Origin of the sequence: Streptomyces sp. NPDC014764, assembly GCF_043082785.1 — a bacterium.
GTDB classification, from domain to species: Bacteria; Actinomycetota; Actinomycetes; order Streptomycetales; family Streptomycetaceae; genus Streptomyces; species Streptomyces althioticus.
This window is the reverse complement of sequence record NZ_JBIBXY010000004.1, coordinates 1-55,910: the sequence shown is the minus strand read 5'-3', so window position 1 is coordinate 55,910 and position 55,910 is coordinate 1. Positions and strand designations below refer to the sequence as shown.

Annotated in this window: 53 protein-coding genes and 3 pseudogenes (1 of these 56 running past the window's edge); 32 read left to right on the top strand and 24 right to left on the bottom strand. The window is 72.7% G+C overall.

The annotated features are described in order from the left end of the window. The 3 genes from folB to folP form a co-directional block, all read right to left on the bottom strand. On the bottom strand, positions 1-153 hold the 5' portion of the coding sequence (folB, locus tag ACF1AG_RS12115; protein ID WP_359607840.1) for a dihydroneopterin aldolase. The gene continues 207 nt to the left of window position 1, outside the view; only the first 153 of its 360 coding nucleotides appear in the window; the start codon lies at positions 151-153; its stop codon lies beyond the left edge, outside the window. 227 nt (positions 154-380) lie between these two features. Next, the gene (locus tag ACF1AG_RS12110; protein WP_189897438.1) at positions 381-890 is read right to left on the bottom strand and encodes a nuclear transport factor 2 family protein; all 510 of its coding nucleotides are present in this window, start codon (positions 888-890) and stop codon (positions 381-383) included. Continuing rightward, positions 887-1,795, bottom strand: coding sequence for a dihydropteroate synthase (folP, locus tag ACF1AG_RS12105; RefSeq protein WP_359607842.1), 909 nt, complete (start codon positions 1,793-1,795; stop codon positions 887-889). Before folP ends, ACF1AG_RS12110 begins: the two co-directional genes overlap by 4 nt. A gap of 550 nt (positions 1,796-2,345) precedes the next feature. On the opposite strand from folP, the gene ACF1AG_RS12100 reads away from it, so the two are divergent. Continuing rightward, positions 2,346-3,656, top strand: coding sequence for a hypothetical protein (locus tag ACF1AG_RS12100; RefSeq protein WP_387795761.1), 1,311 nt, complete (start codon positions 2,346-2,348; stop codon positions 3,654-3,656). A 62-nt stretch (positions 3,657-3,718) separates the two neighbouring features. Here ACF1AG_RS12100 and ACF1AG_RS12095 read toward each other — a convergent pair whose 3' ends face one another. Both ACF1AG_RS12095 and ACF1AG_RS12090 read right to left on the bottom strand, forming a co-directional pair. Continuing rightward, positions 3,719-5,053, bottom strand: a complete 1,335-nt coding sequence (locus ACF1AG_RS12095) for a PH domain-containing protein (protein WP_359607009.1) — start codon at positions 5,051-5,053, stop codon at positions 3,719-3,721. Next, complete coding sequence (locus ACF1AG_RS12090) at positions 5,050-5,619, bottom strand: PH domain-containing protein (RefSeq protein WP_359607007.1); 570 nt, start codon at positions 5,617-5,619, stop codon at positions 5,050-5,052. The genes ACF1AG_RS12095 and ACF1AG_RS12090 overlap by 4 nt, the downstream gene beginning before the upstream one ends. A 31-nt stretch (positions 5,620-5,650) precedes the next feature. On the opposite strand from ACF1AG_RS12090, the gene ACF1AG_RS12085 reads away from it, so the two are divergent. Continuing rightward, positions 5,651-6,802, top strand: a complete 1,152-nt coding sequence (locus ACF1AG_RS12085; RefSeq protein ID WP_359607005.1) for an NADH-quinone oxidoreductase subunit D — start codon at positions 5,651-5,653, stop codon at positions 6,800-6,802. 3 nt (positions 6,803-6,805) lie between these two features. Here ACF1AG_RS12085 and ACF1AG_RS12080 read toward each other — a convergent pair whose 3' ends face one another. Then, positions 6,806-7,825, bottom strand: coding sequence for an SAM-dependent methyltransferase (locus ACF1AG_RS12080; protein ID WP_391809692.1), 1,020 nt, complete (start codon positions 7,823-7,825; stop codon positions 6,806-6,808). Positions 7,826-7,975: 150 nt separating this feature from the next. Between ACF1AG_RS12080 and ACF1AG_RS12075 the strand changes: the two genes are divergently transcribed. From ACF1AG_RS12075 to ACF1AG_RS12065, 3 genes are all read left to right on the top strand, one after another. After that, positions 7,976-9,178: a sensor histidine kinase gene (locus tag ACF1AG_RS12075; RefSeq protein WP_359607001.1), complete on the top strand. Its 1,203-nt coding sequence runs from the start codon at positions 7,976-7,978 to the stop codon at positions 9,176-9,178. Between the two features lie 81 nt (positions 9,179-9,259). Beyond that, the gene (locus ACF1AG_RS12070) at positions 9,260-9,931 is read left to right on the top strand and encodes a response regulator transcription factor (RefSeq protein WP_359606999.1); all 672 of its coding nucleotides are present in this window, start codon (positions 9,260-9,262) and stop codon (positions 9,929-9,931) included. Positions 9,932-9,963: 32 nt separating this feature from the next. Next, the gene (locus ACF1AG_RS12065; RefSeq protein ID WP_359606997.1) at positions 9,964-10,578 is read left to right on the top strand and encodes an AAA family ATPase; all 615 of its coding nucleotides are present in this window, start codon (positions 9,964-9,966) and stop codon (positions 10,576-10,578) included. A gap of 18 nt (positions 10,579-10,596) precedes the next feature. Here ACF1AG_RS12065 and ACF1AG_RS12060 read toward each other — a convergent pair whose 3' ends face one another. Both ACF1AG_RS12060 and ACF1AG_RS12055 read right to left on the bottom strand, forming a co-directional pair. Further along, positions 10,597-11,703, bottom strand: a complete 1,107-nt coding sequence (locus tag ACF1AG_RS12060) for a DUF5937 family protein (protein WP_359606995.1) — start codon at positions 11,701-11,703, stop codon at positions 10,597-10,599. Positions 11,704-11,756: 53 nt separating this feature from the next. Continuing rightward, on the bottom strand, positions 11,757-12,971 hold the full coding sequence (locus tag ACF1AG_RS12055; RefSeq protein WP_359607011.1) for a beta-eliminating lyase-related protein: 1,215 nt from the start codon (positions 12,969-12,971) through the stop codon (positions 11,757-11,759). Positions 12,972-13,186: 215 nt separating this feature from the next. Between ACF1AG_RS12055 and ACF1AG_RS12050 the strand changes: the two genes are divergently transcribed. The 10 genes from ACF1AG_RS12050 to ACF1AG_RS12005 all read left to right on the top strand — a co-directional run bounded on the left by ACF1AG_RS12050 (position 13,187) and on the right by ACF1AG_RS12005 (position 21,277). After that, entirely contained in the window at positions 13,187-14,125 is a 939-nt protein-coding gene (locus ACF1AG_RS12050) for a DUF2520 domain-containing protein (RefSeq protein ID WP_359745511.1), read from the top strand. A gap of 70 nt (positions 14,126-14,195) precedes the next feature. After that, complete coding sequence (panC, locus tag ACF1AG_RS12045) at positions 14,196-15,194, top strand: pantoate--beta-alanine ligase (RefSeq protein ID WP_387795749.1); 999 nt, start codon at positions 14,196-14,198, stop codon at positions 15,192-15,194. Further along, on the top strand, positions 15,191-16,894 hold the full coding sequence (locus ACF1AG_RS12040) for an L-aspartate oxidase (protein WP_387795747.1): 1,704 nt from the start codon (positions 15,191-15,193) through the stop codon (positions 16,892-16,894). The genes panC and ACF1AG_RS12040 overlap by 4 nt, the downstream gene beginning before the upstream one ends. 5 nt (positions 16,895-16,899) lie before the next feature. Beyond that, the gene (gene nadC / locus ACF1AG_RS12035; RefSeq protein ID WP_359602102.1) at positions 16,900-17,877 is read left to right on the top strand and encodes a carboxylating nicotinate-nucleotide diphosphorylase; all 978 of its coding nucleotides are present in this window, start codon (positions 16,900-16,902) and stop codon (positions 17,875-17,877) included. Positions 17,878-17,885: 8 nt separating this feature from the next. Further along, positions 17,886-18,683 (top strand): type III pantothenate kinase, encoded by a 798-nt coding sequence (locus tag ACF1AG_RS12030; protein WP_048459544.1) that lies wholly within the window; start codon positions 17,886-17,888, stop codon positions 18,681-18,683. A 131-nt stretch (positions 18,684-18,814) separates the two neighbouring features. Further along, positions 18,815-19,417 (top strand): hypothetical protein, encoded by a 603-nt coding sequence (locus ACF1AG_RS12025; protein WP_359602101.1) that lies wholly within the window; start codon positions 18,815-18,817, stop codon positions 19,415-19,417. A 26-nt stretch (positions 19,418-19,443) separates the two neighbouring features. Further along, complete coding sequence (locus ACF1AG_RS12020; protein ID WP_359602100.1) at positions 19,444-19,617, top strand: hypothetical protein; 174 nt, start codon at positions 19,444-19,446, stop codon at positions 19,615-19,617. Positions 19,618-19,778: 161 nt separating this feature from the next. After that, positions 19,779-20,186, top strand: a complete 408-nt coding sequence (locus tag ACF1AG_RS12015) for a BlaI/MecI/CopY family transcriptional regulator (RefSeq protein ID WP_387795743.1) — start codon at positions 19,779-19,781, stop codon at positions 20,184-20,186. Between the two features lie 9 nt (positions 20,187-20,195). After that, positions 20,196-20,729, top strand: coding sequence for an amino-acid N-acetyltransferase (locus tag ACF1AG_RS12010; RefSeq protein ID WP_359602098.1), 534 nt, complete (start codon positions 20,196-20,198; stop codon positions 20,727-20,729). A gap of 212 nt (positions 20,730-20,941) precedes the next feature. Further along, positions 20,942-21,277 (top strand): Lsr2 family protein, encoded by a 336-nt coding sequence (locus ACF1AG_RS12005; RefSeq protein WP_102641546.1) that lies wholly within the window; start codon positions 20,942-20,944, stop codon positions 21,275-21,277. Here the strand turns inward: ACF1AG_RS12005 and ACF1AG_RS12000 are convergent. Next, entirely contained in the window at positions 21,256-21,963 is a 708-nt protein-coding gene (locus tag ACF1AG_RS12000; protein WP_391809691.1) for an SCO3374 family protein, read from the bottom strand. The genes ACF1AG_RS12005 and ACF1AG_RS12000 overlap by 22 nt on opposite strands. Positions 21,964-22,394: 431 nt before the next feature. On the opposite strand from ACF1AG_RS12000, the gene ACF1AG_RS11995 reads away from it, so the two are divergent. Then, positions 22,395-24,920: an ATP-dependent Clp protease ATP-binding subunit gene (locus tag ACF1AG_RS11995; protein ID WP_359602096.1), complete on the top strand. Its 2,526-nt coding sequence runs from the start codon at positions 22,395-22,397 to the stop codon at positions 24,918-24,920. Between the two features lie 74 nt (positions 24,921-24,994). Here the strand turns inward: ACF1AG_RS11995 and ACF1AG_RS11990 are convergent, their stop codons facing one another. Then, positions 24,995-25,648, bottom strand: coding sequence for an HAD family acid phosphatase (locus ACF1AG_RS11990; protein ID WP_359602095.1), 654 nt, complete (start codon positions 25,646-25,648; stop codon positions 24,995-24,997). Between the two features lie 440 nt (positions 25,649-26,088). Here ACF1AG_RS11990 and ACF1AG_RS11985 point away from each other — a divergent pair, with 440 nt between their 5' ends. Beyond that, on the top strand, positions 26,089-26,826 hold the full coding sequence (locus tag ACF1AG_RS11985) for a M23 family metallopeptidase (protein ID WP_391809690.1): 738 nt from the start codon (positions 26,089-26,091) through the stop codon (positions 26,824-26,826). Positions 26,827-26,854: 28 nt separating this feature from the next. Here the strand turns inward: ACF1AG_RS11985 and ACF1AG_RS11980 are convergent, their stop codons facing one another. Next, the gene (locus ACF1AG_RS11980) at positions 26,855-27,451 is read right to left on the bottom strand and encodes a helix-turn-helix domain-containing protein (protein ID WP_359602093.1); all 597 of its coding nucleotides are present in this window, start codon (positions 27,449-27,451) and stop codon (positions 26,855-26,857) included. A gap of 137 nt (positions 27,452-27,588) precedes the next feature. Between ACF1AG_RS11980 and ACF1AG_RS11975 the strand changes: the two genes are divergently transcribed. Then, on the top strand, positions 27,589-29,157 hold the full coding sequence (locus tag ACF1AG_RS11975) for an MDR family MFS transporter (protein ID WP_387795738.1): 1,569 nt from the start codon (positions 27,589-27,591) through the stop codon (positions 29,155-29,157). 195 nt (positions 29,158-29,352) lie between these two features. Here the strand turns inward: ACF1AG_RS11975 and cseC are convergent, their stop codons facing one another. The 5 genes from cseC to ACF1AG_RS11950 all read right to left on the bottom strand — a co-directional run bounded on the left by cseC (position 29,353) and on the right by ACF1AG_RS11950 (position 33,951). Beyond that, positions 29,353-30,696 carry a two-component system sensor histidine kinase CseC gene (gene cseC, locus ACF1AG_RS11970; RefSeq protein WP_359602091.1) on the bottom strand — a complete coding sequence of 448 codons (1,344 nt, stop codon included), beginning with the start codon at positions 30,694-30,696 and terminating at the stop codon, positions 29,353-29,355. A gap of 8 nt (positions 30,697-30,704) precedes the next feature. Next, the gene (gene cseB, locus ACF1AG_RS11965) at positions 30,705-31,394 is read right to left on the bottom strand and encodes a two-component system response regulator CseB (protein WP_359602090.1); all 690 of its coding nucleotides are present in this window, start codon (positions 31,392-31,394) and stop codon (positions 30,705-30,707) included. 161 nt (positions 31,395-31,555) lie between these two features. Then, a complete protein-coding gene (locus tag ACF1AG_RS11960; protein ID WP_359602089.1) occupies positions 31,556-32,206 on the bottom strand; it encodes a hypothetical protein in 651 nt (216 codons plus the stop codon). Beyond that, positions 32,194-32,733 carry a SigE family RNA polymerase sigma factor gene (locus ACF1AG_RS11955; RefSeq protein WP_359602088.1) on the bottom strand — a complete coding sequence of 180 codons (540 nt, stop codon included), beginning with the start codon at positions 32,731-32,733 and terminating at the stop codon, positions 32,194-32,196. Before ACF1AG_RS11955 ends, ACF1AG_RS11960 begins: the two co-directional genes overlap by 13 nt. A 282-nt stretch (positions 32,734-33,015) precedes the next feature. Beyond that, on the bottom strand, positions 33,016-33,951 hold the full coding sequence (locus ACF1AG_RS11950; protein WP_391809689.1) for an A/G-specific adenine glycosylase: 936 nt from the start codon (positions 33,949-33,951) through the stop codon (positions 33,016-33,018). Between the two features lie 627 nt (positions 33,952-34,578). Between ACF1AG_RS11950 and ACF1AG_RS11945 the strand changes: the two are divergent. Next, positions 34,579-34,779, top strand: a pseudogene (locus tag ACF1AG_RS11945) (hypothetical protein); the annotation flags it as partial. A 354-nt stretch (positions 34,780-35,133) separates the two neighbouring features. On the opposite strand, the pseudogene ACF1AG_RS11940 reads toward ACF1AG_RS11945, so the two are convergent. Together ACF1AG_RS11940 and ACF1AG_RS11935 are read right to left on the bottom strand one after the other, a co-directional pair. Further along, positions 35,134-35,409 (bottom strand): annotated as a pseudogene (locus ACF1AG_RS11940) (phosphatase PAP2 family protein); the annotation flags it as partial. Next, entirely contained in the window at positions 35,357-35,593 is a 237-nt protein-coding gene (locus ACF1AG_RS11935) for a hypothetical protein (RefSeq protein ID WP_387795733.1), read from the bottom strand. The gene ACF1AG_RS11935 and the pseudogene ACF1AG_RS11940, both read right to left, overlap by 53 nt. A gap of 174 nt (positions 35,594-35,767) precedes the next feature. Between ACF1AG_RS11935 and ACF1AG_RS11930 the strand changes: the two genes are divergently transcribed. Further along, positions 35,768-36,637, top strand: coding sequence for a hypothetical protein (locus ACF1AG_RS11930; protein WP_391809688.1), 870 nt, complete (start codon positions 35,768-35,770; stop codon positions 36,635-36,637). 93 nt (positions 36,638-36,730) lie between these two features. On the opposite strand, the gene disA is transcribed toward ACF1AG_RS11930, so the two are convergent. Then, complete coding sequence (gene disA, locus ACF1AG_RS11925; protein ID WP_037640905.1) at positions 36,731-37,855, bottom strand: DNA integrity scanning diadenylate cyclase DisA; 1,125 nt, start codon at positions 37,853-37,855, stop codon at positions 36,731-36,733. Positions 37,856-37,924: 69 nt separating this feature from the next. Further along, positions 37,925-39,337 carry a DNA repair protein RadA gene (radA, locus tag ACF1AG_RS11920; protein ID WP_359753118.1) on the bottom strand — a complete coding sequence of 471 codons (1,413 nt, stop codon included), beginning with the start codon at positions 39,335-39,337 and terminating at the stop codon, positions 37,925-37,927. Positions 39,338-39,747: 410 nt separating this feature from the next. Between radA and ACF1AG_RS11915 the strand changes: the two genes are divergently transcribed. Next, entirely contained in the window at positions 39,748-41,523 is a 1,776-nt protein-coding gene (locus ACF1AG_RS11915; RefSeq protein WP_387795730.1) for a hypothetical protein, read from the top strand. A 72-nt stretch (positions 41,524-41,595) separates the two neighbouring features. On the opposite strand, the gene ACF1AG_RS11910 is transcribed toward ACF1AG_RS11915, so the two are convergent. After that, a complete protein-coding gene (locus tag ACF1AG_RS11910) occupies positions 41,596-42,471 on the bottom strand; it encodes a hypothetical protein (protein ID WP_359602082.1) in 876 nt (291 codons plus the stop codon). Positions 42,472-42,566: 95 nt separating this feature from the next. On the opposite strand from ACF1AG_RS11910, the gene ACF1AG_RS11905 reads away from it, so the two are divergent. From ACF1AG_RS11905 to ilvD, 4 genes are all read left to right on the top strand, one after another. Continuing rightward, complete coding sequence (locus ACF1AG_RS11905) at positions 42,567-43,499, top strand: Ppx/GppA phosphatase family protein (RefSeq protein ID WP_359602081.1); 933 nt, start codon at positions 42,567-42,569, stop codon at positions 43,497-43,499. Between the two features lie 107 nt (positions 43,500-43,606). Further along, entirely contained in the window at positions 43,607-44,461 is an 855-nt protein-coding gene (locus tag ACF1AG_RS11900) for a sugar phosphate isomerase/epimerase (protein WP_359602080.1), read from the top strand. Further along, complete coding sequence (locus ACF1AG_RS11895; protein WP_359602079.1) at positions 44,458-45,105, top strand: TetR family transcriptional regulator; 648 nt, start codon at positions 44,458-44,460, stop codon at positions 45,103-45,105. Before ACF1AG_RS11900 ends, ACF1AG_RS11895 begins: the two co-directional genes overlap by 4 nt. A 131-nt stretch (positions 45,106-45,236) precedes the next feature. After that, positions 45,237-47,090 carry a dihydroxy-acid dehydratase gene (gene ilvD / locus ACF1AG_RS11890; RefSeq protein WP_359602078.1) on the top strand — a complete coding sequence of 618 codons (1,854 nt, stop codon included), beginning with the start codon at positions 45,237-45,239 and terminating at the stop codon, positions 47,088-47,090. A 34-nt stretch (positions 47,091-47,124) separates the two neighbouring features. Here ilvD and ACF1AG_RS11885 read toward each other — a convergent pair whose 3' ends face one another. Further along, positions 47,125-49,230, bottom strand: a complete 2,106-nt coding sequence (locus ACF1AG_RS11885; protein ID WP_359602077.1) for a serine/threonine-protein kinase — start codon at positions 49,228-49,230, stop codon at positions 47,125-47,127. A gap of 182 nt (positions 49,231-49,412) precedes the next feature. Here ACF1AG_RS11885 and ACF1AG_RS11880 point away from each other — a divergent pair, with 182 nt between their 5' ends. The 7 genes and pseudogenes from ACF1AG_RS11880 to proC all read left to right on the top strand — a co-directional run bounded on the left by ACF1AG_RS11880 (position 49,413) and on the right by proC (position 54,117). Beyond that, entirely contained in the window at positions 49,413-49,727 is a 315-nt protein-coding gene (locus tag ACF1AG_RS11880; RefSeq protein ID WP_359602076.1) for an SH3 domain-containing protein, read from the top strand. Between the two features lie 77 nt (positions 49,728-49,804). Beyond that, a pseudogene (locus tag ACF1AG_RS11875) lies at positions 49,805-50,088 on the top strand (SH3 domain-containing protein). Between the two features lie 49 nt (positions 50,089-50,137). Then, positions 50,138-50,653: an EamA/RhaT family transporter gene (locus tag ACF1AG_RS11870; protein ID WP_359602075.1), complete on the top strand. Its 516-nt coding sequence runs from the start codon at positions 50,138-50,140 to the stop codon at positions 50,651-50,653. Positions 50,654-50,722: 69 nt separating this feature from the next. After that, positions 50,723-51,511 carry a class I SAM-dependent methyltransferase gene (locus tag ACF1AG_RS11865; protein ID WP_359602074.1) on the top strand — a complete coding sequence of 263 codons (789 nt, stop codon included), beginning with the start codon at positions 50,723-50,725 and terminating at the stop codon, positions 51,509-51,511. A 33-nt stretch (positions 51,512-51,544) separates the two neighbouring features. Next, complete coding sequence (locus ACF1AG_RS11860) at positions 51,545-52,336, top strand: ABC transporter ATP-binding protein (protein WP_359602073.1); 792 nt, start codon at positions 51,545-51,547, stop codon at positions 52,334-52,336. Next, on the top strand, positions 52,333-53,088 hold the full coding sequence (locus ACF1AG_RS11855; RefSeq protein WP_359602072.1) for an ABC transporter permease: 756 nt from the start codon (positions 52,333-52,335) through the stop codon (positions 53,086-53,088). The genes ACF1AG_RS11860 and ACF1AG_RS11855 overlap by 4 nt, the downstream gene beginning before the upstream one ends. 216 nt (positions 53,089-53,304) lie before the next feature. After that, positions 53,305-54,117 (top strand): pyrroline-5-carboxylate reductase, encoded by an 813-nt coding sequence (proC, locus tag ACF1AG_RS11850; RefSeq protein ID WP_359602071.1) that lies wholly within the window; start codon positions 53,305-53,307, stop codon positions 54,115-54,117. 63 nt (positions 54,118-54,180) lie between these two features. Here the strand turns inward: proC and trpS are convergent, their stop codons facing one another. Together trpS and ACF1AG_RS11840 are read right to left on the bottom strand one after the other, a co-directional pair. Beyond that, complete coding sequence (gene trpS, locus ACF1AG_RS11845; protein WP_359602070.1) at positions 54,181-55,206, bottom strand: tryptophan--tRNA ligase; 1,026 nt, start codon at positions 55,204-55,206, stop codon at positions 54,181-54,183. A 431-nt stretch (positions 55,207-55,637) separates the two neighbouring features. Next, on the bottom strand, positions 55,638-55,910 hold a 273-nt coding region (locus ACF1AG_RS11840), incomplete at its 5' end, for a hypothetical protein (protein WP_387795719.1).

Here is a 55,910-nt window from a genome sequence, read left to right as displayed (position 1 = left end):
CACGGTCTTCGTCAGGTCGTCGTCGGCTGCGGCCGGGCGGGTGTCCAGGCTGAGGACGAGGTCCACGAGGAAGGTCTGGCCCTCCTCGCGCTCCTTCGGGAACACACCGTGGTGCCCGCGGGCCTTGAGGCCGCTCAGCGCGACACGATCCACGCGAATCACTCCTGCTGTCGTCGGTCCGGCCGGTCGGTGCCCTGTGCGGACGGCACACCGGTCCGCTCTCGAATCTACCCGCGGCGGGCGCCGGCCCCTGCGGTGCGGGGTGGCGGCCGCCGGACGGGCTCCTACGGCCGTTCCGTCCGTCTGCCCAGCGTGAACGGGGTGCTCACGGGCCGGAAGGGGCGGGGGCCTCGGGTCGGGTGAGTTCCGCCACGTGCCGGTCAGGGCGGGGTCGGGGTGTCGTCGTCCTCGTCGTCGTCCTCCTCGGCGAGGACCGGGGAGGCGTGGTGGGACCAGAGCTTCCAGCCGGAAGGGGTGCGCCGGTACACGTTGGTGGCGACGACGAGCTGCCCGACCAGCGGCCCCAGCTCCTCGCCCTCCTCGGGGGCGGGCCCCCCGCTGAGGATGTTCTCGGTGCAGGTCACCACGGCCGTGTCCCCGGTGACGGAGACGTGGACGTCGGTGAGGAAGAACTGGATGTAGTCGGTGTTCGCCATGATCAGCGCGTACGAGCGGAGCACCTCGCCGCGCCCGGTGAGCACCGGCCAGCCGGGGTGCACGCAGGAGACGACGCCCGCGTCGGCGGGGTCGTGGTACTCCTCGTCGACGCCGAGGTCGGCGGGGGTGAGCCAGGCCGAGGCGACCTCCTCGAAGTCGCCCCGCTCCAGTGCCTCGTAGAAGGCGGTGTTGGCGGCCTCGACCTGCTCGACGTCGGTGTGGGGTGCGGTCACCGTGCTCCTTCCGCACCGTGCTCGGAGGACGTGGGGTGGTCGTCGGGGCGTGCCCCTTCTATCGCGCGGACCACGCGTACGGCGTCGGCGCTGGCCCGGACCTCGTGCACGCGCACCGCCCAGGCGCCGGCCCGGGCCGACAGCGCGGAGACGGCGACGGTGGCCGCGTCGCGTTCGCGGGCGGGCGGGGGAGGGGCGTCGGGGCCCGCGAGCACCCGGCCGAGGAACCGCTTGCGGGACGCGGCGACGAGCAGGGGGTGGCCGAGGCCCAGCAGGCGGTCCAGACGGGCGAGCAGAGCGAGGTCGTGCTCGGCGTCCTTGGAGAAGCCGAGCCCGGGGTCGACGATCACGCGGTCGGCGGCGATGCCGCCCTCCAGGACGGCCTCCACGCGCGCGTGGAGCTCGTCGGCGACCTCGGCGACGACGTCCTCGTACACGCCCCGGACGTTGCCGCCCTCCAGGAAGCCGCGCCAGTGCATGACGACGAACGGGGCTCCGGCGGCGGCGACGACGCCGATCATGGCCGGGTCGGCGAGGCCGCCGCTGACGTCGTTGACCAGGGCGGCGCCGGCCGCGAGCGACTGCTCGGCGACGGAGGCGCGCATGGTGTCGACGGAGACGGTGACGCCCTCCGCGGCGAGTCCGCGGACCACCGGGATGACGCGCCTGAGCTCTTCGTCCTCGTCGACGCGGGTGGCGCCGGGGCGGGTGGACTCGCCGCCGACGTCCACCAGGTCGGCGCCCTGTGCGACCAGGTCGAGGCCGTGCTTGACGGCCGTGGAGGTGTCGAACCAGCGTCCGCCGTCGGAGAAGGAGTCGGGGGTGACGTTCACGACTCCCATGACCGCGCACCGGTCCCAGTGGGGGAGGCCCGCGACCTGACGGCGTCCGCTGTGAGTGCTCATATGTTCAGCGTAGGCCCAGGGAGGGTGCCCGGTGCCCCACGGGCCCGCCGCGCGGGAAACACCGCGCGCGGACATTGGCGGCACCTTTCGGACCGCATTGCCGTGTGGGGGGACGCGCGGAAGACGGGGGAGATCGGGAAAGGGGCTGAAACGGGGGCCCGGTGGTTCGGGGAGAAGCGGATCTCCGCCGGGAAGACGCGCCCCGCGGGGGGCGGATGCGGGAGAGGCGCCGAAACGGATCGGGAGGGGCGGGACGGAAGCGCACCGGCGGGGGAATCGGAGCCCGGGGCGGGGCCGGGGCACGGGGGTGGCGGCGGGTGGCAGCGGCGTCGGGCCGTGGTGTCCCGCCGGAGGCCGGGACAGGGACTAACCGGAATGCGTGGAGGGCGAGTTGCCCGCCGGCCGGAAGCCAAAAAGGATCTTGACGAAAATTCAGTGACCCGCTTTCACGCGTGGCCCGGATCGCTGACGGCCTGTGAAACATTGCGTGTGGCTTTCTTTTTGCGGGGCGGGCCACCATCATTCGCCTACGCGCGGTAAGTTTCTGGCCATGCCACGTGGACGTCACCGTCATTCCCCGCCTCTGCACAGGATGCTGCCCCCGTCGGCGATCGCAGGGGTGTCCGTCGTCTGCGCCCTGGCGCCGTGGGTGTTCACCCAACCGGTGGTGCTCCGTCTCCTGGCCGCGGCCGCCGCGGTCACGGCGATCGTGGGCGCCGTCGTGATGCGCCACTGGGACGCCCAGGCGGGCAAACGCGTCGCCGACCTCGCGCGCGCGCGGGCGAGCGACGAGTGGCGTTTCGAGGAGCGGGTCGCCGAACTCGAGTCGGACCTCGAGGAGTCGCGTGAGCTGCGCATGAAGCTGGAGCAGCGGCTGCGCGCCAAGCGCGCGGAACTGGCGGGGCTGCGCAACGAGCACGCCGCGCTGCTGCGCCGGTACGCGGCGGCCGAGGCGGAGCGTGCGAACGTCCTCGAGGAACGCCGGGTGCTGGAGATCGAGGCGGCCGTCCCGGCGCGCGCCCTGCCCGCGGGCGCGTCCGCGGCGCCCGAGCCGGAGCCGCGGCCGACGGCCCCCGAGGTGACGGCGGACGCGGAGCGGACGGAGGTCGCCGGGCAGGAGGAGAAGCAGGTCGGGAAGACCTCCGGCGTCTTCTCCCCGGAGGGTTCGAAGCTGTACCTGAAGGCCGACGCGGCACTGGCGCGGTTCGCGGCGAAGCCGGGGACCGACGCGCGGGCCGACGCGGAGACCGGAGGCGAGGCGGACTCCGACGCGCCGGAGGAGACGGCCGCGCGGCCGTCCGTGCCGGCCGCGCGCAGGGAGAGCGCCCCCGGAGCGGCGAAGGCCGGGGACGCCCCGAAGAGCCCCGCCGTGAGAACCACCGCTCCCCAGGGCGGCGGCACCCCCGAGGACGACGGGCCCGAGCCGACGAAGCGGCCCAAGCCCGACCCGGCGCAGGAGGACGAGGCCGGGGGGCAGCCCCGGGCGGCCGGCGACCATGAGCGCGCGGCCGCCCCCACCGCCTCCGCCGCCCCGGCCGCGCACCGGCCCGCCGGGCACTTCACGGTGCCGACCGCGGTGGCGGTCGTCCCGGCGACGCAGCCCGTGCGGCGGCCGGTGCAGGACGACGGGTTCGACTTCTTCGGCACCAAGAACGCCCGGCGCGAGGCGTTGGACGCCGTGCAGAACGAGGACCTCGCCGACGTCGTCGGCCAGGAGGCGCTCGCGCTGCACAAGGCGGAGGCCGAGGGGCGGTACAAGCCGGCCACCGAGGAGCCGCGCGCCGGTCAGGTCATCGACCTGACGGCCCACGACGAGACCGAGCACATCGATGTCCAGGGACTGCGCAGCGCGGTGTCCTGAACCGGCAGCCGTCGTGCGAGAGGGCCCCGCCCAGGCGGGGCCCTCTCGCGTGTCCGAGCCGGTCAGGCCATCCAGCGGTCCGGCAGGGCGTCCCTGCGTCCGGTGCGGGACCGTTCCGCCTGGGCGTGCAGCAGGGCCGCGGCCTCCCCGGCGGGGCGCAGACGGGCGGTCACGGTGCCGTTGGCGCCGGTGTCCACGTGGACGTCGGCGACCCCGTGGGCCCGCTGCCAGGGTCCCTGGGCGAGCCGTACGCTCTGCACCTTGGCGTGCGGCACCAGTGAGAGGCTGCGCCGCAGCAGGCCGTGCCGGGAGGCGAACACCGCGTCCGTGACGGCGAGCCCGTGGCCCCGCCACCACACCGGGACGCACCACCGCGCGCCGCGCGGCGGTCGGGAGAACGCCTCGGGCGGGGGCACGGTCACCCCGGGCAGGACGCGTTCGACGACCGACTCGGCCATCGCGCGCGGGGCCACCGGCAGCAGCAGTGAGTTGGACGACCCGGCCACGTCCAGCTCCACGCGTACCCAGCCGCGCCTGCGCCACAGCAGCGGCTCGACCAGCCGCACGGTCTGCACCCGGCCCGGCGGCACCGTCTCGTGCGCCCGGTCCAGCAGCCCGTGGTCGATGCGGAGGCCGTCGGGCGACTCGCCCAGCGTCCAGTCGTACTCGGCGACGAAGCGGCCCACGCTGCTCGCGCCCGCCGCGCCGAGCATCGGGATGCCGGCCGCGAGCACCGTCCACAGGCTGTGGGTGGCCGTCCACAGCAGCGGCAGGGCGACGGCTGCGACCAGCAGCCAGACCCACGTCGCCGCGGTCAGCAGCAGCGAGACGGCCAGCACGCCCGGCGGCACCCGCAGCATCTGCTGGGACGGCGCCTCGCCCACCTCGTGGGCGGTCTCCGGGGCGAAGCCCGCCGCCCGAGCCAGCAGCTCCGCGCGCAGCGCCCGCGCCTCGCCGGCCCCGAGGAAGGCCAGTTCGTCCTTCTTGTCGGCGCCTATGACGTCGAGTTTGAGCTTCGCCACGCCCGCGACGCGCGCCAGCAGCGGCTGGGTGACGTCGATGGCCTGGATCCGCTCGAGGCGGATGTGCGCGGTGCGCCGGAACAGCAGCCCGGTCCGCACCCGCAGCTCGCTGTCGGTCACCGCGAAGTGGGTGAACCACCAGCTCAGGAACCCGTAGAGGGCGGCGGCCGGGATGAGCACGCCGAGCCCGACCAGCAGCGTGGTCGTGGTGAGCCGGGTGAGCTGGCGCTGCGCGCCGTCGGGGTCGTGCACCGCCCAGCCCATCAGGACGGCCACCGGCGCCCACGCCCGCCGCAGCGGCGTGACGGGGTGCAGCCGCCGCTCGACGACGGGTGGCCGGCCGGTCACGTCCTCCTGGACGCCGGGCGCGGTCACAGCCCCGCCGACCGGGCCTCGCCCAGCTCCGTGAGCCGGTCGCGCAGCCGTTCCGCCTCGGCCGGATCGAGTCCGGGGATGGTCGCGTCGGTGGCCGCGGCGGCGGTGTGCAGCTGCACGCTGGCCAGCCCGAAGTGCCGCTCGACGGGCCCGGAGGTGACTTCCACGAGCTGCATCCGCCCGTACGGCACGACCGTCTCCTCGTGCCACAGCACGCCGCGGCTGATCAGCAGGTCGTCGGCGCGCTCGGCGTACCTCCAGGAGCGCCAGTTGCGCTCCAGCATCACCCAGCCCCACAGCAGCAGGGCCAGCGGCAGCACCGCGAAGGCGCCCCAGGCGGGCCCGGCCAGCAGGCCCGGCACCAGCGCGGTGGCCAGGGTCAGCAGCCCCAGCCACACCACCAGCAGCAGCCGCCGCATCGTCAGCAGCCCGGGCGGCAGCGCGTGCCAGACCGGCTCCTTACCGCCGTCCGGCGCCGTGCCCGTCGCCGGTACGTCCGCCGTCGCCGGCGTGGGCGTCCCCGGCGCGTCCGCTGTTCCCGTGTCGTGCGGGCTCCCCGTCTCCATGGGGCCAGCGTACGTACGACAGACTGTGTCCATGACTCCTACGACGGAGACCATGGTCGGAATCGGCGGCGCGGCGGAGAGCACCGACATGGTGCTCAACATCGGTCCGCAGCACCCGTCCACGCACGGAGTGCTGCGGCTGAAGCTGGTGCTGGACGGCGAGCGGATCGTCCACGCGGAGCCCGTGATCGGCTACATGCACCGGGGCGCGGAGAAGCTGTTCGAGGCCCGCGACTACCGCCAGATCGTCATGCTGGCCAACCGGCACGACTGGCTGTCGGCGTTCTCCAACGAGCTGGGCGTGGTCCTCGCCGTGGAGCGGATGCTCGGCATGGAGGTCCCCGAGCGCGCGGTGTGGCTGCGCACGCTGCTCGCCGAGCTGAACCGGGTGCTCAACCACCTGATGTTCCTCGGCTCCTATCCGCTGGAGCTCGGCGGCATCACGCCGATTTTCTACGCCTTCACCGAGCGCGAGAAGCTCCAGCACGTCATGGAGGAGGTCTCCGGCGGGCGCATGCACTACATGTTCAACCGTGTCGGCGGCCTCAAGGAGGACCTCCCGGCCGGCTGGACGGGACGCGCGCGTGCCGCGGTCGCCGACGTGCGTTCGCGCATGGACCGCTTCGACGACCTGGTGCTCGGCAACGAGATCTTCCGCGGCCGCACCCGCGGCGTCGGCGCGCTGTCGGCGGAGGCGGTGCACGCGTACGGGGTGAGCGGGCCGATCGGGCGCGCCTCGGGCGTCGACTTCGACCTGCGCCGCGACGAGCCGTACCTGGCCTACGGCGAGCTGGGCGACGTCCTGAAGGTGGTCACCCGTGAGGAGGGCGACTGCCTCGCCCGCTTCGAGTGCCTGCTGGAGCAGACGCACAACTCCCTGGACCTGGCGGACTCCTGCCTCGACCGGCTGGCGGAGCTGCCGCCCGGCCCGGTCAACCAGCGGCTCCCCAAGGTGCTCAAGGCGCCCGAGGGCCACACGTACGCGTGGACCGAGAACCCGCTCGGCATCAACGGCTACTACCTGGTCAGCAAGGGCGAGAAGACGCCGTACCGGCTGAAGCTGCGCTCGGCGTCGTACAACAACATCCAGGCGCTGACCGAGCTGCTGCCGGGCACGCTGGTCGCGGACATGGTGGCGATCCTGGGGTCGCTGTTCTTCGTCGTCGGCGACATCGACAAGTAGCCCTCAGCCGGTGAGGACGTCCCCGACGCCCACCGGCTGCACCAGCCACCCGAAGTCGCCGAGGCCGCCCGGCGCGGTCAGCTCCGCGGCCTCCCCGGCGGCGGCGAGGGCGCGGACGTAGCCGGCCGGGTCGCCGCTCGCCAGGGACAGCGGGGGGCGTCCGCCCGTGACGCCCAGGGTGCGCAGGGCGTCCCGCTGGGTCAGCAGGCGTGCGCCCGGCAGGGCGGGGGCGGCGGCGCACGCGTCCAGCGCCACGTGCGCCGTGAGGTCGCGGGAGCCGTCCGGCACCGGTGCCGTCTCCCGGCCCTCCAGGAACGCGGTCAGCGTCCCGAACGGCGGGCGCGCGCCGGCGGTGTGCGCGTAGTCCACGGCGACGGCGGCGCCGCGTTCCAGCGTCCCCACGGCCGCCGTCCAGGCCCGGTCCCGGGGCAGTCCGATCTCCGCGCGCAGGCCCTCCTCGGGCGGCAGCGGCCACCACCGGTCCAGCCAGTCCGCGTCGGGACCGGCGACCGGCTCCCCGAGCCGCTCGGTCCCGTCCGCCCGCACCAGCACGTACCGGGAGGCGCCGGACGCGTCCACCTCGGCGACGTCCACCGGTACGTTGTCCAGCCACTCGTTGGCGAACAGCAGCCCCGTGACGCCCTCCGGCGGCTCGCCCCGCCACACGATGCGGTCGTCCAGGCCCGGGGGGCGCGCGGCCAGCTCGACGGCGTACGGGCGCACCCGGGCCGAGACGTCCGCGGGGAGCGCCCCCAGCACGCCGGTGACCAGTTCGCCCCGTCCGGCCGCCATGTCCACGAAGTCCAGCCCGGACGGGCGGCCCAGCGCCTCGTCGACCCGGCACAGCAGCCGCGCCACCGCGCGCGCGTACAGCGGGGAGGCGTGGACGGACGTCCGGAAGTGGGCGGCCGGGCCCGCGCCGGTCCGGCGGTAGAAGCCGTACGGGCCGTACAGGGCCTCCCGGGCCGCCTCCCGCCAGCCGCGGAAACCGTCCGCCCCCGCCCCCCGGGTCCCCGCCGTCACCGCTTCCCCGCGTCCGCCGTCGCCGTCCTCACCGGGCCAGGCTACGTGCGCGAACCGGACGGTCCTCCACCTTGGGGAGTACACGTGGCGGGCGGGGATCGACCCTTCGGTTGACCCCTGCACGCATTTTGCTTCCCTACGCTGGGTTACGTGCAGCGCCTCTATGACTTCCTCCGCAGGCACCCGACGTGGGTCGACGGCTTCTGGGCCGTGATCCTGTTCGGGATCTCGGTGCTCGGCGGAGCGACCGTGGAGGAGGGCCGGGGCACCGAGCTGCCCGCTCTGACCGTGCCGGTGATGTTCCTGCTGGCCGTGGTGGTGGCGCTGCGCCGCCGGATGCCGGAGCGGATGCTGGTCCTCGCCCTGGTCGTGGGTCTCGGCCAGCTGATCCTCGACGTGCCCACGGCGCCCGCCGACTTCGCCCTGCTGGTGATCGTCTACACGGTCGCGGCCGTGGGCGCCCGCTGGGCCTCCCGCCTGGCACTGACCGCCGGTCTGTGCGCCGCCCCGCTCGCGCAGCTGCGCTGGCCCAGCCCGCAGGCGAGCACGGCCGAGAACGTGGCCCTCTCGGTCATCCTGGCCGTGCCGTTCGCCCTCGCCTGGGTGCTCGGCGACTCCATACGCACCCGCCGCGCCTACTTCGCGCAGCTGGAGGAGCGGGCCGCCCGGCTGGAGAAGGAGCGCGAGGCGCAGGCCAAGGTCGCGGTCGCCGCCGAACGCGCGCGCATAGCCCGTGAGCTGCACGACGTCGTCGCGCACAACGTGTCGGTCATGGTGGTGCAGGCCGACGGCGCCGCCTACGTCCTCGACGCGGCGCCCGACCAGGCCAGGAAGGCCCTGGAGACCATCTCCACCACCGGCCGGCAGGCCCTCGCCGAGATGCGCCGCCTGCTGGGCGTGCTGCGCACCGGCGAGCACCAGGAGGCCGGGGAGTACGTGCCGCAGCCGGGGCTCCAGCAGATCGAGGACCTCGTCGAGCAGTGCCGGGAGTCCGGGCTGCCCGTGGACTTCAAGGTCGAGGGCACCTCGCGCGAACTGCCCCGCGGCGTCGAGCTGACCGCCTACCGGATCGTGCAGGAGGCGCTGACCAACACCCGCAAGCACGGCGGCCCCAACGCGGGCGCCAGCGTGCGCCTGGTCTACTTCGACGACGGTCTCGGCCTGCATGTGGAGGACGACGGCAAGGGCGCCCCGCACGAGCTGTACGAGGAGGGCGGCTTCGACGGCCAGGGGCACGGCCTGATCGGCATGCGCGAGCGGGTCGGCATGGTGGGCGGAACACTGGACGCCGGACCACGGCCGGGCGGAGGATTCCGCATCAGCGCGCTGCTGCCGCTCAAACCGGCGCATTGACCCACACGCACGCCCTCTGTTGACACCTGTCACGCCCCCGCGGCACCCGACGACCGAGACGACCGAACGGAAGAGGCCCCGATGACGATCCGCGTGATGCTCGTCGACGATCAGGTGCTGCTGCGCACCGGTTTCCGGATGGTGCTCGCCGCCCAGCCGGACATGGAGGTCGTCGCGGAGGCGGGCAACGGCGTGGAGGCCCTGGAGGTGCTGCGGACCGCCTCCGTCGACGTGGTCCTCATGGACGTCCGCATGCCGAAGCTGGACGGCGTGGAGGCCACCCGCCGGATCTGCGCGGACGCCGACCCGCCGAAGGTGCTCATCCTGACCACCTTCGACCTCGACGAGTACGCCTTCTCCGGGCTGAAGGCGGGCGCGTCCGGCTTCATGCTCAAGGACGTGCCTCCCGGCGAACTGCTCACCGCGATCCGCGCCGTGCACAGCGGTGACGCCGTGGTGGCCCCCTCCACCACCCGCCGGCTCCTCGACCGGTTCGCGCCGATGCTGCCCAGCAGCGGCAAGCAGCCCGCGCACAAGGAGCTGGAGCGGCTCACCGAGCGTGAGCGCGAGGTCATGGTGCTGGTCGCGCAGGGCCTGTCCAACGGGGAGATCGCGTCGCGGCTGGTGCTGTCCGAGGCGACCGTCAAGACGCACGTGGGCCGCATCCTCACCAAGCTGGGGCTGCGCGACCGCGTCCAGGTGGTCGTCCTCGCCTACGAGACGGGCCTGGTGCGGGCCGGCGGACACGGCTGAGCGGCACCCCGGCCCCCGGTAGGGTGCCGCGCATGCTCCTGTGGATCAACGGCCCCTTCGGGGGCGGCAAGACACAGACCGCACACGAGATACGCCGTCGCCTGCCGGGCAGCGTCGTCTGCGACCCCGAGGAGCCCGGCTTCGGCCTCCATCGCATGCTGCCGCGTGAACTGCGCGGCGACTTCCAGGATCTGAAGGCCTGGCGGCGGGGGGTCGTGGAGGTCCTCGACCTCACCCTGACCCGGCGCGAGGGCGTGGTGATCGCGCCGATGACCGTCACCGACCCCGGACACTTCGCCGAGACCGTGGGCCGCCTGCGTGAACTGGGCCACGACGTACGGCACTTCACGCTCCTCGCGGAGCGGGAGACGGTGCTGCGGCGGCTGCGGAAGCGCGGGCTCGGGCATCTGACCGGCGGCGGGCTGCGCCGGGAGAGCTGGGCGGTCGGGCGGCTCGACCACTGCCTGGAACGGCTGACGGAGCCGGAATTCGCCGAGCACCTGTGGACCGACCACAGCACCGTGCCGAAGACGGCCGACCGGATCGCCGTCCTCGCCGGCCTCACCCTGCGCCCCAATCACGAGGGCCGGCTGCGCACCCGGCTCCGCCAGGCGGGCGTGGGGCTGCGGCACATCCGCCTCGGCTGAACACCGGGGCGTGCGCGCTCACCGCAGGATGCCCTCCAGGAAGTCGCTGCCCAGACGGGCCACGACCGTGACGTCCAGCTGGTGCAGGACGTACCGGCCGCGGCGGCGGGTGGTGATCAGGCCCGCCCTCTTCAGCACGCCCAGGTGCCGGGAGATCTCCGGCGCGGTCATGCCGTGCACCTGCGCCAGCTCACTGGTGGTGTACGCGCTGCGGGCGAGGTGGCGGCTCATGCGCATCCGCACCGGGTGGGACAGCGCGGTCATCCGCAGGGCGAGCTGCTCGACCGTCGGCGGGGCGGCCAGTTCCGGGGATCCCACCGGGTAGTGCAGCACCGGCTGCCAGCCGTGCCGGTGCAGCACCATCAGATGCGGCCAGCCGAGGCTGGTGGGGATCAGCAGCAGCCCGCCGTCACCGGTCGCGGTGCGGCCGTCACCCAGCTTGTCGACGGTGATCCGGCCCGCCGCCTCGTCCAGCGTCACGGCGGACGACACCGACGTCAGCGCCTCACCCGGCCCCTTGTGCCGCAGCAGGTCCGTCTTGAGGCGGGCGTCCGCGGCGAGCTGGTGCCGCAGCCGGGACCACGCCTCCGCGAAGAACGCCTCGTCGCAGTCCTGGAGGAACTGCCGCAGCCACGCCCGGGTCCGCGGCGGGTCGGCCAGCAGCCGCTCGGTGAACAGCAGTTGCCGCGGCCCCCGCGCGGCGGCCAGCTCCAGCGAGCGGCGGCGCAGCCCCTCGTCGGAGAGCGGGCCGTGCCCCGGCACGTCGTAGGGGAGCGCGCAGGTGAACTCCAGGGCGCCGTCCACGAACTGCTCGTCCGACAGCTTGTCCAGCAGGTCCAGCTCCTCGGCGAGCGTGCCCCCGGGCAGCGCCGCGCGGCCCGGGACGCCGGCGCACGCCAGGAACAGGTCGGAGAACGTCGTCCGCCACAGGAAGTCCGCCTCGCACATGCGGTCCGCGAGATGCGGGTCCAGCCGTGCGGTCACCGCCGTCACCCAGGCCTGGAGGCCGGGGTGGTGGGCCGGCTCGGACAGCGCGTGCAGCGCCATGCCCAGCTCGGCCAGCGGAGAGATCACGACGGCGATCCGCTCCGGCCGCAGCCCGGTGATGTCGATGTGCACGCCCATGCCCACATGGTGCACCCGGCCACCGACACCGGGGCCCCGCTCGACGGCGGACGTCAATCGGGGCGACGGCTCGAGGGCTGTGCGCCGGTCAGGCGGCGGGCGAAGTCCGTGGCCGCCTCGCGGACGTCGTCGGCCGTCCACTCCAGGGCGGCGGCGCGGACGTGGACCTCGGTGAAGGCCAGGCCGGGCCCCTTCGGGTCCCAGTGGTTCGCGAACAGCATCGTCCCGGTCTCCTCACCCGCCCGGATCGCGGTCTCCGCCACGACCTCCGTCTCGTACGGCAGCCACACCTGGAAGTCGTGGGTGTGCGGCACCTCGGGGTGCACCCGGAAGAAGGGCAGCCCTCCCGCCTCCAGGCCCTCGCGCAGGCCGGCGGCCACCACGCGCGCGTGGCGCACGTACTCCGGCAGGCGGGGCAGCTCCCGGTCGAGTCCGATCAACGCGGACAGGGCGGTGGGGAACTGCTGGAACACCGCGCCGCCGTACCGGTGCCGCCAGGTCTTCGCCTCCTCGATCAGCGAGGCGGGCCCGGCGAGGGCCGCGCCGCCGTAGGCGTCGAGGGACTTGTAGAAGGACACGTAGACGCTGTCCGCGAGGCCCGCGATCACCTCCAGGGACTTCCCGAAGTGCTCGGTGCACTCCCACAGCCGCGCTCCGTCGAGGTGGACGACCGCGTCGCGTTCCCGCGCGGCCTCCGCCACCTCGGTCAGCTCGTCCCACGTGGGCAGCACGAACCCGGCGTCACGGAGCGGCAGTTCCAGCATCAGCGCCCCGAAGGGCTCCGGGAAGTCGCGGACCTCCTCGGCGGTGGGCAGCCGGGGCTCGTTCGCGAAGAGCACCGGTCGCAGGCCGCTGACCTGGCTGAACGCATTCCGCTCGTGTACCTCCGGGTGGCTCAGCGGGTGCAGCGCCACCGCCGGGTCGCGTGTGCGCCCCGCCCAGCAGCGCAGGGCCACCTGCTGCGCCATCGTGCCGGTCGGGAAGAAGGCCGCGGCCTCCGTGCCGAGCAGGTCCGCCACCCGCCGCTCCAGGGCCTCGACGACCCCGTTGCCGTAGATGTCCGCGGTCTCGTCGAGGTCGTAGGCGTCACCCGCCGCCTCCAGCAGCCTCAACCGTTCCCTGAGCGGGGAGAGGAAGCCGAGGCGCGCCAGCACGCGCGGGGCGTTGCGCCAGGCCGCGATGCGTCGTTCACGCGGTGTGGGCTCGGCGGCCTCCTCCGCGGTCGGTCCGGTGCCGTCGTCCGCCGTGTCAGTCATGCCCGCGATCATGCCCCGCGCCCTCCGAGCGGTCACCTCGATTTCGTACGAGGACGGGGGCGGAGGCGGCCCGTACGCGAGGACGGGCGCGGTCCGTTCGCGAGGGCGGGAGCGTCCACGGATACCCACAGCTGTGGACAACCGGTGGCCGCCGGAACCGATCGCGTTAACATGACGAGAAATCGTCCGGTACCCCGAGCGGACTGGAACGGGAAGGCCGCCGTCGCGTGAACACAACCCCACAGCCCGATCCCCGGGACCGCCCCGCGCGGCTCACCGTCGGCGTCGTAGGCGCCGGACGCGTGGGCCCCGCACTCGCCGCGTCCCTCCAGCTGGCCGGGCACCGTCCGGTGGCCGTCTCCGCCGTCTCCGACGCCTCCCGCAGACGCGCCGGGGAGATGCTGCCGGACGTGCCGGTGGTGCCGCCCGCCGAGGTGCTGGAGCGGTCCGAGCTGGTGCTGCTGACCGTCCCCGACGACGCGCTGCCCGAGCTGGTCACCGGACTCGCCGAGACCGGCGCCGTGCGTCCGGGCCAGCTCCTCGTGCACACCTCGGGGCGGTACGGCGCGAAGGTCCTCGACCCCGCCCTGCGCGCGGGCGCGCTGCCGCTCGCCCTGCACCCGGCGATGACGTTCACCGGCACCCCCGTGGATGTGCAGCGGCTCGCCGGCTGCTCCTTCGGCGTCACCGCGCCCGACGAACTGCGACTGGCGGCCGAGGCCCTGGTCATCGAGATGGGCGGCGAGCCCGAGTGGATCGCCGAGGAGAACCGCCCGCTGTACCACGCGGCCCTCGCCCTGGGCGCCAACCACCTGGTCACCCTGGTGGCCCAGTCTCTGGAGCTGCTGCGCACCGCGGGCGTCGGCGCCCCCGACCGGATGCTCGGCCCGCTGCTCGGCGCCGCCCTCGACAACGCCCTGCGCTCCGGCGACGCGGCCCTCACCGGCCCCGTCGCCCGAGGGGACGCCGGCACGGTCGCGGCGCACGTCGCCGAGCTGCGCAAGCACGCGCCGGGGACCGTGGCCGGGTACCTGGCCATGGCCCGCGCCACCGCCGACCGAGCCCTCGCCCACGGGCTGCTGAAGCCGGAGCTCGCCGAGCCCCTCCTCGGGGTGCTGGCAGGACCGTCCGACGCGGCCGGCGGCACCCCGGGGGAGACCACATGAGCGGCACCCGCGCTCCTCACGTCCACCCCACCCGTACGCCCCCGCGCGCGTCCCGGAACGGAGCCGCCCGATGACCGCCACCCTGCTGCGCACCGCCGCCGACCTGCACGCCCGCGCGCGTACCGGCCGCCGTGCCGTCGTGATGACCATGGGCGCGCTGCACGAGGGCCACGCCACGCTGATCCGCGCCGCGCGGAAGATCGCCGGGCCCGAAGGCGAGGTCGTCGTCACCGTCTTCGTCAACCCGCTCCAGTTCGGCGCCGGCGAGGACCTGGACCGCTACCCGCGCACTCTGGACGCCGACGTCGAGCTGGCCGGGAAGTCCGGCGCCGACGCCGTGTTCGCCCCGTCCGTCGACGAGGTCTACCCAGGCGGCGAACCGCAGGTCCGGATCAGCGCCGGACCCATGGGCGAGCGGCTGGAGGGCGCCTCCCGCCCCGGCCACTTCGACGGCATGCTCACCGTCGTGGCGAAGCTGCTGCACCTCACCCGACCCGACGTCGCGCTGTACGGGCAGAAGGACGCCCAGCAGCTCGCCCTGATCCGGCGCATGGTGCGGGACCTGAACTTCGGCATCGAGATCGTCGGCGTGCCCACCGTCCGCGAGGAGGACGGGCTCGCGCTGTCCAGCCGCAACCGCTACCTGTCGCCCGCCGAGCGGCGCACCGCGCTCGCCCTGTCGCAGGCCCTGTTCGCGGGCCGCGACCGGCATGCCGCGCAGGAGGCGCTGCGCGCCCGGGCCCGCGAGGTGCCCGCCTCCCGCGCGCGTGCCGAGGCGCTCAGCGCGATCGGCGAGTCCCGCGCCGCCGCCGACGCGCACGCCGTCGCCACCACCGCCGGCGGCCCCGCCGCGATCCGCGCCGCCGCCCGCCTGGTGCTGGACGAGGCCGCCCGCCTCGACCCGCCGCTCAGGCTGGACTACCTGGCGCTGGTCGACCCTTCCGACTTCACCGAGATCGGCGACGGCTTCACCGGCGAGGCCGTCCTCGCGGTCGCCGCGCGCGTGGGCGCCACCCGGCTGATCGACAACATCCCCCTGACCTTCGGAACGTTCGGAGACGCCTCGTGACCAGCACAGGCATACGGCTGCACGCCCCGGCTCCGGGGTGGTCCATCGACGCGGACGTGGTGGTCGTCGGCTCCGGCGTCGCCGGTCTCACCGCCGCCCTCCGCTGCGAGGCCGCCGGACTGACGACCGTGGTCGTCACCAAGGCGCGCCTCGACGACGGCTCCACCCGCTGGGCGCAGGGCGGCATCGCCGCGGCGCTCGGCGAGGGCGACACCCCCGACCAGCACCTCGACGACACCCTGGTCGCCGGCGCGGGCCTGTGCGACGAGGAAGCGGTGCGCATCCTGGTCACCGAGGGCCCCGACGCCGTACGGCGGCTCATCGCGACCGGCGCGCGGTTCGACGAGGCCGGCGACGGCGGTCTGGAACTCACCCGTGAAGGCGGCCACCACCGGCGCCGCATCGCCCACGCGGGCGGGGACGCCACCGGCGCGGAGATCTCCCGCGCCCTGGTCGAGGCGGTCCGCGCGCGGGGGATGCGCACCATCGAGAACGCGCTCGTCCTCGACTTGCTCACCGATGCCGAGGGCCGCACAGCCGGCGTCACCCTGCACGTCATGGGCGAGGGCCAGCACGACGGCGTGGGCGCGGTGCACGCGCCCGCCGTGGTGCTCGCCACCGGCGGCATGGGCCAGGTGTACTCCGCGACCACCAACCCGGCCGTCTCCACCGGTGACGGCGTCGCCCTCGCGCTGCGCGCGGGCGCCGAGGTGAGCGACCTGGAGTTCGTCCAGTTCCACCCCACGGTGCTGTTCCTCGGCCCGGACGCGGAGGGGCAGCAGCCGCTGGTCTCCGAGGCGGTGCGCGGCGAGGGCGCCCACCTGGTGGACGCCGACGGCGTGCGGTTCATGCTCGGGCAGCACGAGCTGGCGGAGCTGGCGCCCCGCGACGTCGTCGCCAAGGGCATCGTGCGCCGCATGCTGGACCAGGACGCCGAGCACATGTACCTCGACGCCCGTCACTTCGGCGCCGAGATGTGGGAGAACCGGTTCCCGACCATCCTGGCCGCCTGCCGCGCCCACGGGATCGACCCCGTCACCCGGCCCGTGCCGGTCGCCCCGGCAGCCCACTACGCCTCCGGCGGCGTCCGCACCGACTCGCACGGCCGCACCACGGTGCCCGGCCTCTACGCGTGCGGGGAGGTCGCCTGCACCGGCGTGCACGGCGCCAACCGGCTCGCGTCCAACTCGCTCCTCGAGGGCCTCGTCTACGCCGAGCGCATCGCCGCCGACATCGCCGGAACCGGTCTCCGCGCGCGCGTGCCGCAGCCGCTGCCCACGGCGGAGCGCCCCGCGCACCCGCTGCTCCCGCCCGAGGCGCGCTTCGCCATCCAGCGGATCATGACCCGCGGCGCGGGCGTGCTGCGCTCCGAGGCGTCCCTGGCCGAGGCCGCCGACCGCCTGCACCGGCTGCACGCCGACGCGCGCGACGCCCTCGACGAGCACGGCAAGACCGCCGAGCCCGGCGTCGACACGTGGGAGGCCACCAACCTGCTGTGCGTCGCCCGTGTGCTCGTGGCGGCGGCACGGCGGCGCGAGGAGACCCGCGGCTGCCACTGGCGCGAGGACCGGCCCGGGCGCGACGACACGGCGTGGCGTCGCCACATCGTCGTACGGCTGAATCCCGACCGATCGCTGGCGGTGCGCACCACCGACACCACAGACTTCCCCCCGACCCTCCCTCAGGCCCAGGAGCAGTGACAGCAGTGACCACCCCCGACCTTCCCCTCGTCTCGTCCGGCGGCTGTGGCGACGGCTGCGCCTGCGGCGCCGGCGAGGAGGACACGTACCTGGAGTGCGGGCTCGACCCCGCGCTCGCCCAGCTCCTGGCCGACGCGGGGCTCGACCCCGTCGAGGTCGAGGACATCGCCAACGTGGCCCTCCAGGAGGACCTGGCGCACGGCGAGGACGTGACCACGGTCGCGACCATCCCCGAGGACGCCGTCGCCACCGCCGACTTCACCGCCCGTGAGGCGGGCACGGTGGCCGGTCTCCGGGTCGCCGAGGCGGTCATGTCGATCGTCTGCACCGAGGAGTTCGAGGTCGAGCGGCACGTGGAGGACGGCGACCGCGTGGAGGCCGGCCAGGTGCTGCTGTCCGTCACCACCCGCACCCGCGACCTCCTCACCGCCGAGCGCAGCGCGCTGAACCTGCTGTGCCGGCTCTCCGGCATCGCGACGGCCACGCGCGCGTGGGCGGACGCGCTGGACGGCACGAAGACGAAGGTGCGCGACACCCGCAAGACCACGCCGGGGCTGCGCGGCCTGGAGAAGTTCGCGGTGCGCTGCGGCGGCGGCGTCAACCACCGCATGTCCCTGTCGGACGCGGCGCTGGTCAAGGACAACCACGTGGTGGCCGCGGGCGGCGTCGCGCAGGCCTTCGAGGCCGTCCGCGAGCGCTTCCCCGACGTGCCGATCGAGGTCGAGGTCGACACCCTGCACCAGCTCCGCGAGGTGCTGGACGCGGGCGCCGACCTGATCCTGCTGGACAACTTCACGCCCGGCGAGTGCGAGGAGGCGGTGTCCCTCGTCGACGGCCGCGCGGCGCTGGAGGCCTCCGGCCGCCTCACCCTCGCCAACGCGAGGGCGTACGCCGACACGGGCGTCGACTACCTCGCCGTCGGCGCCCTCACCCACTCCTCGCCGATCCTCGACATCGGCCTCGACCTGCGCGCCGCGGAGTAGGACCGGCCATGCTGCTGACCATCGACGTGGGCAACACGCACACCGTTCTCGGACTGTTCGACGGCGACGAGATCGTCGAGCACTGGCGCATCTCCACGGACGCGCGGCGCACGGCGGACGAGCTGGCCGTGCTCCTCCAGGGCCTGATGGGCATGCACCCGCTGCTGGGGGAGGAGCTGGGCGACGGCATCGACGGCATCGCCATCTGCGCGACCGTCCCGTCCGTGCTGCACGAACTGCGCGAGGTCACCCGCCGCTACTACGGCGACGTGCCCGCGGTCCTCGTGGAGCCGGGCGTGAAGACGGGCGTGCCGATCCAGTTCGACAACCCCAAGGAGGTCGGCGCGGACCGCATCATCAACGCGGTCGCCGCCAACGAGCTGTACGGCGGCCCTGCGATCGTCGTCGACTTCGGCACGGCGACGACGTTCGACGCGGTCTCCGCGCGCGGGGAGTACGTCGGCGGGGTCATCGCGCCCGGCATCGAGATCTCGGTCGAGGCGCTGGGCGTCAAGGCCGCCCAGCTCCGCAAGATCGAGGTGGCCCGGCCGCGCACGGTGATCGGCAAGAACACGGTCGCGGCGATGCAGTCCGGCATCGTCTACGGCTTCGCCGGTCAGGTCGACGGCGTGGTCAACCGCATGGCGCGGGAACTGGCCGACGACCCGGACGACGTCACGGTCATCGCCACGGGCGGCCTCGCCCCCATGGTGCTGGGCGAGGCGACGGTCATCGACGAACACGAACCCTGGCTGACCCTGATCGGCCTCCGCCTCGTCTACGAACGCAACGTGTCCCGCATGTAGCCCCCGCTTCTCCGGCGAGCGCGCCCACCGTGCCTCGGGTGGTGGGCGCGCGCCCCGGCCACCCGGGTGGTGGGCGCGCCACACTGACGATCTTTGGGTGGATTTGTCTGATTAGCGCGTATCGTCGCAGCATGCCCACGCCCTACGGATCCCGCGGCGGCCTGGCGTTCGGTGCGGAGGAGCTGCGTGTGCTCCGCCGCGCCCTCGCCCTCGCCCTGCACCCCAGCCCGGCCACGGCCGACGACGTCCAGGACTGCCTGCGCCTCGCCGCGTCCCTCGACGAGGCGACACGCGAGAGTGCCCGGCTGCGCGCCTTTCTGGTGGCCGATCTCGGCCGCTACCGCGCCGCCCTCCCCGGCACCGCCGCCGGCTACCTCGCGCTCCTGGAGGAGGCGCTGGGCGCCGGATACCGGCCCCAGCCGGACGATCTGGCCGCTCTGCGCGCCCTGCGCGGCAACCCCACCGCCGCCGCCCTGCTGCGGCACTGCGAGCGCGTCCGTCTGACCGCCCTGCCCGGCGGTCTGGCCTCCGCGGGCCAGGAGCAGGAGCGCAAGGAGCCGCAGAAGAAGCCCGAGGAGCGGCCCTCGACTCCGCACCCCGCGCCGAACCCGAGCCCCGAGCCCGCGCCCGGCACCCCCCGCCCGACCAGGCGGCCCGTGCCCACGCCCGGCGAGGTCTTCCCCCGGCGCAAACCCGCCACGCCCCCGCCGGGCCAGCACCTGGCCGCCGGCTGACCCGCCCGCCTGGCTACTCTGGACGCATGGACTACGTCTCCGCGCTCCTGCCCCCGGTCGTCATGGCCGTCTTCTTCGTCGGCGTGATCCGCGTCATCGTGAAGACCCAGGGCGGCGCCAACAAGACCAAGGAGGACGCCGCCGTCGACGCGGCCCTCGCCCGGGCGGAAGGCTCGCCCGCGGGCAGGACCGACGCCTGACCGCGACCACCGCGGCATCTCAGGGGCGTACGACACGCTATCGTACGCCCCTTTTGTCATGGTTCGCCAGGCATCACGCACGTCCGGCACGCCATTGCCGGGATCTCCCACTATTGTTCTGAGTTGTGCCTCGCCCATTGGGAGAACTCGAAGACGCGGTCATGACGCGGGTCTGGAAGTGGAACCGCCCGGTGACCGTTCGGGAAGTCCTGGAAGATCTCCAGAAGGAACGGTCCATCGCGTACACCACGGTGATGACCGTTATGGACAATCTCCATCAGAAGGGCTGGGTGCGCCGCGAGTCCGAAGGGCGCGCCTATCGATATGAGGCCGTCTCCACTCGCGCCGCCTACGCCGCCGCCCTCATGAACGAGGCGTGGTCGCGGAGCGACAACGCCGCCGCGGCTCTCGTCGCGTTCTTCGGCATGATGAGCGAGGAACAACGGCAGGCTCTCCAGGACGCCATGCGGATCGTCCAGCTCCCGCAAACGCCCGAAGCCGACGACGGCAACGCCGGTACTCCCGCCGACGAGAACCCCGCCTCTCGCGACGAGTCCGGCGGACGATAGCGTCCGTCCATGTCAGCAGACAGCCCCGAAGTCACCGCAAATGCCCTCACCGTGCGACGGGCGCGCACCAGCGATGTGCCGGCCGTACGCCGCCTCCTGGACGACTACGTCCGCCGGGGCATCCTGCTCGACAAAGCCACGGTGACGCTTTACGAGGACATCCAGGAGTTCTGGGTGGCGGAACGGGACGACAACGCGGAGGTCGTCGGCTGCGGCGCCCTGCACGTGATGTGGGAAGACCTCGCGGAAGTGCGCACTCTCGCGGTGAAGCCGGGCCTGAAGGGCGCGGGCGTGGGCCACCGCCTGCTGGAGAAGTTGCTGCAGACGGCCCGCTGGCTCGGTGTTCGACGCGTTTTCTGTCTGACCTTCGAAGTGGACTTCTTCGGCAGGCACGGCTTCGTGGAGATCGGTGAGACGCCCGTCGACCGCGATGTGTACGCGGAGTTGCTGCGCTCCTATGACGAGGGTGTCGCGGAGTTCCTGGGTCTCGAACGCGTGAAACCGAACACCTTGGGCAACAGCCGGATGCTTCTGCATCTGTGATCTGTGCCAGGGCCCCTATGCGGGTGCCCTATGTCCGAAACGCGCATGTTTCCGGGGTGTGCGAGGCCGCCTGTCCTCTGCCGGGGGTTTGTGTTTTTACGGCAAAAGCGGTTTGCTTTCCGGGGTACTGCAGTACTGCATATAACAAGGGGCGGCGATACGGCGGACGCCGGCTCACCCCGGCCCTCAAGTTATCGATGAAAGGAAATCCGGTGGCACAGAAGGTTCAGGTCCTTCTTGTCGACGACCTCGACGGCGGCGAGGCGGACGAGACCGTGACGTTCGCGTTGGACGGCAAGACCTACGAGATCGATCTCACCACCGCCAACGCGGAGAAGCTCCGCGGCCTTCTCGAGCCTTACGTGAAGGGCGGTCGTCGCACCGGGGGCCGCGCTTCCGGCGGGCGCGGAAAGGCGCGTTCCTCCTCGGGCGGCAGCCAGGACACCGCGGCCATCCGCGCCTGGGCCAAGGAGAACGGCTACGAGGTGAACGACCGCGGCCGCGTCCCCGCGTCCATCCGCGAGGCCTACGAGAAGGCCAACGGCTGACCCACGCCCCGCACGGCGGCGCCCGCACCGGAGCGCCGCAGGCGTACGCGGTGGATCTGCGTCGCCACGGTGCCGACCAGACGCACGAGGTCCGGGGGGCCGTCACCGACCCCTCGCGGGCTCCTCGTGCCCATCGCCGACAGTGTCGGCAGCGAGGCCTCCGCCTCGCGACCCGGCTCGGGGGGCCGCAGCCATACGGCGGCCCCCTGCGGACCGTCCGGGCGCCCGTCCCCGGGATGCCCCGCGCCCGGGTGTCCATGCGGTGCGTCCGGCCCGGCCCCGGCGGCCCACGGGGCGGGGGCGTCCATGAGGCGCCCCTCGCCGAGCGCCCGCAGGTCGAGACCCAGCCCGCCCCACTCCAGCCACTCCAGCAGGCCCGGCACCTCGTCGGCGCCCCCCGTGGCGATCAGCAGCAGCATCCGGTCCCCCCGGACGGCGACCGGAAAGCCCTCCGCGGCCGCGCCCAGCCGCTCCAGCGCCGCACGGCCCGCCTCCACGGGCACGTCCAGGACGTCGAACCGCACGCCCACCACCAGCCGCGGCGGCACTCCGGGCACCGTGGGCCAGCCCAGGACGTTCTCGTACCAGAGGCGTGTCCGGTCGCCGTGACGCCCCTCGCTCACCTCACGGGCGGGCAGGTCCGGCCGGCGGGGCGACGGGAGGGTGACGGAGCGGATACCGGGCATGCCCGGGGCAACGCCCGACGACCCGCGGGGTTACGCTGGGTGCCTGAACGTGTGCGCACAGTGTCGAACATGGGGGCGCGCGGGGGTGAAGCGGGGCGCAAGGTTGTTCGCCCGTAGCGGAGGGAACCCGTGCACTCGGCATGGACAGTCAGTCGCAGCGGGTAAGACATCCCTAGTGGGAGGGGGCGACACGCAGGGCGGGACGGCTCCCGTTCGCCACGGGCGTACTGGCGAAGGGGGTAACTGCCTGGCCTGCGGGAACATCGTCTCGCACCATCGGGTTGGAGCAGATGTCGGCGTGAGCGGGGTCAGGAGGCCATCGACGGTGTCGGCAGTTGGAATGAGCGGTCCCCGCTTGCGGGACTAAGCTGCGGAAGGACAGGGAGGGGAAGTTCCCCCCACTGCCTGACCGCTCTGAGGAGCGATTAACGATGTTCGAGAGGTTCACCGACCGCGCGCGGCGGGTTGTCGTCCTGGCTCAGGAAGAAGCCCGGATGCTCAACCACAACTACATCGGCACCGAGCACATCCTCCTGGGCCTGATCCACGAGGGTGAGGGTGTCGCCGCCAAGGCCCTTGAGAGCCTCGGGATTTCGCTCGAGGCGGTCCGCCAGCAGGTGGAGGAGATCATCGGGCAGGGCCAGCAGGCCCCGTCGGGTCACATCCCCTTCACCCCCCGTGCCAAGAAGGTCCTGGAGCTGTCGCTCCGCGAGGCCCTCCAGCTGGGCCACAACTACATCGGCACGGAGCACATCCTGCTCGGCCTGATCCGTGAGGGCGAGGGCGTCGCCGCCCAGGTCCTGGTCAAGCTGGGCGCTGATCTGAACCGCGTGCGGCAGCAGGTGATCCAGCTGCTCTCCGGTTACCAGGGCAAGGAGACCGCCACCGCCGGCGGTCCTGCGGAGGGCACGCCTTCCACGTCCCTGGTCCTCGACCAGTTCGGCCGGAACCTCACCCAGGCCGCTCGTGAGTCCAAGCTCGACCCGGTCATCGGGCGCGAGAAGGAGATCGAGCGGGTCATGCAGGTGCTGTCCCGCCGTACCAAGAACAACCCGGTGCTGATCGGTGAGCCCGGCGTCGGCAAGACCGCCGTCGTCGAGGGCCTCGCCCAGGCCATCGTCAAGGGCGAGGTGCCCGAGACCCTCAAGGACAAGCACCTCTACACCCTGGACCTCGGTGCCCTGGTGGCCGGCTCCCGCTACCGCGGTGACTTCGAGGAGCGCCTGAAGAAGGTGCTCAAGGAGATCCGCACCCGCGGCGACATCATCCTGTTCATCGACGAGCTGCACACGCTGGTCGGTGCGGGCGCCGCCGAGGGCGCGATCGACGCGGCGAGCATCCTCAAGCCGATGCTGGCCCGCGGCGAGCTGCAGACCATCGGTGCGACCACGCTGGACGAGTACCGCAAGCACCTGGAGAAGGACGCGGCCCTCGAGCGCCGCTTCCAGCCCATCCAGGTCGCCGAGCCGTCCCTGCCGCACACGATCGAGATCCTCAAGGGCCTGCGCGACCGCTACGAGGCGCACCACCGCGTCTCCATCACGGACGAGGCACTGGTCCAGGCCGCCACCCTGGCCGACCGCTACATCTCGGACCGCTTCCTGCCGGACAAGGCGATCGACCTGATCGACGAGGCCGGTTCCCGGATGCGCATCCGCCGGATGACCGCGCCGCCGGACCTGCGCGAGTTCGACGAGAAGATCGCCGGCGTCCGCCGCGACAAGGAGTCCGCGATCGACTCGCAGGACTTCGAGAAGGCCGCCTCGCTGCGCGACAAGGAGAAGCAGCTCCTGGCCGCCAAGGCGAAGCGGGAGAAGGAGTGGAAGGCCGGCGACATGGACGTCGTCGCCGAGGTCGACGGCGAGCTGATCGCCGAGGTCCTCGCGACCGCCACCGGCATCCCGGTCTTCAAGCTGACCGAGGAGGAGTCCAGCCGCCTGCTCCGCATGGAGGAGGAGCTGCACAAGCGGGTCATCGGCCAGAACGACGCCGTCAAGGCGCTGTCCAAGGCGATCCGCCGCACGCGCGCCGGTCTGAAGGACCCGAAGCGTCCGGGTGGCTCGTTCATCTTCGCCGGTCCGTCCGGTGTCGGTAAGACGGAGCTGTCCAAGGCGCTCGCCGAGTTCCTCTTCGGCGACGAGGACGCGCTGATCTCCCTCGACATGTCGGAGTTCAGCGAGAAGCACACGGTGTCGCGTCTCTTCGGTTCGCCCCCCGGTTACGTGGGCTACGAGGAGGGCGGCCAGCTGACGGAGAAGGTGCGCCGCAAGCCGTTCTCGGTCGTCCTCTTCGACGAGGTCGAGAAGGCCCACCCGGACATCTTCAACTCGCTGCTGCAGATCCTGGAGGACGGTCGTCTGACCGACTCCCAGGGCCGGGTCGTGGACTTCAAGAACACGGTCATCATCATGACGACCAACCTCGGCACCCGGGACATCTCCAAGGGCTTCAACCTCGGCTTTGCCGCCGCGGGCGACACGAAGACCAACTACGAGCGCATGAAGAACAAGGTCTCGGACGAGCTCAAGCAGCACTTCCGGCCCGAGTTCCTCAACCGCGTCGACGACGTGGTGGTCTTCCCGCAGCTGACCCAGGGCGACATCCTGCGGATCGTCGACCTGATGATCGACAAGGTGGACGAGCGTCTGAAGGACCGGGACATGGGCATCGAGCTCTCCCAGTCCGCCAAGGAGCTGCTGTCCAAGAAGGGCTACGACCCCGTGCTGGGCGCCCGGCCGCTGCGCCGGACCATCCAGCGGGAGATCGAGGACTCGCTGTCGGAGAAGATCCTCTTCGGCGAGCTGCGTCCCGGTCACATCGTGGTCGTGGACACCGAGGGCGAGGGCGAGGAGCAGACCTTCACCTTCCGCGGCGAGGAGAAGTCGGCCCTGCCCGACGTCCCGCCGATCGAGCAGGCGGCCGGCGGCGCCGGCCCGAACCTGAGCAAGGACGCGTAAGCGCCCTGCCTCACGGCCTGTGAAAGGGGCCGGCACCCGCGAGGGTGCCGGCCCTTCCGTGTGCCCGGGGACCGTCAGGAGAGCTGGCCGTCGTAGTCCGGGAGCTTGAAGGTGCGCTCGGCGTGGCCGCCGGAGAGGTCGGTGGCGCTGTTGCCGATGTTGGCGATGATCGTGTAACCCTTGCGCTCGATGTCGACGCGCTGGGCGGTCTTGTACTCGGCGACGTTCCGGAAGAGGTCGACGAGACCTCGGACGTACAGGCCGGAGGACTCGTAGCCGGCGTGGTCGAGGTTCCACTCGGTCGGCAGGTAGATGATGCCGGGCCGGGCCGTGACGAAGAACAGGTCGACTCCGCGTTCCTCGGCGTACCGGGCGACCTCCAGGACCGGCTCGTTGGCGGGCTGCGGGAAGCTGAAGCCGAAGTCGGTCTCCAGCGCGGTGTTGTCGATGTCGAGGACGATCGCCTGCTTCTCGCCCGGACGGGCGTCGGCGATGCGCTGCTTCACATAGGGCAGGGCCTGGTCCATGACGGCCCGGCAGTCGCGCTGCCAGGTGTCGTAGTCGACGTCCGCCGCGAGGGCGGGGGCGGTGGCCGGGAGGGCGGCGGTGGCCCTCGTGGGTGCCGCTGCGGAGGGTGTGGCCTCGGCGGGTGCGGCGAGGGCCACCAGGGCGGTCGCGGAGACGGCGGTCACCGATACGCGGCGCAGCCAGGAGCGTCGGCTTCTCATGTCGTGGGGGTCCTCTCACGTCCGTGACGCTGCCAACATGTCGTGTGCATGCTCGTGTGCGAGGGTGACGCGAGGTGAACCGTAGGGTTACCGGGCGGTAGGCGGCCAGAGGCCTGCGCCACATTTCTGCACCCGCTTTTTCACTCGGCCGGTGACGTGCCGCACAGGAGCTACGTCACGTACGGCCCGGAATAGTAGCGGGACACCGAAACTACATCGGACATTCAGGGCTAAAACGCGAGCGAACGGCTTGAAATGGGGCTTCTGCCCCCTGTGAGCCGCATCTCAGTAGTCGCACATCTCGGTCTGTATCTACGAATTCCGGTCGTAGGTCACACCTTTGCGGCTTTTCGGGCGAAAGGGTTACCACTGAATGGCCACCACGCCACGGGTCCCGTGAGCCGGTGGTTTCCCTCTGTCCCCTCCCCCATGAGGTTTCGATGTTCGAGCGCGTCACGTCCCGTTTCCCCCGTACGTCCGCCACCCGTACCCGTGCGGCCGTCCTGGCCGCCGGCCTGGGCACCTCGGTCGTCCTGGGAGTCGGGGTCGCGGCCGCCGTCGACAACACGGCCGCCTCCGGCGCGGCCGGCGCCGTGCAGGCGCAGGCGGCCGCCCAGTCCAAGGCTGCCGAGACGCAGGCGAAGGCCGTCCAGGCGCAGGCCGACAAGGCGCAGAAGGCCGCCGAGGCGAAGAAGGCGGCTGCCGCCAAGGCCGCGCAGGCCAAGAAGGCGGCGAAGGCCGCGGCCAAGAAGAAGGCCGCCTCCTGGATCGACCCGGTGAAGTCCTACAAGCTGTCGGCGAGCTTCGCGCAGAACGGCGGCATGTGGGCCTCCAAGCACTCCGGCCAGGACTACGCGGTCCCGACCGGCACCCCGGTGATGGCCGCTCACGGCGGCACGGTCGTGAAGGCCGGCGGCAACGGCGCCGGTGACGGCCCCGCGTACGGCAACGCCATCGTGATCAAGCACGGCAACAAGACGTACTCCCAGTACGCCCACCTGTCGTCCGTGAAGGTGAAGGTCGGCCAGGTCGTGAAGACCGGCCAGAAGATCGCCTCGTCCGGCAGCACCGGCAACTCCAGCGGTCCGCACCTGCACTTCGAGATCCGCACCACCCCGAACTACGGCTCCGCCGTGGACCCGGCGAAGTTCCTGCGCAACCACGGCGTGACGGTCTGACCCGCGGGGAGCGGGCAGGAGCGACCGCCTAGTCGCCGGCCGTGTGCCGGTGGGCCTGGGTGATCAGATCGACGGCGACCTCGAGAACGGCTTCCCGCCGCTTCCCGGGGTCGCTTTCGACTTCCTGGAGGACGTGCATCCCGGCGTGCAGCGTGAACAGGGCGCTGATGCAGCGCACCTGGTCGACCAGGTCGGCGTCGGGGTCGATGAGGATGTCCCGCAGCCCGAGCATCTTCGTCTTGAACATGTCGCCGATGCTCAGCTCGCGGATCGTCGCCTGGTTCTCCTGCATGAAGCGGAAGAGCGGGGCGGCTTCCATCAGTGCCGCGCTGTAGCGGCGGATGATCTCCTGCTTGGTCTCCAGCGAGTGCGGCTGACGGCGCCCCCACTCGATCAGGTCCTCGATCGGCCGGGAGAGGTCCTCGAAGATGGAGACGAGGATCTCTTCCTTGGTCTTGAAGTGGTAATAGAGCGCCGCCTTGGTGACGTCCAACCGCTCGGCGATCTCGCGCAGCGAGGTCTTCTCGTAGCCCTGCTCGGCGAAGAGTTCGAGCGCCACTTCCTGGATGCGCTGGCGGGTGTTCCCGCGGCGCCGCTGCTTGGTGCCGTCCATGGTGCCGCCCATCTTTCCCCTCGGACCCTCTTGACCAAAACTTACTTGACGCCCGGCTAGTTGCGTGAGTAGCTTCACGTCGAAGTGAACTAGCCGGGCGGCAAGTAAGTAAACACGGGCCACCGAGGGTGGCCGGGGGAGTGGGATCCATGGCGGACACAGTGGCGGCGGGGGCCGCACCGTCGGACGGCGTGAAACAGCCGCGGAGCGTGCGGGTGGTGCTGCTCGCCCTCATGATCGCGATGATGCTCGCGATGCTCGACAACATGATCATCGGCACGGCGATGCCGACGATCGTGGGCGAACTGGGAGGCCTGGAGCACCTCTCCTGGGTGGTCACGGCGTACACGCTGGCCACCGCGGCCTCCACCCCGGTGTGGGGCAAGGTCGGTGACATGTACGGGCGCAAGGGCTCGTTCATCACCTCCATCGTGATCTTCCTGATCGGCTCCGCGCTCAGCGGCATGGCGCAGGACATGGGGCAGCTCATCGCCTTCCGCGCGGTGCAGGGCCTCGGCGCGGGCGGTCTGATGGTCGGCGTCATGGCGATCATCGGCGACCTGATCCCGCCCCGGGAGCGCGGCAGGTACCAGGGCATGATGGCCGCCGTGATGGCCCTCGCGATGATCGGCGGGCCGCTCGTCGGCGGCACCATCACCGACAACTGGGGCTGGCGCTGGGCCTTCTACATCAACCTGCCGCTCGGCGTGATCGCCCTGGCCGCGATCGGCGTGGTGCTGCACCTGCCGAGGAAGCGGTCGCAGGCGGGCATCGACTACCTCGGCGTGGCGCTGCTGACCGTCGGCATCACCGCGATCGTCCTGGTCACCACCTGGGGCGGCACCGAGTACGCCTGGACCTCCACGCGGATCATGGAGCTGACCGCCCTCGGTGTCGCGTCCCTGGTCGGCTTCGTGTTCTGGCAGACCCGGGCCGCCGAACCGGTGGTGCCACTGCACATCTTCCGCAGTCGCAACTTCACGCTGATGTCCGTCATCGGCTTCATCGTGGGCTTCGTGATGTTCGGGGCGACGCTCTTCCTGCCGCTGTACCAGCAGTCCGTGCAGGGCGCCTCGGCGACCAACTCCGGTCTGCTGCTCCTGCCGATGCTCGGGGCGATGCTGGTCACCTCGATGGTCGCGGGCCGGGTGACCACGAACACCGGCCGCTACAAGGTCTTCCCGGTGGTCGGCAGCGCGCTGCTGATCGCCGGCCTGTACCTGCTGTCGACGATGGACACCGGGACGTCCCGTCTCACCTCCGGCGTCTTCATGGCCGTGGTCGGCCTCGGCATGGGCTGCCTGATGCAGATCACCATGCTGGTCGCGCAGAACAGCGTGGAGCTGAAGGACATGGGCGTGGCGTCCTCCACGACCACCCTGTTCCGCACCCTCGGCTCGTCGTTCGGCGTCGCGGTCATGGGTGCGCTGTTCAACCACCGCGTCCAGGACGTCATGGCGCAGCGGGCGGGCGCGCTGGGCTCCGAGGTGACCGAGCAGTCCGCCCAGCTCGACGCGGCGAGCCTGGCGAAGCTGCCGGAGGCCGCCCGCGAGGCGTACCAGCACGCGGTCTCCTCCGGCACGCACGGCGCGTTCCTGCTGGGCTCGGTCGTCGCCGTGCTGTCGCTGGCGGCGGCGGTCTTCGTCAGGGAAGTCCCCCTGAAGGGTGCGGGCCCCCAGCAGGAGGACACCCCGGCGCCCGCGCCGGAGACGGTCTGAGACGGCAGGGTTTCCCCGAGGCGGTCTGAGCGGCAGGGGTTTCCCCGAGGCGGTCTGAGCGGCAGGGTTTCCCCGAGGCGGTCTGAGACGGAGGGGCTTCCCCGAGACGGTCTGAGACACCAAGGGCTTTCCCGAGACGGTTGGAGACACCAAGGGGCTTCCCGAGGCGCCCATCGCGCCCCGGGGAGCCCTTTCTCACTGCCCCAGCACCGGGTAGCTCCCCGTGTTCGTCGGGGCGTGTTCCGGGAGCCACAGGACGGCCGCGGCGCCCTCGGGGGGCGTGTCGGGCGGGGCGCCCGGCGGGCGCACGTTGCGGAAGGTCAGGCGGGCGCCCAGGACGCGGGCCTGGCCGGCCGCGATGGTCAGGCCCAGGCCGTGGCCCCGGCCCGCCCGGTCCGCGCTGCCGGTGCGGAAGCGGCTCGGCCCCTCGGCGAGCAGGTCCTCCGGGAAGCCGGGCCCGTGGTCGCGGACCCGGACGACCCGCCCCTCGACGGAGACCTCGATGGGCGGAGCCCCGTGCCGCGCCGCGTTGGCGAGCAGGTTGAACAGCACCCGCTCCAGCCGCCGCGGGTCGGTGGTGACCTCCGACTCGTGCATCACCCGCACGACCGCGTCCGGGTCCTTCGCCGCGACCCGGCGGGCGACGAACTCGCCGAGCAGGATGTCCTGCAGCTCGGCCCGTTCGGAGGCGCTGTCGAGCCGGGCGACCTCCAGGACGTCCTCGACGAGGGTGCGCATCGCCCGCGCCCGGTCCTGCACCAGCTCCGTGGGCCGGCCCGGCGGCAGCAGCTCCGCCGCGGTGAGCAGGCCGGTCACCGGGGTGCGCAGCTCGTGGGCGATGTCGGCGGTCACCCGGCGCTCCGCCTCCAGCCGCTGCCGCAGCGCGTCCGCCATGGCGTCGACCGCACTGGCCAGGTCGTCGGTCTCGTCCCGCACCACCCCGCCGATGGAGTCCCGCACCCGTACGCCCGTCTCGCCCCCCGCGACCCGGTTGGCCGCCGTGGCCGCCTTGCGCAGCCGCCGGGACAGGTGTCCGCCGATGAGCACGCCGAGCGCGCAGCCGCCGAGCACGGTCGCGATGGAGCCGATCCACAGGGCCTGGTCGAGGTCCTTGAGGATGTCCGAGCTGCGGTCGGTGAAGCCGGAGTGCAGCGACATCACGTGCCCGTTCTTCAGCGGCACCGCCGCCCAGATGTCCGGCGCGCCGCCCCGGTCGGCGACGTACGTGGCGCGGCGGCCCTCCTCGACCTTGGCGCGCAGCTCCGCGGGCAGCTGCGGGTCGTCGATCTTGGTGTTGGGGAAGTTCAGCCGCCCGGACAGCTCGTAGTTCCGCTGGGCGATCATGATGCGCTCGTCGGCCAGGTCGCGTGCGTTGTCCAGCATCGACACCCGGGCCGCGTTGTGCACGACCAGGCTGAGCGCGACCGCAACCAGCGCGCCGACCAGCGCGATGGCCGCGCTGAGCTTCCATCGCAGGCCCGCGCCGATGCCGGCCTGCCGTACGAACGCCGTCACCAGGCGCCGGAGGTGTCCGCGCATCCGCCCGCTCAGGCCTTCAGCTTGTAGCCGAAGCCGCGGACCGTCTCGATCCGGTCCTGGCCGATCTTCGCGCGCAGCCGCTGCACATGGACGTCGACGACCCTGGTGTCGCCGCCCCAGCCGTACTCCCACACCCGCTCCAGCAGCTTGTCGCGGCTGAGGACGGTGCCCGGCGCCGCGGAGAACTCCAGCAGCAGCCGCATCTCGGTCGGGGTGAGCGCCACCGGCTGCCCGGCCTTGCGCACCTCCATGCCCTCGGTGTCGATCTCCAGCTCGCCGAAGGCCAGCACGGGACCACCGTCCGGTCCGGCGCCCGCGCCGCCCGCCCGCTCGAAGCGGCGCAGCACCGCGCGGATCCGGGCGACCAGGACCGCGCCGTCGAACGGCTTGGTCACGTAGTCGTCGGCGCCCGCCTCCAGGCCCAGCACCACGTCGATGGCGTCGGCACGCGCCGACAGCATGATCACCGGAACGGTCGACTCGTCCCGTATCCGCCGGCACAGGCTGACGCCGTCCAGGCCGGGCACCATGACGTCGAGGAGCGCGATGTCCGGCCGGTCGGCGCGGAACGCCTCCAGACCCGACAGCCCGTCGGGCTTCGCGGTGACCGCGAAGCCGTCCCGCTCCAGCGTGAGCTGGGTGGCCTCACGGATGACGTCGTCGTCCTCGACGAACAGGACATGGGTCTGGTCTGCCATCCCGCTGCTCTCAGTTCTCGTGTGGTCCCGGACCGGGCGTGCCCCCGCACCCGCCCGGTCGTCGTGTCTGTGGCCCACCCCACGGGACGCGCCGGCCGCGCGACGGGTTCACCCCTTCATCGTGCGAGGTTCCGCCGGCGGTTCCCGCTGTGAGCCGTGTCTCAGCCTTCCGGCGCCGGTGTCGGCGCCGCGCCGGCGACCGGCCCGTACTCGTTGTGCGTGCGGTACTTCTCGTCGAACCTGCCCGAGAGCCAGCGGTACGTGATCACCACCTCGCCGGACGGGCTCGACACCGGGTCGCCGCGGTCGTAGACCTGCTTGGTCACCACCAGGTCCCCGCGGTCGATCTCGGCGTAGACCGGAGGCTCCTCCGCGCTGAACACGTTGACGTAGCCGTCGCCCTGGTGCCGGTACACGTACGCGCCGACACCGACAGCGTCACCGCAGGTCAGCACGTTGACGACGACGTCGTCGCGGGCCTCGCCCGTGAGGTTGCCGTAGCTGACGTCCACCGGGTACTCGTCGGCGACGCAGGGCTTCAGCTCCCGCTTCACCTCGGCCGACACGGCCGGGTCCCCCTTGATCAGCCGTACCGCGTCCACCCGCTCGGGCGTCGGCGAGGACGCGGTGGCGGGGGCGGCCGGGCTGGCCCCGCCGTCCACCCGCGCCGGGCCCTCGTCCCGGGCGCCGGTGCCGCCCGCGCCGCATCCGGTCCCGAACAGCGCAACGGCGGCGAGCACGGCCGTCGCCGTACTCGCCGTCCGGGCGGTGGACCGGGCCCGATCGGGCCCCGAGCCGGTCAGGCCGCGCAACGCTCCCGCTCCTCACGCTCCAGCGCGCGTGCGTCCGAATCGCGGGACTCCAGCTCCTCGCGGAGCCGGGCCAGCGCCCGGTGCAGCGTGCTCTTGACCGTTCCGGCCGACATGCCGAGTGCGGCGGCCGTCTCGTCCGTGGACATCTGCTCCCAGTGTCGCAGCACCACGACGCTGCGCTGCTTCGGGGCGAGGACCTTCAGCACGTCCATCAGCAGGGCGCGGTCCGCGTACTGCTCGGTGGCGTCCTCCACGCGCGACTCGGGGAGCTGCTCGGTGGGCACCTCCTCCAGCTTGCGCGCCCGCCACCACTCCGTCCGCGTGTTGATCATGACACGGCGCAGATAGGCGTCGGCCAGCCGCTTGTCCTCGATGGTCTCCCAGCGGCCGTACGTGCGCACCAGCGCGGTTTGCAGCAGGTCCTGCGCCTCGACGGGATCCGGGACCAGGCGCCGGGCGCTGCGCAGCAGCGCGTCCTGCCGGGTGCGGACGTACTCCTCGAACTCGAGCACCTCGCCCTTCGCCATGGTGTACCGCCTTCCGGTCCCCGTTCCGGCCCGCCCCCGCGGGCCGGCCGTACCGCTCGTGTTCCGTCTCGTGTGCTCAGGTCGAGCACGCGATCGAAACTACGGAGGCGTTGTCACGGCACTGTGCGGAGCACCCTGCGAGCAGCCCTCGGGTGTCCGTCGGTTGTGTAACGGAGGGACGAACGGGACGAAACGGCGGACCGTCCTGTACGGATATACGGCGGTACGCCCGTCATGCGGGGTGTGACGGGCGTGAACCGTGTGGCGGGAAACGACCCGTGATCAGGTCAGCGGCAGCCGGTAGAGACCGCCCGGCATCGGCTCCACCAGGCCGTCCGACACCAGCCCGTCGAGCGCGCGGGCCCGCTGCACCGGCTCGTGCCACACCCGGTCCAGCGCCGCCTGCGGCACCGGTCCGTGCGCCTCCCGCAGCACCGCGAGGAGCCGGCCGCGCACCTGGCGGTCGGTGCCCGCGTACGTCTGCCCGCGGCGCGGCGGCCCGTCGTGCGCGGGCTTGCCCGCCAGCCGCCAGGCGCACTGCGCGGCGATCGGGCAGCGGTGGCACGCCTCGCTCTTCGCCGTGCACACCAGCGCGCCCAGCTCCATGGAGGCGGCGGCCCACCGGGCGGCCGTGGCCGCGTCCTCCGGCAGCAGCGCGCGGGCGAGCCGGCGCTCGGCGGCGGTGGTGGCGTTCGGCGGGTACTGCGTGCCGCTGACCGCGCGGGCGAACACCCGGCGGACGTTGGTGTCCAGCACCGCGTGCCGCTGCCCGTAGGCGAACGACGCCACGGCCGCGGCGGTGTACTCGCCGATGCCGGGCAGCGCCAGCAGCTGGGCGTGGTCGGAGGGGACGTCGCCGCCGTGCCGCTCCGTTATGGCCACGGCGGCTCCGTGCAGCCGCAGGGCGCGGCGCGGGTAGCCGAGCCGGCCCCAGGCGCGGACGGCCTCGCCGGGCGCCTCGGCGGCGAGGCCGGCGGGGCGCGGCCACCGGGCCATCCACTGCTCGTAGACGGGCAGCACCCGGTTGACCGGGGTCTGCTGCAGCATGAACTCACTGACCATCACCCCCCACGCGCCGGCCTCCGGGCGCCGCCACGGAAGATCCCGGGCGTGCTCGTCGAACCAGTCGATGACGGGGGAGTGCAGCGGCTCACCGGGAGCGCGCTCGGAAACGGAATCGGCGGCGGTGCCGTACGGGGGCTTCGTGGGAGCAGTCATGACGTGTCGATCCTGCCACGCCGGGCCGCGTGGGCGGCCGAGCGCCACGGGGTAGGTCCCCTCGTTCCCCGAGCGGGGACGGGTGCGTGCGGCCGCACGGGGGAGGAGGGGGCGGGGTCGGCATGCCGAGCCCTCCCGGAGAGTGACACCGCCCCTGACGATCGGCAGGGGCGGACACCCGACGGCCGCCGCGCGCCGCCTGTTCTGCGCGGGGCTTGTCCTCCGGCGGCAGGGGCGGACACCCGGCAGCCGCCGCGCGCCGCCTGTTCTGGGCGGGGCCTGTCCTCCCGGGCGTGCGCGCTGTCTGGCTCGGGCTGAACGAGCCGTGCCTCCTTCGGCGACAGACGGCCGGGGCCGGGGATGCTCGCCGCCGCGCCCTCGCCGCGTTCGCCCTGACGGCCGCGCTGTGCCTGGCCGACGCGCCCGCGGAACCCTCGAGGCGTGCCCACACGAGGGCTGGTACCGGGTACGGGCGCACGTCCCCGAGCGGACGGGCAGGCTGTCGGCGCCGTCCCGTTCGCCCTCCGCGCCCTTCACCCGCGCCTGGTCGCGGCGGCGGCCGACTGGTACGCGCACCCCGAGACGCACGCGGACCACTGCCGGCTCTGCTTCGACGACCAGAGCCGCCTGGTTCGTCGTCGGCCAGCAGGGCCCGGATCATCGCGTGAACTCCTGGCGGAGGTCGTCGCAGAGGCGGGCGACGGGCGCGAGGACGTCGAACTCACCCGCGCGTTCCGCCCCGACGTGGCCCTGCTCGACGTCCGCATGCCCCGCCTGGACGGGACTCGCACGGCCGGGAAGGCCGTCCGCACCGTGCCGGCACGCGCTCCGAACACACCCACGCGACACGGGCGTTGGCGGGGACTGCGCCTCCCTGTTGCCTGGCCGCCCGGTAGGCGTACGTGAGCGCGGTCCTGGACCGGTCCGGTGTGCGCAATCGCGTACAGGGGGCGATCGTCGCGTATGAGGCGGGCGTTGTAGGGAGGTGACGGGTGGTCGGAGGCGGCGGTGGGAGGTGTGGGGGAGAGCGGTGGCCCGTGGGCCAGGTTCGGTGATCCGCCGCGCCACAGGTGCCGTTGAGCCGCGCACCGTGGCCGCGAGCCATGTGGCGCTCCCTTTGGCCAGGGCGACGACGGTCAGCGCGACGGCGGCGCCCAGCAGCAGACCCGCGGCCACGTCGTGCGGATAGTGGACACCCGCGAACACCCGTGAGAACACGGCGAGAAGGGCCAGCGCAGCCGCCGGCCGGACGAGGGTCCTGCGCACGAGCACCAGCGTGGCGGCCGAGGCGCCGGTGGTGGCAGCGTGGTTGCTCGGGAACGACCAGTCGCCGTGCGGCGGACACTCCGCCGGGGAGGGCGCGGCGTCGGGCCACCGTCCGGCACGGACGCTCCTCCCGCACCACCTACTTGAGGGCCTCGCTGCAGACGTACGCCACAGCCGTGGCCAGGGGTGCAAGGACCGCGATCGCGAACGCGCGGACGTCGAAGCGCCGTGCGCGCCACCGGCCGAGAGCGAACAGCGCGACGAACACGAGGAGTCCGGCCTCCGTCCCGATCTCGGCCGTGTGCCGCGGCCACGCCGGGGCGTGGTGCGCGTGGTCCGCGATGTCGCGGCAGAGCCCGCTGTCCACGAAGTCCATGGTCACCGACCGTAAGGGAACGGCCGGAACGGTCACATCGAGCGATCGTCGGGTGTCGCACCCGACGAAAGACAGGGGTGGGCGGCCGGTTACCGGGATGATGATCCGGAAAAGTTGCGTGCTGAGCGGCGGGTGGGACAAGCGAACGCTCGGATCTCTCGTACAGTTTGCGCCGTGGGATCTCTGCGCAATCCGGTCGGGCCGCTTCCCTCCTCCATCTACTGGCGTCGGAGGGCCGTACTGCTGTCCGTGCTCGCCCTGTTGGCGTTGTTGATCACCTGGGTCGTGGTCTCCGCGGGCGGGAACGGCAACGGCTCGGACAACGGGGCCAACGGCAAGAATCCCGCGCCCTCCATCACCCCGGGACCGTCCGGTTCGGGTCCCGCGATCAGTCAGGCGCCGGGCGGACGCGACGAGACGGGCGACGGCGGGACGGAGGGGTCCGGCGACGGCTCCGGCGACTCCGGCGGTTCGTCCGGTTCCGGTTCTGACGGCGCGAGCGGTGACGGTGACCCGGCGGACTCCGCGGGGGCCGGGGGCGCGGAAGGTTCGGGCGGCAGCGCCGGTGGCGGTTCCGAGGGCGGTACGTCCGCGGGAGTCGGCGCGGGGGACGCGTTGCCGGCCGGGTCCGGGTCCGGACTGCCCAACTGCTCGGCAAACGCGGTCCGTTTCAGTCTGAGGAGTGAGCGCAACACGTACGGGCCGGGTGAGACGCCTGCGTTCCTGCTCACCGCGCGGAACACTTCCGGGAGCGACTGCAAGATCGACCTCGGTCCTGAGCGGACCGTTCTGACGGTGTCGCAGGCGACGGACGACGACACGTTCTGGGCGTCGGACGACTGCCCGAAGGGCGCGCGGAGTTTGGCCTTCCGGGTGCCGGCGGGGGACAGCATCACGTACACCGTGAAGTGGGACCGTAAGCCGAGTGCGGCGTCGTGTGCGACACCGAAGGCGGGGGCGGCCGAGCCGGGGACGTACCTGGTCGAGGCGAAGGCGCCCGGGTTCGAGAAGGTGCGGACGTCGTTCGTGCTGAAGGCCGACTAGCGTTTTTTCTCGGGCGTCCTCGCCCGCGGGTTGGTAAGGGCTGGTCGCGCGGTTCCCCGCGCCCCTTCGGGGCGCTCCCCTCTGGGTGATCGGTCAGACGTAGCGTTCGAGGATGCTGCTCTCCGCCAGGCGGGAGAGGCCCTCTCGGACGCTGCGGGCCCGGGCCTCGCCCACGCCGTCCACCGTCTGGAGGTCGTCCACGCTCGCGGCGAGTAGCTTCTGCAGGCCGCCGAAGTGCTCCACCAGGCGGTCGATGATCGCGCCGGGCAGGCGGGGGACCTTCGCCAGCAGGCGGAAGCCGCGCGGCGACACCGCCGAGTCCAGGGTCTCCGGGGAGCCGGTGTACCCCAGCGCCCGCGCCACCGTCGGCAGCTCCAGCAGCTCCGCGTGCGTGAGCGCGTCCAGCTCGTGCAGCGCCTCGTCGACCGTGCGGGAGCGCTTCGCGGTCGGCTCGGGGACGTAGTCCCGGACGACCAGTTCGCGCTCGGGCTCCACGCCGGCGATCAACTCGTCGAGCTGGAGGGCGAGAAGACGGCCGTCGGTGCCCAGTTCGACCACGTATTCGGCGATTTCGGTGGCGATGCGGCGCACCATCTCCAGGCGTTGCGCGACCGCGGAGACGTCCCGGACCGTCACTAGGTCCTCGATCTCCAGCGCGGACAGCGTGCCCGCGACCTCGTCGAGGCGGAGCTTGTACCGCTCCAGGGTGGCCAGCGCCTGGTTGGCGCGGGACAGGATCGCCGCCGAGTCCTCCAGGACGCGGCGCTGCCCGTCGACGTACAGGGCGATCAGCCGCATCGACTGGGAGACGGAGACCACGGGGAAACCGACCTGCTTGGAGACGCGGTCGGCGGTGCGGTGCCGGGTGCCCGTCTCCTCCGTGGGGATCGTCGGGTCCGGGACCAGCTGCACGCCGGCCCGCAGGATCTTCGACAGGTCCGAGGACAGCACGATGCCGCCGTCCAGCTTGCACAGCTCACGCAACCGGGTCGCGGTGAACTCCACGTCCAGCACGAAGCCGCCGCTGCACAGCGTCTCGACGGTCTTGTCCGAGCCGAGCACGATGAGCCCGCCCGTGTTGCCGCGGAGCACGCGCTCCAGGCCGTCACGCAAGGCGGTACCGGGTGCCACGGCGCTCAGCGAGGCGCGCATCAGGCCATCGGAACCGGCACTCCCACCGGACTTTCCGGGAGCTGCTGCCCGGTCGTTGGCTGCCACTGCACTCCTCCGGTCGCAGGTTCTGGGCGCCCCCGCGCTTCGTACGGACGGGCGAGACCTGGGCAAAGTCTACCGGCGGTCCTCCGGCTCCTGTGGGGCCTCTCGCCGACGGGAGCGGGGAAGGACCCGCAGCGCGTCCCCTATGTCCGCCACTTCCAGTACCTTCATGCCCGCCGGTACCTTGCCCGGATCGCCCGGCACCAGGGCGTGCGTGAAGCCCAGGCGGTGCGCCTCGGCGAGCCTGCGCTGCACGCCGGTGACGCGTCTCACCTCGCCGGCGAGGCCCACTTCGCCGATCGCGACGAGGTTCTTCGGCAGCGGGGTGTCGCTCGCGGCCGACGCCAGGGCGAGCGCGACGGCCAGGTCCGCGGCCGGCTCGGAGAGCTTCACACCGCCGACCGTCGCGGAGTAGATGTCCCTTTTGCCCAAGGCGCTGATCCGGCCGCGCTGTTCCAGCACGGCCAGCATCATCGACACCCGGGAGGTCTCCAGGCCCGAGGTGGTGCGGCGGGGGGAGGGGATCTGCGAGTCCACGGTGAGCGCCTGCACCTCGGCGACCAGCGGGCGGCGGCCCTCCAGGGTGACGGTCAGACAGGTGCCCGGGACCGGTTCGGCCCGGCGGGTCAGGAAGAGTCCGCTCGGGTCCGCGAGGCCCGTGATGCCCTCGTCGTGCAGTTCGAAGCAGCCGACCTCGTCGGTCGTGCCGTAGCGGTTCTTGACGCCGCGGACCAGGCGCAGGCGCGCGTGCCGGTCGCCCTCGAAGTGCAGCACCACGTCCACCAGGTGCTCCAGCAGACGGGGGCCCGCGATGGCGCCGTCCTTGGTGACGTGTCCCACGAGGAGCGTGGACATCCCGCGCTCCTTGGAGGCGCGGATCAGCGCGCCCGCCACCTCGCGCACCTGGGCCATGCCGCCCGGCGCGCCGTCGATCTCGGGGGACGCCACCGTCTGCACCGAGTCCAGGATCAGCAGCGACGGCTTCACCGCGTCCAAGTGGCCGAGCACGGCGGACAGATCCGTCTCGGCGGCGAGGTAGAGGTGGTCGTCGATGGCGTGGATGCGGTCGGCGCGCAGCCGGACCTGACTCGCCGACTCCTCACCGGTGACGTACAGCGTGCGGTGCTCGTCGCTCGCGGACTTGGCGGCGACGTCCAGCAGCAGTGTGGACTTGCCCACGCCCGGTTCGCCCGCGACCAGCACCACGGCCCCCGGCACCAGCCCGCCGCCGAGCACCCGGTCCAGCTCGGGCACGCCCGTGGAGCGGGCGGTGGCCTGCTTCCCGTCGACCTGCCCGATGGGCAGCGCGGACGTGGTGACCCGGCCCGGCGCGGTGGTCCGCACGGCGGGCGCCGCACCGTACTCCTCGACCGTCCCCCAGGCCTGGCACTCGGGACACCGCCCGAGCCACTTGGCCGTCTGCCATCCGCACTCGGTGCAGCGGTAGGACGGACGGTCCTTGGAGGTCTTGGTACGGGCAGCCATGCCCAAAAGGTAACGGCCCCCTCTGACACCGGGGGTCCGCCCCCTCTGAGACCGGGTCCGCCCCCGGGCCGACGGGGGTTGTGCGGCCCGTCAGGTGGGCCGCCGCGGGTGGCCCCGGTCCGCCAGGCCGTCCCCGCACCCGGAAGGCGACGGACGCCCGCTCCCGTGGGGGCCGCGGTCCCCGTCCGCCGGGTGGCGCGCGGTCCACCGGGGGCCGCGTGGGCGCGGAAGGGTCACCCTTGCGGGGGCACGTCAGGCGCTCGTGTCCTGGAGACGGGCGCCCCGCGCCGTGGCCGCTCACGCGGCGGGGAAAGGTTCCTGTCCCCGGATTGAGGGATCGTTTCACCCGTACGGATTAAAAGTGCGCACGGCACCGGAAGGCGTCGCCGCCCGGCCCCTACGGTCGCCGAATGACGAGCAGCGGCCCGGACACCTCGACCCGTACGTCCACCCGTACGCACGGAACCCACCGGACCCACCGGGAAGCGCGCGACCGGGCGGCCGCGCGCACGCAGGCCGGGCGGCCGGCCGCCCGCTACGAGCCGCATCTGGACGGCCTGTTCACCTACTGCCTGTCCGTCCTGTGCGACCACGACGCGGCGACCGCCGCCCTGGCCGACGCGCTCCACCTCGCGGAGCGCCGCGACCGGCACGTCCCGGACGAACTCGGCAGCCTCCGCGCGTGGCTGTACGCCCTCGCCCGCTGGGCGTGTCTGCGCAAGCTGGCCGAGGCCAGGCAGAAGCGTCAGGCCTCCCACGCCGGCGGCCGCTCCGGCAGGAAGCGCGCCTCCGCGGGACACCAGGACGCCTCCGCCGTGGCTCCCGAGGAGCAGGAACGGCGCCGCCGTGAACTGGCCGCGCTGGCCTGGCCGGAGGCCGCCGGGACCAGCCCGGAGCAGCGCGAGGCGCTCGAGCTCGCCGTCCGGCACCGTCTCGCCGCCCACGAGGTCGCCTCCGTGCTCGGCATGGCACCGGCCGCGACACGCGAACTGCTCGCCACCGCGGCCTGCGAGGTGGAACGCACCCGTGCGGCCCTCGCCGTCGTGGAGACCGGCGCCTGCCCGGGCGTGGCGCACCTCACCGGCGACCAGCAGATGGTGCTCGGCACCACGCTGCGCCGCGAACTCGTCCGCCATGTCGACGACTGCCCGCGCTGCCGCCGCACTGCCGAGCGGGCCGTGCCGGGCCGGTGGCCCGGCACCAGCGTCACCCCGGACACCCTGCCGCTCGTGCCGGCGCCGACCGCCGCCCTGCACACCGCCCTCGCGCACCACCCCCGCGCGCGTGGCGCCGCGCCCCGCTTCGACCGGCGCGGCTTCCCCATGGACCCCAAGGACCGGGTCGCCCGCCGCGACCGCCTCCGCGCGCGTGCCGTCACCACGACCGTCGTCGCCACGGTCGTCGCCGCGCCCGTGCTGGCGCTGTGGGCCGCCTACCGGGGCACGCCGGTGGGCGAGGGCGTGGGCGGCGGCCCGTCCTCCGCGCGCGAGGACGGCACCGTGGAGTTCGACGGCGAGGGCGGCGCCGGTTACGAGAACGCCGGCAACGCCGAGCCCCGCCCCACCACCCGCTTCGGCGCCGACGGCGCGCCGGACGTGTCCGTGGAGGTCGTCGAGGTCGCCGGCGCAGGACACAAGGGCGCCGCCGAGCTCGGCGTGACGGCCGCCCACAGCGGTGACACCACGCTGATCACCCTGACCGCCCGGGGCGACGGACCGGTCCGCTGGTCCGCGTCCACCGGCGCCTCCTGGCTCTACCTGAACCGCTCCTCGGGCACCCTCGAGCCGGGCGAGTCGGTCACGATCCGGGTCTTCGTCGACCAGCTGCGCGAACCGTCCGGCCACTGGCGGGCCACGGTGGCGATCTCGCCGGCGGGCTCGGTGGTGTCCATCGAGGGGTACGGTCCCGCCCCGTCGACCCCGGTCACCGGCTTCCCGTCGGCTCCGGGCACGCCGAGCGGCCCGCCCCCGTCGCCCTCGCACCCGGACCCCACGACTCCGTCGCCCTCCGACCCCACGCCCACCGACCCGCCGTCGTCCTCGGACCCGGACCCGGAGCCCTCGACGGACGATCCCGCCCCGACCGATCCGTCCCCCACCGAGCCGTCGCCCTCGGTGCCCGAGCCGCCGGAGCCGAGCGTCTCCACGCCCGCCGAACCGGGCACCCCGGACCCAGGCACGTCGTAGAAGCGGAAGACGTGAAAAGGCGCCCGTCCCCTTTAACGGGGAACGGGCGCCGATGACGCCGGGAGGGGCCCGTCAGGACGGGTCCGCCGGATGCGGCGCCAGCAGCGGCAGCTGTGACGCCAGCCGCTCCTCGCACAGCTCGACCAGGCGGTCGTACCCCGCCTTGCCCATCAGCTCGATCAGCTCCGCGCGGTAGGAGACGTACACCGGCTCGCCCGCGCCGTGCGCCGAGGTCGCCGATGTGCACCACCAGTGCAGGTCGTGGCCGCCGGGGCCCCAGCCGCGCCGGTCGTACTCGCCGATCGACACCTGCAGCACGCGCGTGTCGTCGGGCCGGTCGATCCAGTCGTACGTGCGCCGGACCGGGAGCTGCCAGCAGACGTCCGGCTTGGTCTCCAGCGGCTCACGGCCCTCCTTGAGGGCGAGGATGTGCAGCGAGCAGCCCATGCCGCCCTTGAACCCGGGGCGGTTCTGGAAGATGCACGAGCCCTGGAAGGGGCGCGTCTGCCGCTCGCCGTCCTCGTCCTCGGAGATCCACCCGTTGCGGGTGCCCTCCGCGTGGTGCTGCCAGATGTCCGGTGTGAGACGCGCCACATGCTGGGCGACGCGCTTCTCGTCGTCCTCGTCGGAGAAGTGGGCACCCAAGGTGCAGCACCCGTCGTCCGCGCGGCCCGCCTGGATGCCCTGGCAGCCGCTGCCGAAGATGCAGTTCCACCGTGAGGTGAGCCATGTCAGATCGCAGCGGAAGACCTGCTCGTCGTCCGCCGGATCAGGGAATTCCACCCAAGCGCGGGCGAAGTCGAGCCCCTGCTCGTCGTCGGCAGGGGCCGGATGCGGCGCCTGCGGCGGGGTCGGCACCCGCGAAGGATCCCCGGCCAGCCCGGCCCGCTTTTCCTTCCTGGCCGTTTTGTCCGTCTTCTCGTCCTTCGCCTTTTTCGTCTTTGGCACCTGTCCAGGGTAAGTCGCCGCGCGCCCGCACCGGCACCGGTCCGGCCGTCGGGAAGCGGGCATCACGGCGTGCTGCGGGCAGTAGCGTTTCGTACATGAGACTCGGTGTCCTCGACGTGGGTTCGAACACGGTGCACCTGCTGGTGGTCGACGCCCACCCCGGCGCGCGGCCGCTGCCCGCGCACTCGCACAAGGTCGAACTGCGCCTCGCCCAGCTCCTCGACGACGACGGATCGATCGGCCCCGACGGCATCGACCGGCTGGTGTCGGTCGTGCACGAGGCGCTCCAGGCCGCCGAGGACAAGGGCGTGGAGGAGCTGCTGCCGTTCGCGACGTCCGCCGTGCGCGACGCGAGCAACGCCGACGACGTCCTCACCCGCGTCCGCGACGAGACCGGCGTCGAACTCCAGGTGCTCAGCGGCGAGGAGGAGGCGAAGCTCACCTTCCTCGCCGCCCGCCGCTGGTTCGGCTGGTCCTCGGGGAAGCTGCTCGTCATCGACATCGGCGGCGGCTCGCTGGAAATCGCCTACGGCATGGACGAGGAGCCGGACGCGGCGGTGTCGCTCCCGCTCGGCGCGGGCCGCCTCACCGCGGGCTGGCTGCCCGGAGACCCGCCCGAGGCCGAGGACGTCCGCGCGCTGCGCCGCCACGTGCGTACGGAAATAGCGCGCTCGGTCGGCGACTTCAGCCGGTTCGGAGCCCCGGACCACGTGGTGGCCACCTCCAAGACCTTCAAGCAGCTCGCCCGGCTCGCGGGCGCCCCGGGCTCCGCCGAGGGCCTGTACGTCCAGCGCGAGCTGAAGCGTGAGTCGCTGGAGGCGTGGGTGCCGCGGCTGGCCGGGATGACCGCCGCCGAGCGCGCCGAACTGCCGGGCGTGTCCGAGGCCCGCGCGGGCCAGCTGCTCGCCGGCGCGATGGTCGCCGAGGGCGCGATGGACCTGTTCGGCGTGGAACGCCTGGAGATCTGCCCCTGGGCGCTGCGGGAGGGCGTCATACTCCGCCGCCTGGACCACATGGGCCCCGCCTGACCCCCGAGGGGGCCCGCCCCGAAGGCGCCCGTGCCCGCTATGGCAAACACCACAACGGCCAGGCGGTACCCCGCACCGCCCCCACCCCACCCCGTAACCTGAGGCTCGTGGCAGAAGCAAGGGACGTAGTCCGCATCCCGGATGCGAAGGTCGCCCTGTCGACGGCCTCCGTCTACCCGGAGTCGACGGCGACGGCCTTCGAGATCGCCGCGCGCCTCGGGTACGACGGCGTCGAGGTGATGGTCTGGACGGACCCCGTCAGCCAGGACATCGAGGCCCTCCGCCGGCTCAGCGACTACCACCGCATCCCCGTCCTCGCCGTCCACGCGCCCTGTCTGCTGATCACTCAGCGCGTGTGGTCCACCGACCCCTGGACCAAGCTCCAGCGGGCCCGGGCCGCCGCCGAGAAGCTCGGCGCGTCGACGGTCGTCGTCCACCCGCCCTTCCGCTGGCAGCGGCAGTACGCCCGCGACTTCGTCGACGGCGTCTGGCGGATGGCGAACGAGACCGACGTGCGGTTCGCCGTGGAGAACATGTACCCGTGGCGCTACCGCGACCGCGAGATGCTGGCCTACGCCCCCGACTGGGACGTGACCAGGGAGGACTACCGCCACTTCACGATCGACCTGAGTCACGCCTCCACCTCCCGCACCGACACCCTCGCGATGGTCGAGCGGATGGGCGACCGGCTGGGGCATGTGCACCTGGCCGACGGCCGGGGGTCCGCCAAGGACGAACACCTGGTGCCGGGCCGCGGCGACCAGCCGTGCGCCGAGGTGCTGGAAGGGCTGGCGCGCAGCGGCTTCGACGGTCATGTCGTGATCGAGGTCAACACCCGGCGCGCCATGTCCAGCGCCGAACGTGAGGCCGACCTGGCGGAGGCCCTCGCCTTCACCCGCCTCCACCTCGCCTCGGCGTCCTCCCTGTCCACTCCCTCCTCCCTCCGGGTCCCCCGGCGGTGAACGGCACCCCCGCGAGCGACGGCCCTGCCGCCTCCCCGGACGGGACCGGCGCCCCCCGGCGCCGCGGCCGCCCCCCGGCCGCCGAGTCGGCCGGCACCCGCGACCGCATCCTCGACGCGGCCCGCGAGGAGTTCTCCGCACGCGGGTACGAGAAGACGTCCGTGCGGGGCATCGCCAAGGCCGCAGGTGTCGACTCCGCCCTCGTGCACCACTACTTCGGCACCAAGGAGCGGGTCTTCGAGGCCGCCGTCGAGGTCGCCTTCGGACCGGTGATCGACGAGCGGGAGCCGGTGCTCGAAGGGCCGCTCGACGAGGTGGGCGAGCGGATGACCCGAATGATCATCGGACTGTGGGAGAACCCGGTCACCCGCACCCCGCTCCTCGCGATCGTCCGCTCCGCCGTCGACAACGAGACGGCGGCCGCCGTCTTCCGGCGCCTCGTCGCCGGCCAGCTGCTCACCCGGATCACCGGCCGGCTCGACCTGCCGGACGCGGAGCTGCGCGCCGAACTGGCCGCCGCCCAGCTCGTCGGCATCGCGATGATCCGGCACGTGATCCGGGTGGAACCGCTCGCCTCGGCCGACCCGGAGGACATCGTCCGGCGGGTCGCGCCGGTCGTGCAGGGGCACCTCACCGGGCCCTGAGCGCCGGACCACTGAGACATGCGTCCCGTATTCCGGACACCTTGTCCCGCCCTCTGGATGACCGGCGTACGCTCGAGGCAGTCAGAACTCTCTGGCGGAGACTCCCCGAAGGTCTGAAGGAGCGAGCGACGATGCCCGAGCTGAGGTCCCGCACAGTCACCCACGGCCGCAACATGGCGGGCGCCCGCGCCCTTATGCGCGCCTCCGGTGTACCCGGTGCGGACATCGGCCGGAAGCCGATCATCGCGGTCGCCAACAGCTTCACGGAGTTCGTCCCCGGCCACACCCACCTCGCGCCGGTCGGCCGGATCGTCAGCGAGGCGGTCGTCGCGGCCGGCGGCATCCCGCGCGAGTTCAACACCATCGCCGTCGACGACGGCATCGCCATGGGCCACGGCGGCATGCTCTACTCGCTGCCCTCCCGCGACCTGATCGCGGACAGCGTGGAGTACATGGTCGAGGCCCACTGCGCCGACGCCCTGATCTGCATCTCCAACTGCGACAAGATCACCCCGGGCATGCTGAACGCCGCGCTGCGGCTGAACATCCCCACGGTCTTCGTCTCCGGCGGCCCGATGGAGTCCGGCCGGGCCACCCTCGTCGACGGCACGGTCCGCACGCTCGACCTGGTCGACGCGATGTCGGAAGCGGTCAACGACAAGATCTCCGACGCGGACATCCTCCGCATCGAGGAGAACGCCTGCCCCACCTGCGGCTCGTGTTCGGGCATGTTCACCGCCAACTCGATGAACTGCCTGACCGAGGCCATCGGCCTGTCCCTGCCGGGCAACGGCTCGGTCCTCGCCACCCACACCGCCCGCAGGGACCTGTACGTCCGCGCGGCCGACACGGTCCTGGACCTCACCCGCCGCTACTACGAGCAGGACGACGAGTCGGTCCTGCCCCGCAACATCGCCACCCCCGCGGCCTTCGAGAACGCCATGGCGCTCGACATCGCGATGGGCGGCTCCACCAACACGATCCTGCACCTGCTGGCCGCCGCCCAGGAGGCGGAGGTCGCCTACGGCCTCACCGAGATGGACGCCCTCTCGCGCCGCGTCCCCTGCCTGGCGAAGGTCGCGCCCAACGTCGCCAAGGACCGCACGTACTACATGGAGGACGTGCACCGTGCCGGCGGCATCCCGGCCCTCCTCGGCGAACTGCACCGCGGGGGCCTGCTCAACGAGGACGTCCACGCCGTCCACAGCCCGTCCCTGGCCGACTGGCTGAAGACCTGGGACATCCGCGCCGGTTCGCCCTCCCCGGAGGCCGTCGAACTCTGGCACGCGGCCCCCGGCTGCAAGCGCTCCGCCGAGGCGTTCTCCCAGTCCGAGCGCTGGGACTCCCTCGACGAGGACGCCGAGGGCGGCTGCATCCGCTCCGTCGAGCACGCCTACTCCAAGGACGGCGGCCTCGCGGTGCTGCGCGGCAACCTCGCCGTCGACGGCTGCGTGGTCAAGACGGCCGGCGTCGACGAGTCCATCTGGACCTTCGAGGGCCCGGCGGTCGTCTGCGAGTCGCAGGAGGAGGCCGTCCAGAAGATCCTCACCCAGCAGGTCAAGGAGGGCGACGTCGTCGTCATCCGCTACGAGGGCCCCAAGGGCGGCCCCGGCATGCAGGAGATGCTCTACCCGACGTCGTACCTGAAGGGCCGCGGCCTCGGAAAGGCGTGCGCGCTGATCACCGACGGCCGCTTCTCCGGCGGCACCTCGGGCCTGTCCATCGGCCACGCCTCCCCCGAGGCGGCCTCGGGCGGCACCATCGCCCTGGTCGAGGACGGTGACCGCATCCGCATCGACATCCCGAACCGCTCCATCGAGCTGCTGGTCGACGACGCCGAGCTGGCCCGCCGCGAGGAGGCCCTCGGCGGCCGCTACGCCCCGAAGAACCGCGACCGCAAGGTCTCCGCGGCGCTGCGGGCGTACGCGGCGATGGCGACGAGCGCGGACAAGGGCGCGGTCCGGGACGTGACCAAGCTGGGCTGAGGCCCCGCACCCGGCTGTCCGACCCCGCTCCCTGTCACCAGGCGGCGGGGTCGCCCGCGTCCACGGCGAAGACGGTGCCGTCGGGGGCGGAGGCGTAGACGCGGTCGTGGGCGAGGACGGGTGCGGGCAACGAGGCGACGACCCGGTCACCGGCCCCGAGCCGCGGCGAGGTCTGTCCGATGAGCCGCCCGGACCTCGCATCCACGGCGAGCAGCCGCCCGTCGGGCGCGGACAGGAAGAGGTGCCGGCCGTCGGAGACGGGGGCGGAGGCACGGGTGAGGCCGGTCTCGAGGGTCCAGAGGCGGTCGCGGGTGCCCAGGTCGAAGGCTTCGAGCGAACCGCCCTGGGCCATGACGTACACGATCTGCCCGCGCCCGGCGGCCACGGTGTCGTAGCGCGGTACGGGCAGGGCGTACCGCGTCGTGTCACCGGAGGCAGGTGTGTGGCGCACCAGGGCGTCCGCCCGGGGGGACCGCGGGTCGGCGGAGACGAAGTGCACGGCGTCCCCGTCGGTCGCCACGGGTGTCAGCGTCCCTTCCAGCCGGTCCTGCCAGAGCACCTCGCCGTCGCCCGGGTCGAGTGCGGTCACCTGGGTGTGGCCGCCGTCGGGTGCGGGGCTCGTCACAAGCAGGTCCGACGCGCCGAACACGGCGACGTCCGTGATCTCGCCCGCGCCCGGGACGGTGCGCTCCCACATGGTCTCCCCGGTGGCGCCGTCCACCCCCGTCACCGTGCCGTCCCGGTCGCTGAGGACCGCGAGCGTGCCCGCGGCGCGGACGTCGACGCCTTCGGGGACCGTCCGGGCCCAGACATGGCGGCCCGAGACGGCGTCGAGCGCCTCCAGCCGCGTGCCGCCCCCGTACGGCAGGACGGTGTCGCCGGTGACCACCGGGGGGCGGGTGACCTCGGTGCCCATGTCGTGCCGCCAAAGGACCTTGGCATCGGACGCCCGTAGCGCGACCGTCGTCCCGCCGTGCGCGCAGAGCACCGCGCCGGAAGCGACGGCGCACTGCGGCATGCCGCCAGTGGCGGACAGGAGCTCGGACGTCCAGCCGGCGAAGGCCGCCGCGCTGTGGGTGGCGGGCCGCTCCGGGGCAGCGGCATCGCCCAACTGCACGGCGACGACGGTGCCGGTGACGACGGCCGCGAGCGCGGCGCCGCTCACGAGAATCCGGCGAACCCCGGGCCGGCGTCGTGACGCCGGTTCCACAGGGGCAGGCTTTTCGGGGAACCGCTCCGGAACGGGTCGGCCCTCTGTCTCCGAGTCGCCGAGGATGCGCTGGCTCGGTATGAAGACACGGGTGTCGTACGACGCCGCCACCGCCCGCAGCCCGGCCATCAGCTCGTCCGGCGTGGGCCGTTCCTCCGGCTCCTTGGCCAGGCACCGCCGCACCAGGCCGGACAGTTCGTCGGGAACGCCCGTCAGATCGGGCTCGTCGTGCACCACCTGGTACGCCACGACGTACGGGCTGTCGGAGTCGAACGGCCCGCGCCCCGTGGCCGCGTGCACCAGCACCGACCCCAGCGCGAAGATGTCCGCCGCCGGCCCCACCTCGCGCGGCCGGCGGAACTGCTCGGGCGCCATGAACGGCGGCGTGCCGATCAACTTGCCGGTCTCGGTCCGCAGTTCGCTGTCTTTCGGCCGTGAGATGCCGAAGTCGATGACCTTCGGACCGTCCTCGGACAGCAGCACGTTGCTCGGCTTGAGGTCCCGGTGCACGACCCCGACCCGGTGGATGTCGCGCAGTGACTCCGCCAATCCGGCCATCAGACGCCGTAGCTGGGAGGAGTCCAGCGGACCGTTCCGTTTCACCTCGTCGGCGAGCGTCGGACCGGGGATGTAGAGGGTCGCCATCCAGGGCCGCTCGGCCTCGGGGTCGGCATCGACGACAGAGGCGGTGAACGCGCCGCTGACCCGCCGGGCCGCCGCGACTTCCTGTCGAAAACGGCCCCTGAACTCGGGGTTCTTGGCGTACTCGGCGTGCACGACCTTCACCGCGAGCCGCAGCCCGGAGGTGCTGCGCGCCAGGTGCACCACGCCCATGCCACCCGAACCCAGGCGGCGTTCGAGCCGGTAGTGGCCGGCGAATTCGGGACGTTCCGCTTCCGCGCCCGCCCCGGCGTCCCGCTGTGGCGCCATGGAACCACCCCCGTGCTGTTCGTACGCGCGCGCGACGCACGGAGCCTAATCGATGTCTCGTACGAGACCGAGGAGGCTTGCTAGCCTCCGTGTTCGAGTCGTAAACGGTTGTTTCACGCCGCGACTCGGGGGAAACAACGCAACCCCGGTTACGCCTGGGGTTACACACGGGGGAGATGCCCATGCCCGTCGATCGTGTCGAAGAGCCCGCGACCACCGAGGAGGCCGTCACCACGGCCGCTGCGGGAGTCCGCTACTACAACGTCGCGCCCGGCGTCCGCCTGAATGTCCGCAGCGGTCCGGGAACCGGCTACCCCATCGTCCGCGTACTGCCCGAAGGGTCCCGCGTCGCGATCTACTGCCAGCGGCCCGGCACCAAGGTGGCCGGCCCGTACGGCACGTCGAACATCTGGGACAACATCAGCAACGCCCAGTACGTCTCGGACGCGTACATCTACACCGGCAGCGATGGCTACGTGGCCTCGCGCTGCGCCTGACCATCACACGTCCCGGAGGAACCATGAATGCCGTACGTAGCAGATTCGCCGTGTCGGCCGCCGTTGCCGGCGCTTTCATGATGGTGCTCGGCAGCGCCTCCCAGGCGTCGGCCGCCACCGTCTATCCGATCGCCCCGGGTATCAGGTGAACGTGCGGAGCGGCCCGGGCACGAACTACGCCGTCGTCCGGGTGCTGACGCCTGGTTCCCAGGTCAGGATCTACTGCCAGACAACGGGCACCAGGGAGACCGGCCCGTACGGGACGTCGACCATCTGGGACAACATCGCCAGCGGCCAGTACGTCTCGGATGCCTACGTCCACACCGGCAGCGACGGCTACGTGGCCTCGCCCTGCGCCTGACCGCCCCCGGGGGCCCGGCCCAGCCGGGCCCCCGCGCGATAATCGAACCGTGAGCGACGCACACGGAACCTCTGACCACCGCACCCCGGCCACCCCCGCCGGCCCCCAGCCCGAACCCCTCCGTTTCTTCGGGACGACCTGGGTCGACCATTCCCGGGGGTACGCCGCCCGCCGGCTGGGCGTGGCCGTCGGGTCGCTGGCCGCCGCGGTCGCCGCCTGTCTCGTGCTGCGGTTCGCCTACCAAGGGCTCCAGATCGCCGCCGTCGGCGGCTTCGTCTCGCTGCTCGTCCTCGTGATGTTCGCGGTCTGCAGCGCCCTCGCCTTCGGTCACACCTGGTCCTCCTTCTCCACCCGCCCCGACCCCGACCGCCAGTCGTCCCTGCGCGGACTGCTGTCCATCGGGTTCGTCGGCTCGCTCCTCGCCTACTTCTTCCGCTCCCTCACCGAGGCCCCCGGCGAGAAGCTGCGCCGCGCCGAGTACACGCAGGCCCGCGAGGAGTACGACCGCCGCGTCACCCGCCGCTCCGGCAACCCTTCGCGCAAGCGCCGCCGCCGCGACGCCTGACCCGGCCGCCGCCCCAACTCCCGGGAAAACCCGCACCCCCCGGCCCCGTCCCGCGGCGACCATGGCCGTATGACGACATCCAGGGCCCACCGGATCACCCACGCCGCCCGAGCCCACTCCTTCAACGCGGTCGCCGCCCAGTACGCGGACCACCGCCCCACCTATCCGCCCGCCCTGTTCGACGCGATCGAGGAGCTCACCGGCCGCCCGCTCGCGGGATCCCGGATCGCGGACGTCGGCGCCGGCACCGGGGCGGCCACCGCCCGCCTTCTCGACCGCGGCGCGCACGTCGTCGCCGTCGAACCCGGCGAGGGCATGGCGGCGGAGTTCCGCCGCAGGCTCCCCGGCACACCGGTCGTCCGCGGTGACGGCAACGCCCTCCCCCTCGCCGCCCACAGCGCGGACCTGATCACCTACGCCCAGTCCTGGCACTGGACCGACCCCGCCCGCTCCGTCCCGGAGGCCCTGCGCGTACTGCGCCCGGGCGGCGCCCTCGCCCTGTGGTGGAACACCAGTGCCGACGACGTCCCGTGGATCGCCGAGGCGTCCGCCCGGGCCGGCCGGCACTTCGGGCGGGACTTCTCCCGCGAGAAGAACGACATCGACGCCACGACAGCCGACCCCTCCGGCCGCCTGGACTTCACGCGCCGCACCGTCCGCTGGAGCCGCCGCGTCCCCGTGGACGCCCACCTGGCGAACATCGGCAGCCACTCCGTCTTCCTCGTCCAGAGCCCCGACCGCACCGCCGCCTTCCTCGCCGACGAACGCCGCCACGTCCTCGAGGTCTTCCCGGACGGGATCGTCGAGGAGACCTACGACGTCATCCTCCTCCTCGCCTCCAGGCCGCCGACGGCTTGACGCGTCCGCACCGCCGGGAGGACTATTCATCACATGATGAATTACTCCTCCCGGCCCCCGGAGGAGCCGGCCGTCCACGCCCAGGACCTCACCGTCGTCCGAGGTTCCCGCACCGTGCTGCGCGGCCTCGGCTTCACCGTGCCTCGCGGCCGCATCACCGGCCTCCTCGGCCCCTCCGGCTGCGGCAAGTCCACGCTCATGCGCGCCGTCGTCGGCACCCAGGCCAAGGTCACCGGCACCCTCGACGTCCTCGGCCGCCCCGCCGGCCACCCCTCCCTGCGCACCCGCATCGGCTACGTCACCCAGGCCCCGTCGGTCTACGACGACCTGACCGTCCGCCAGAACCTCGACTACTTCGCCGCGATCCTCGACCCGGGCAGGTCCGCCGCCGACCGCCGCCACGACGCCGTCACCCGGGCCATCGCCGACGTCGACCTCACCGGTCACGCCGACGCCCTCGCCGGCGCCCTCTCCGGCGGCCAGCGCAGCCGCGTCTCCCTCGCAGTGGCCCTCCTCGGCACGCCCGAACTGCTGGTCCTCGACGAACCCACCGTCGGCCTGGATCCCGTACTCCGCCGCGACCTCTGGCAGCTCTTCCACGACCTGGCCACCGAACGCGGCGCCACCCTCCTCGTCTCCTCCCATGTGATGGACGAGGCCGAGCGCTGCCACCAGCTGCTCCTCATGCGCGCGGGTGAGGTCCTCGCCGACGACACCCCCGAGGCCCTGCGCACCCGCACCGGCGCCGACACCGTCGAAGCCGCGTTCCTCCGGCTGGTCGACGAGGCCGCAACGGCCACCAGCACCAAGGAGCCCACCCGATGACCGCCACGAGCGCCCTCAGCCTGCCGCGCACCACCGCCACCGCCGCCCGGGTCCTGCGCCAGCTCCGCCATGACCCGCGCACCATCGCGCTGATGATCCTCGTCCCGTGCGTGATGCTCTTCCTGCTCCGCTACGTCTTCGACGGCAGCGCCCGCACCTTCGACACCATCGGCGCCTCGCTGCTCGGCATCTTCCCGCTGATCACGATGTTCCTCGTCACGTCCATCGCCACCCTGCGCGAACGCACCTCCGGCACCCTGGAACGCCTGCTCGCCATGCCCCTCGGCAAGGGCGACCTGATCGCCGGCTACGCCCTCGCGTTCGGCGCCGTCGCGGTCGTCCAGTCGGCCCTCGCCACCGGCCTCGCGGTGTGGTTCCTGGACCTCGACGTCGTCGGCAGCCCCTGGCTGCTGCTCCTGGTCGCTCTGCTCGACGCGCTCCTCGGTACCGCCCTCGGCCTCTTCGTGTCGGCGTTCGCGGCGTCCGAGTTCCAGGCGGTGCAGTTCATGCCGGCGGTGATCTTCCCGCAGCTGCTGCTGTGCGGCCTCTTCACCCCGCGCGACGCCATGCACCCGGTCCTGGAGGCCGTCTCCGACGTCCTCCCCATGTCCTACGCCGTCGACGGCATGAACGAGGTCCTCCATCACGCCGACCTCACGACCGCGTTCCTCCGCGACGTCACGATCGTCGCGGCCGTCGCCCTCCTGGTCCTGACCTTGGGCGCGGCCACCTTGAAGCGCAGGAGCGCATAACCAGCCCGTCCGGCGCTTGAGGACGAGGCCCGAAGGGCCGAAGGGGGTCTGGGGGGCGCAGCCCCCAGGGACGGGAAGGGAGGAAGGGGCGCGGGGGCGAACCACCCGTCCCGCACCCCCACCGGCCCGTCCGCCCACCGGACACCCCCGCCCCCGCCACCTCCCGGATGGGACAATCACCCCCAGGACGACCCACCCCGGAGGGCACCCCCAGCCATGACCCAGAAAGTCGCAGTCCTCGGCACCGGCAAGATCGGCGAAGCCCTGCTCAGCGGAATGATCCGCGCCGGCTGGGCCCCCGCCGACCTCCTGGTCACCGCCCGCCGTCAGGAGCGCGCCGACGACCTCCGCGCGCGTCACGGCGTCACCCCGGTCACCAACCAGGAAGCCGCCAAGACCGCCGACACCCTGATCCTCACGGTCAAGCCGCAGGACATGGGCACCCTCCTCGACGAGCTCGCCCCGCACGTCCCCGCCGACCGCCTGGTCATCAGCGGCGCCGCGGGCATCCCCACCGCGTACTTCGAGGAGCGCCTCGCCGAGGGCACCCCGGTCGTCCGCGTCATGACCAACACCCCCGCCCTCGTCGACGAGGCCATGTCGGTCATCTCGGCCGGCCGCCACGCCACCGCGGACCACCTCGCCCACGCCGAGGAGATCTTCGGCGCCGTCGGCAAGACCCTCCGCGTCCCCGAGTCCCAGCAGGACGCCTGCACGGCGCTCTCCGGCTCCGGCCCGGCCTACTTCTACTACCTGGTCGAGGCGATGACGGACGCCGGCATCCTGCTCGGCCTGCCCCGCGACAAGGCGCACGACCTGATCGTGCAGTCCGCGATCGGCGCCGCGACGATGCTCCGTGACAGCGGCGAGCACCCCGTGAAGCTGCGGGAGAACGTCACCTCCCCCGCCGGCACCACCATCAACGCCATCCGCGAGCTGGAGAACCACGGCGTCCGCGCGGCCCTCATCGCCGCCCTGGAGGCCGCCCGCGACCGCAGCCGCGAGCTCGCCTCCGGCAACAACGGCTGATCACCCGGGAAGGCCGCGGCCGGTACGGCACCGAGCCGCGGCCCCCGCCACCAGCCGCCGCGCCTACCGGGCCGCGTTCGACGGAACCCCCTCCGAGGCGGGCAGCAGGCCGATCGCCCGGTAGGCGGCGTCCACCGTCGGCCGCGCCATCCCGCGCGCCCGTTCGGCCCCCTCCCGCAGCACGCCCTCGAGATAGGCGGGGTCGGCGCACAGCTCCTGGTGCCGTTTGCGCAAGGGCCGCAGCACCTCGATCACCGCGTCCGCGGTGTCTCTCTTCAGCGCCCCGTACCCGTCGTAGGACCTCGCCAGCTCCGCGGGATCACCGCCGGTGCACGCCGCCAGGATCTCCAGGAGATTCGCGAGCCCCGGCCGCGACTCCCGGTCGTGGACGACCTCGCTGCCGCTGTCGGTCACGGCGCGCATGATCTTCTTGCGCACCACGTCCGGCTCGTCCAGCAGATAGACGATGCCCGGCCCGGTGTCGTCGCTCTTGCCCATCTTGGAGGCCGGGTCCTGGAGGTTCATCACGCGCGCCGCCACGGCCGGATTGGTCGCCCGCGGCACGACGAACGTGTGCCCGTACCGCTGGTTGAACCGCACCGCGAGATCCCGCGCGAGCTCCACGTGCTGGGTCTGGTCGTTCCCGACCGGCACCTCGTCCGTCCCGTACGCAAGGATGTCGGCCGCCATCAGCACCGGGTACGTCAGCAGCGACAGCCGCACACTCCCGCCCCGCCGCTGCTCACGCGCCGCCTTCTCCTTGTACTGGATCATCCGGCGCATCTCGCCGTCCGTGGCCACGCACTCCAGCAGGTACGACAGCCGGGCGTGCTCGTCCACATGGCTCTGCACGAAGATCGTGCACCGCTCCGGATCCAGCCCGGACGCCAGCAGCAGCGTGGCCGCCTGCCTGCTCAGCCGGCGCACCCGCGCCGGATCGTGGTCCACGGTCAGGGCGTGCAGGTCGACGATGCAGAACAGCGCGTCCGCCCGGTACTGGTCGACCGTGGCCCACCGCCGCATGGCTCCGAGGTAGTTCCCCAGTGTCAGATGTCCGGTCGGCTTGATACCGCTGAAGACCCGAGTCATCTCTTCTCCCTACTCCTGTCGAGCGTCGGGACCGCCGTCCGGGCGGCCGCCCCTCGAGCTCCGGAGGGAGAAAGGAAAACGGCCGCCGAGGCGGCGGCCGTTGGGTGCATACGCAGGACGACCGCCGTCAGGCGGCCCACCAGAGCTGGTTGTGCGTACGCGTCGTCATGCCCACGAGACTACGCCCCCGGGGCGGGGGACCGCAGCGAGTTGACACGCACCTGGGGGATCCGTACTGTTCTCCGAGTTGTCCGACGTGAGCACCGACTCCGGTCGGCCCCGGACAGCCACTCCGCAAGTACCACTACTGATCGACGTCAGCAGTCTGTCTGCCGGCGCTTCGTTGTCGTGCGTATTCGCGGAATGAGGAATCCGCACCCGAAAGGGAGCAGGACCCCGATTAGGTCGGGAGCCAGGAATCCGCTAAAGTCTCACTCGTCGGAACGGCCCGCAACGGCCGGAAAGACAAACCCCGCTGACTGGGGGTCAGAGCGAGAAACTGGATCTGATAAAGTCGGAACCGCCGGAAAGGAAAGCGCGAAAGCGTCGACCTGGAAAGCGCCGAGGAAATCGGATCGGAAAGATCTGATAGAGTCGGAAACGCAAGATCGAAGGGAAGCGCCCGGAGGAAAGCCCGAGAGGGTGAGTACAAAGGAAGCGTCCGTTCCTTGAGAACTCAACAGCGTGCCAAAAGTCAACGCCAG

Coding starts and splice junctions, on each gene's coding strand:
- ACF1AG_RS12020 (WP_359602100.1), top strand. CDS start 19,444: ATGGACTACGTCTCCGCGCTCCTGCCCCCGGTCGTCATGGCCGTCTTC.
- ACF1AG_RS12030 (WP_048459544.1), top strand. CDS start 17,886: ATGCTGCTGACCATCGACGTGGGCAACACGCACACCGTTCTCGGACTG.
- ACF1AG_RS12070 (WP_359606999.1), top strand. CDS start 9,260: ATGACGATCCGCGTGATGCTCGTCGACGATCAGGTGCTGCTGCGCACC.
- radA (WP_359753118.1), bottom strand. CDS start 39,337: ATGGCTGCCCGTACCAAGACCTCCAAGGACCGTCCGTCCTACCGCTGC.
- cseB (WP_359602090.1), bottom strand. CDS start 31,394: ATGGCAGACCAGACCCATGTCCTGTTCGTCGAGGACGACGACGTCATC.
- ACF1AG_RS11880 (WP_359602076.1), top strand. CDS start 49,413: ATGCCCGTCGATCGTGTCGAAGAGCCCGCGACCACCGAGGAGGCCGTC.
- ACF1AG_RS12055 (WP_359607011.1), bottom strand. CDS start 12,971: ATGATCGCGGGCATGACTGACACGGCGGACGACGGCACCGGACCGACC.
- ACF1AG_RS12065 (WP_359606997.1), top strand. CDS start 9,964: ATGCTCCTGTGGATCAACGGCCCCTTCGGGGGCGGCAAGACACAGACC.
- ACF1AG_RS11935 (WP_387795733.1), bottom strand. CDS start 35,593: ATGGACTTCGTGGACAGCGGGCTCTGCCGCGACATCGCGGACCACGCG.
- ACF1AG_RS11975 (WP_387795738.1), top strand. CDS start 27,589: ATGGCGGACACAGTGGCGGCGGGGGCCGCACCGTCGGACGGCGTGAAA.
- ACF1AG_RS11995 (WP_359602096.1), top strand. CDS start 22,395: ATGTTCGAGAGGTTCACCGACCGCGCGCGGCGGGTTGTCGTCCTGGCT.
- ACF1AG_RS11915 (WP_387795730.1), top strand. CDS start 39,748: ATGACGAGCAGCGGCCCGGACACCTCGACCCGTACGTCCACCCGTACG.
- ACF1AG_RS11980 (WP_359602093.1), bottom strand. CDS start 27,451: ATGGGCGGCACCATGGACGGCACCAAGCAGCGGCGCCGCGGGAACACC.
- ACF1AG_RS12025 (WP_359602101.1), top strand. CDS start 18,815: ATGCCCACGCCCTACGGATCCCGCGGCGGCCTGGCGTTCGGTGCGGAG.
- ACF1AG_RS12060 (WP_359606995.1), bottom strand. CDS start 11,703: ATGGGCGTGCACATCGACATCACCGGGCTGCGGCCGGAGCGGATCGCC.
- folP (WP_359607842.1), bottom strand. CDS start 1,795: ATGAGCACTCACAGCGGACGCCGTCAGGTCGCGGGCCTCCCCCACTGG.
- ACF1AG_RS11955 (WP_359602088.1), bottom strand. CDS start 32,733: ATGGCGAAGGGCGAGGTGCTCGAGTTCGAGGAGTACGTCCGCACCCGG.
- ACF1AG_RS11865 (WP_359602074.1), top strand. CDS start 50,723: ATGACGACATCCAGGGCCCACCGGATCACCCACGCCGCCCGAGCCCAC.
- cseC (WP_359602091.1), bottom strand. CDS start 30,696: ATGCGCGGACACCTCCGGCGCCTGGTGACGGCGTTCGTACGGCAGGCC.
- ACF1AG_RS11885 (WP_359602077.1), bottom strand. CDS start 49,230: ATGGCGCCACAGCGGGACGCCGGGGCGGGCGCGGAAGCGGAACGTCCC.
- ACF1AG_RS11990 (WP_359602095.1), bottom strand. CDS start 25,648: ATGAGAAGCCGACGCTCCTGGCTGCGCCGCGTATCGGTGACCGCCGTC.
- ACF1AG_RS11905 (WP_359602081.1), top strand. CDS start 42,567: ATGAGACTCGGTGTCCTCGACGTGGGTTCGAACACGGTGCACCTGCTG.
- ACF1AG_RS11985 (WP_391809690.1), top strand. CDS start 26,089: ATGTTCGAGCGCGTCACGTCCCGTTTCCCCCGTACGTCCGCCACCCGT.
- ACF1AG_RS12085 (WP_359607005.1), top strand. CDS start 5,651: ATGACTCCTACGACGGAGACCATGGTCGGAATCGGCGGCGCGGCGGAG.
- panC (WP_387795749.1), top strand. CDS start 14,196: ATGACCGCCACCCTGCTGCGCACCGCCGCCGACCTGCACGCCCGCGCG.
- ACF1AG_RS12100 (WP_387795761.1), top strand. CDS start 2,346: ATGCCACGTGGACGTCACCGTCATTCCCCGCCTCTGCACAGGATGCTG.
- ACF1AG_RS12090 (WP_359607007.1), bottom strand. CDS start 5,619: ATGGAGACGGGGAGCCCGCACGACACGGGAACAGCGGACGCGCCGGGG.
- ACF1AG_RS12010 (WP_359602098.1), top strand. CDS start 20,196: ATGTCAGCAGACAGCCCCGAAGTCACCGCAAATGCCCTCACCGTGCGA.
- proC (WP_359602071.1), top strand. CDS start 53,305: ATGACCCAGAAAGTCGCAGTCCTCGGCACCGGCAAGATCGGCGAAGCC.
- ACF1AG_RS11950 (WP_391809689.1), bottom strand. CDS start 33,951: ATGACTGCTCCCACGAAGCCCCCGTACGGCACCGCCGCCGATTCCGTT.
- ACF1AG_RS12000 (WP_391809691.1), bottom strand. CDS start 21,963: ATGCCCGGTATCCGCTCCGTCACCCTCCCGTCGCCCCGCCGGCCGGAC.
- trpS (WP_359602070.1), bottom strand. CDS start 55,206: ATGACTCGGGTCTTCAGCGGTATCAAGCCGACCGGACATCTGACACTG.
- ACF1AG_RS12015 (WP_387795743.1), top strand. CDS start 19,779: ATGACGCGGGTCTGGAAGTGGAACCGCCCGGTGACCGTTCGGGAAGTC.
- ACF1AG_RS11860 (WP_359602073.1), top strand. CDS start 51,545: ATGATGAATTACTCCTCCCGGCCCCCGGAGGAGCCGGCCGTCCACGCC.
- ilvD (WP_359602078.1), top strand. CDS start 45,237: ATGCCCGAGCTGAGGTCCCGCACAGTCACCCACGGCCGCAACATGGCG.
- ACF1AG_RS11855 (WP_359602072.1), top strand. CDS start 52,333: ATGACCGCCACGAGCGCCCTCAGCCTGCCGCGCACCACCGCCACCGCC.